This window comes from Leifsonia sp. NPDC014704 (assembly GCF_043083605.1).
Taxonomy (GTDB): domain Bacteria; phylum Actinomycetota; class Actinomycetes; order Actinomycetales; family Microbacteriaceae; genus Leifsonia.
The window spans coordinates 55,556-110,851 of the sequence record NZ_JBIBYW010000004.1; the positions used below are offsets into that span (position 1 = coordinate 55,556).

At 64.5% G+C, this 55,296-nt stretch carries 61 protein-coding genes (2 of these 61 only partly in view); 40 read left to right on the forward strand and 21 right to left on the reverse strand.

The features are described from left to right. Positions 1–351 carry the start of a DUF4396 domain-containing protein gene (locus ACF1AJ_RS20045; protein ID WP_085370083.1) on the reverse strand. Its footprint begins 1,503 nt before the window's first position, so only the first 351 of its 1,854 coding nucleotides appear in the window; the start codon lies at positions 349–351; its stop codon lies beyond the left edge, outside the window. Positions 352–520: 169 nt separating this feature from the next. Here ACF1AJ_RS20045 and ACF1AJ_RS20050 point away from each other — a divergent pair, with 169 nt between their 5' ends. The 8 genes from ACF1AJ_RS20050 (at position 521) to ACF1AJ_RS20085 (ending at position 9,123) form a co-directional block, all read left to right on the forward strand. Then, positions 521–976, forward strand: a complete 456-nt coding sequence (locus ACF1AJ_RS20050) for a hypothetical protein (protein ID WP_143465915.1) — start codon at positions 521–523, stop codon at positions 974–976. A gap of 81 nt (positions 977–1,057) precedes the next feature. Then, complete coding sequence (locus ACF1AJ_RS20055) at positions 1,058–1,675, forward strand: DUF305 domain-containing protein (RefSeq protein ID WP_085370085.1); 618 nt, start codon at positions 1,058–1,060, stop codon at positions 1,673–1,675. 109 nt (positions 1,676–1,784) lie between these two features. Beyond that, positions 1,785–3,299 carry a multicopper oxidase family protein gene (locus ACF1AJ_RS20060; RefSeq protein WP_085370086.1) on the forward strand — a complete coding sequence of 505 codons (1,515 nt, stop codon included), beginning with the start codon at positions 1,785–1,787 and terminating at the stop codon, positions 3,297–3,299. Between the two features lie 137 nt (positions 3,300–3,436). Next, complete coding sequence (locus tag ACF1AJ_RS20065; protein WP_085370087.1) at positions 3,437–3,646, forward strand: heavy-metal-associated domain-containing protein; 210 nt, start codon at positions 3,437–3,439, stop codon at positions 3,644–3,646. Positions 3,647–3,861: 215 nt separating this feature from the next. Next, positions 3,862–6,177, forward strand: coding sequence for a cation-translocating P-type ATPase (locus ACF1AJ_RS20070; protein WP_085370088.1), 2,316 nt, complete (start codon positions 3,862–3,864; stop codon positions 6,175–6,177). Positions 6,178–6,213: 36 nt separating this feature from the next. After that, positions 6,214–6,495 (forward strand): YHS domain-containing protein, encoded by a 282-nt coding sequence (locus ACF1AJ_RS20075; RefSeq protein ID WP_085370089.1) that lies wholly within the window; start codon positions 6,214–6,216, stop codon positions 6,493–6,495. 91 nt (positions 6,496–6,586) lie between these two features. Beyond that, the gene (locus ACF1AJ_RS20080; protein ID WP_085370090.1) at positions 6,587–8,791 is read left to right on the forward strand and encodes a heavy metal translocating P-type ATPase; all 2,205 of its coding nucleotides are present in this window, start codon (positions 6,587–6,589) and stop codon (positions 8,789–8,791) included. A gap of 29 nt (positions 8,792–8,820) precedes the next feature. Beyond that, the gene (locus ACF1AJ_RS20085) at positions 8,821–9,123 is read left to right on the forward strand and encodes a metal-sensitive transcriptional regulator (protein ID WP_085370091.1); all 303 of its coding nucleotides are present in this window, start codon (positions 8,821–8,823) and stop codon (positions 9,121–9,123) included. A 312-nt stretch (positions 9,124–9,435) separates the two neighbouring features. Here ACF1AJ_RS20085 and ACF1AJ_RS20090 read toward each other — a convergent pair whose 3' ends face one another. Beyond that, positions 9,436–10,887 (reverse strand): hypothetical protein, encoded by a 1,452-nt coding sequence (locus ACF1AJ_RS20090; RefSeq protein ID WP_085370092.1) that lies wholly within the window; start codon positions 10,885–10,887, stop codon positions 9,436–9,438. Positions 10,888–10,990: 103 nt separating this feature from the next. On the opposite strand from ACF1AJ_RS20090, the gene ACF1AJ_RS20095 reads away from it, so the two are divergent. The 3 genes from ACF1AJ_RS20095 to ACF1AJ_RS20105 all read left to right on the forward strand — a co-directional run bounded on the left by ACF1AJ_RS20095 (position 10,991) and on the right by ACF1AJ_RS20105 (position 13,445). Further along, on the forward strand, positions 10,991–11,395 hold the full coding sequence (locus tag ACF1AJ_RS20095) for a four-helix bundle copper-binding protein (protein WP_085370093.1): 405 nt from the start codon (positions 10,991–10,993) through the stop codon (positions 11,393–11,395). Positions 11,396–11,967: 572 nt separating this feature from the next. Further along, entirely contained in the window at positions 11,968–12,342 is a 375-nt protein-coding gene (locus ACF1AJ_RS20100) for a metalloregulator ArsR/SmtB family transcription factor (protein ID WP_085370094.1), read from the forward strand. A 188-nt stretch (positions 12,343–12,530) separates the two neighbouring features. Next, positions 12,531–13,445 carry a cation diffusion facilitator family transporter gene (locus ACF1AJ_RS20105; protein WP_183080112.1) on the forward strand — a complete coding sequence of 305 codons (915 nt, stop codon included), beginning with the start codon at positions 12,531–12,533 and terminating at the stop codon, positions 13,443–13,445. A gap of 102 nt (positions 13,446–13,547) precedes the next feature. Here the strand turns inward: ACF1AJ_RS20105 and ACF1AJ_RS20110 are convergent, their stop codons facing one another. Continuing rightward, a complete protein-coding gene (locus ACF1AJ_RS20110; protein ID WP_183080111.1) occupies positions 13,548–14,192 on the reverse strand; it encodes a cation diffusion facilitator family transporter in 645 nt (214 codons plus the stop codon). A 438-nt stretch (positions 14,193–14,630) separates the two neighbouring features. Between ACF1AJ_RS20110 and ACF1AJ_RS20115 the strand changes: the two genes are divergently transcribed. The 13 genes from ACF1AJ_RS20115 (at position 14,631) to ACF1AJ_RS20175 (ending at position 27,857) form a co-directional block, all read left to right on the forward strand. Beyond that, complete coding sequence (locus ACF1AJ_RS20115; protein ID WP_085370095.1) at positions 14,631–15,011, forward strand: hypothetical protein; 381 nt, start codon at positions 14,631–14,633, stop codon at positions 15,009–15,011. Next, positions 15,008–15,793, forward strand: coding sequence for a hypothetical protein (locus ACF1AJ_RS20120; RefSeq protein WP_147440236.1), 786 nt, complete (start codon positions 15,008–15,010; stop codon positions 15,791–15,793). The genes ACF1AJ_RS20115 and ACF1AJ_RS20120 overlap by 4 nt, the downstream gene beginning before the upstream one ends. A 277-nt stretch (positions 15,794–16,070) precedes the next feature. After that, entirely contained in the window at positions 16,071–17,333 is a 1,263-nt protein-coding gene (locus ACF1AJ_RS20125) for a hypothetical protein (protein WP_121264519.1), read from the forward strand. A 431-nt stretch (positions 17,334–17,764) separates the two neighbouring features. Continuing rightward, positions 17,765–18,193: an Hsp20/alpha crystallin family protein gene (locus ACF1AJ_RS20130; protein ID WP_391508833.1), complete on the forward strand. Its 429-nt coding sequence runs from the start codon at positions 17,765–17,767 to the stop codon at positions 18,191–18,193. 138 nt (positions 18,194–18,331) lie between these two features. Beyond that, positions 18,332–18,949 (forward strand): DUF308 domain-containing protein, encoded by a 618-nt coding sequence (locus ACF1AJ_RS20135; protein ID WP_121264513.1) that lies wholly within the window; start codon positions 18,332–18,334, stop codon positions 18,947–18,949. A gap of 108 nt (positions 18,950–19,057) precedes the next feature. Beyond that, complete coding sequence (gene dnaK / locus ACF1AJ_RS20140) at positions 19,058–20,929, forward strand: molecular chaperone DnaK (RefSeq protein ID WP_121264510.1); 1,872 nt, start codon at positions 19,058–19,060, stop codon at positions 20,927–20,929. 58 nt (positions 20,930–20,987) lie between these two features. Next, on the forward strand, positions 20,988–21,542 hold the full coding sequence (locus ACF1AJ_RS20145) for a nucleotide exchange factor GrpE (RefSeq protein ID WP_391508834.1): 555 nt from the start codon (positions 20,988–20,990) through the stop codon (positions 21,540–21,542). 2 nt (positions 21,543–21,544) lie between these two features. Continuing rightward, the gene (locus tag ACF1AJ_RS20150) at positions 21,545–22,468 is read left to right on the forward strand and encodes a DnaJ C-terminal domain-containing protein (protein ID WP_391508835.1); all 924 of its coding nucleotides are present in this window, start codon (positions 21,545–21,547) and stop codon (positions 22,466–22,468) included. Further along, positions 22,468–22,779, forward strand: a complete 312-nt coding sequence (locus ACF1AJ_RS20155) for a chaperone modulator CbpM (protein WP_391508836.1) — start codon at positions 22,468–22,470, stop codon at positions 22,777–22,779. The genes ACF1AJ_RS20150 and ACF1AJ_RS20155 overlap by 1 nt, the downstream gene beginning before the upstream one ends. Further along, positions 22,770–25,400 (forward strand): ATP-dependent chaperone ClpB, encoded by a 2,631-nt coding sequence (gene clpB / locus ACF1AJ_RS20160; protein ID WP_391508837.1) that lies wholly within the window; start codon positions 22,770–22,772, stop codon positions 25,398–25,400. Before ACF1AJ_RS20155 ends, clpB begins: the two co-directional genes overlap by 10 nt. Next, on the forward strand, positions 25,397–25,864 hold the full coding sequence (gene trxA / locus ACF1AJ_RS20165) for a thioredoxin (protein ID WP_391508838.1): 468 nt from the start codon (positions 25,397–25,399) through the stop codon (positions 25,862–25,864). Before clpB ends, trxA (ACF1AJ_RS20165) begins: the two co-directional genes overlap by 4 nt. Before the next feature lie 107 nt (positions 25,865–25,971). Beyond that, complete coding sequence (locus ACF1AJ_RS20170; RefSeq protein WP_391508846.1) at positions 25,972–26,124, forward strand: UBP-type zinc finger domain-containing protein; 153 nt, start codon at positions 25,972–25,974, stop codon at positions 26,122–26,124. Next, the gene (locus ACF1AJ_RS20175) at positions 26,121–27,857 is read left to right on the forward strand and encodes an FAD-dependent oxidoreductase (protein ID WP_121264490.1); all 1,737 of its coding nucleotides are present in this window, start codon (positions 26,121–26,123) and stop codon (positions 27,855–27,857) included. The genes ACF1AJ_RS20170 and ACF1AJ_RS20175 overlap by 4 nt, the downstream gene beginning before the upstream one ends. Before the next feature lie 519 nt (positions 27,858–28,376). Here the strand turns inward: ACF1AJ_RS20175 and ACF1AJ_RS20180 are convergent. After that, a complete protein-coding gene (locus ACF1AJ_RS20180; RefSeq protein ID WP_183080110.1) occupies positions 28,377–28,700 on the reverse strand; it encodes a MerR family transcriptional regulator in 324 nt (107 codons plus the stop codon). Positions 28,701–29,188: 488 nt separating this feature from the next. Between ACF1AJ_RS20180 and ACF1AJ_RS20185 the strand changes: the two genes are divergently transcribed. The 3 genes from ACF1AJ_RS20185 to ACF1AJ_RS20195 all read left to right on the forward strand — a co-directional run bounded on the left by ACF1AJ_RS20185 (position 29,189) and on the right by ACF1AJ_RS20195 (position 31,380). Further along, positions 29,189–29,611, forward strand: coding sequence for an Hsp20/alpha crystallin family protein (locus ACF1AJ_RS20185; RefSeq protein WP_121264484.1), 423 nt, complete (start codon positions 29,189–29,191; stop codon positions 29,609–29,611). 536 nt (positions 29,612–30,147) lie between these two features. Beyond that, positions 30,148–31,128 carry a PrsW family glutamic-type intramembrane protease gene (locus ACF1AJ_RS20190; protein ID WP_121264481.1) on the forward strand — a complete coding sequence of 327 codons (981 nt, stop codon included), beginning with the start codon at positions 30,148–30,150 and terminating at the stop codon, positions 31,126–31,128. 87 nt (positions 31,129–31,215) lie between these two features. Beyond that, positions 31,216–31,380 carry a hypothetical protein gene (locus tag ACF1AJ_RS20195; RefSeq protein ID WP_183080109.1) on the forward strand — a complete coding sequence of 55 codons (165 nt, stop codon included), beginning with the start codon at positions 31,216–31,218 and terminating at the stop codon, positions 31,378–31,380. Between the two features lie 9 nt (positions 31,381–31,389). Here ACF1AJ_RS20195 and ACF1AJ_RS20200 read toward each other — a convergent pair whose 3' ends face one another. Next, on the reverse strand, positions 31,390–31,962 hold the full coding sequence (locus tag ACF1AJ_RS20200) for a hypothetical protein (protein WP_183080108.1): 573 nt from the start codon (positions 31,960–31,962) through the stop codon (positions 31,390–31,392). Between the two features lie 587 nt (positions 31,963–32,549). On the opposite strand from ACF1AJ_RS20200, the gene ACF1AJ_RS20205 reads away from it, so the two are divergent. Then, a complete protein-coding gene (locus ACF1AJ_RS20205; RefSeq protein ID WP_121264476.1) occupies positions 32,550–33,059 on the forward strand; it encodes a hypothetical protein in 510 nt (169 codons plus the stop codon). A gap of 14 nt (positions 33,060–33,073) precedes the next feature. Here ACF1AJ_RS20205 and ACF1AJ_RS20210 read toward each other — a convergent pair whose 3' ends face one another. The 3 genes from ACF1AJ_RS20210 to ACF1AJ_RS20220 are packed head-to-tail and all read right to left on the reverse strand — an operon-like array spanning position 33,074 to position 36,012. Continuing rightward, complete coding sequence (locus ACF1AJ_RS20210; protein ID WP_391508839.1) at positions 33,074–33,958, reverse strand: hypothetical protein; 885 nt, start codon at positions 33,956–33,958, stop codon at positions 33,074–33,076. A gap of 15 nt (positions 33,959–33,973) precedes the next feature. After that, positions 33,974–35,617, reverse strand: a complete 1,644-nt coding sequence (locus tag ACF1AJ_RS20215) for a relaxase/mobilization nuclease domain-containing protein (RefSeq protein WP_121264469.1) — start codon at positions 35,615–35,617, stop codon at positions 33,974–33,976. After that, the gene (locus ACF1AJ_RS20220; protein WP_121264466.1) at positions 35,614–36,012 is read right to left on the reverse strand and encodes a plasmid mobilization protein; all 399 of its coding nucleotides are present in this window, start codon (positions 36,010–36,012) and stop codon (positions 35,614–35,616) included. The genes ACF1AJ_RS20215 and ACF1AJ_RS20220 overlap by 4 nt, the downstream gene beginning before the upstream one ends. Positions 36,013–36,253: 241 nt before the next feature. Between ACF1AJ_RS20220 and ACF1AJ_RS20225 the strand changes: the two genes are divergently transcribed. The 3 genes from ACF1AJ_RS20225 (at position 36,254) to ACF1AJ_RS20235 (ending at position 37,387) form a co-directional block, all read left to right on the forward strand. Further along, positions 36,254–36,562 carry a hypothetical protein gene (locus ACF1AJ_RS20225; RefSeq protein ID WP_147440234.1) on the forward strand — a complete coding sequence of 103 codons (309 nt, stop codon included), beginning with the start codon at positions 36,254–36,256 and terminating at the stop codon, positions 36,560–36,562. A gap of 253 nt (positions 36,563–36,815) precedes the next feature. Next, positions 36,816–37,112 carry an NrdH-redoxin gene (locus ACF1AJ_RS20230; RefSeq protein WP_179150820.1) on the forward strand — a complete coding sequence of 99 codons (297 nt, stop codon included), beginning with the start codon at positions 36,816–36,818 and terminating at the stop codon, positions 37,110–37,112. Next, the gene (locus ACF1AJ_RS20235; protein ID WP_179150821.1) at positions 37,112–37,387 is read left to right on the forward strand and encodes an AlpA family transcriptional regulator; all 276 of its coding nucleotides are present in this window, start codon (positions 37,112–37,114) and stop codon (positions 37,385–37,387) included. Before ACF1AJ_RS20230 ends, ACF1AJ_RS20235 begins: the two co-directional genes overlap by 1 nt. 729 nt (positions 37,388–38,116) lie before the next feature. Here ACF1AJ_RS20235 and ACF1AJ_RS20240 read toward each other — a convergent pair. The 3 genes from ACF1AJ_RS20240 to ACF1AJ_RS20250 are packed head-to-tail and all read right to left on the reverse strand — an operon-like array spanning position 38,117 to position 39,682. Then, positions 38,117–38,731, reverse strand: coding sequence for a recombinase family protein (locus ACF1AJ_RS20240; RefSeq protein ID WP_085370111.1), 615 nt, complete (start codon positions 38,729–38,731; stop codon positions 38,117–38,119). Then, positions 38,728–39,486, reverse strand: a complete 759-nt coding sequence (locus ACF1AJ_RS20245; protein WP_085370112.1) for a Fic family protein — start codon at positions 39,484–39,486, stop codon at positions 38,728–38,730. The genes ACF1AJ_RS20240 and ACF1AJ_RS20245 overlap by 4 nt, the downstream gene beginning before the upstream one ends. Next, a complete protein-coding gene (locus ACF1AJ_RS20250; RefSeq protein ID WP_085370113.1) occupies positions 39,479–39,682 on the reverse strand; it encodes an antitoxin VbhA family protein in 204 nt (67 codons plus the stop codon). The genes ACF1AJ_RS20245 and ACF1AJ_RS20250 overlap by 8 nt, the downstream gene beginning before the upstream one ends. Before the next feature lie 478 nt (positions 39,683–40,160). Here ACF1AJ_RS20250 and lgt point away from each other — a divergent pair, with 478 nt between their 5' ends. Further along, on the forward strand, positions 40,161–41,090 hold the full coding sequence (gene lgt, locus ACF1AJ_RS20255) for a prolipoprotein diacylglyceryl transferase (RefSeq protein ID WP_391508847.1): 930 nt from the start codon (positions 40,161–40,163) through the stop codon (positions 41,088–41,090). 72 nt (positions 41,091–41,162) lie between these two features. Then, entirely contained in the window at positions 41,163–42,053 is an 891-nt protein-coding gene (locus tag ACF1AJ_RS20260; protein ID WP_256922029.1) for a LysR family transcriptional regulator, read from the forward strand. A 6-nt stretch (positions 42,054–42,059) separates the two neighbouring features. Here the strand turns inward: ACF1AJ_RS20260 and ACF1AJ_RS20265 are convergent, their stop codons facing one another. Both ACF1AJ_RS20265 and ACF1AJ_RS20270 read right to left on the reverse strand, forming a co-directional pair. After that, positions 42,060–43,097, reverse strand: a complete 1,038-nt coding sequence (locus tag ACF1AJ_RS20265) for a YeiH family protein (protein WP_085370132.1) — start codon at positions 43,095–43,097, stop codon at positions 42,060–42,062. Between the two features lie 83 nt (positions 43,098–43,180). Next, the gene (locus ACF1AJ_RS20270) at positions 43,181–44,836 is read right to left on the reverse strand and encodes an FAD-dependent oxidoreductase (RefSeq protein ID WP_391508840.1); all 1,656 of its coding nucleotides are present in this window, start codon (positions 44,834–44,836) and stop codon (positions 43,181–43,183) included. Between the two features lie 110 nt (positions 44,837–44,946). On the opposite strand from ACF1AJ_RS20270, the gene ACF1AJ_RS20275 reads away from it, so the two are divergent. From ACF1AJ_RS20275 to ACF1AJ_RS20290, 4 genes are all read left to right on the forward strand, one after another. Next, positions 44,947–45,129, forward strand: coding sequence for a hypothetical protein (locus ACF1AJ_RS20275; protein WP_085370134.1), 183 nt, complete (start codon positions 44,947–44,949; stop codon positions 45,127–45,129). A gap of 2 nt (positions 45,130–45,131) precedes the next feature. Beyond that, on the forward strand, positions 45,132–45,488 hold the full coding sequence (gene trxA, locus ACF1AJ_RS20280) for a thioredoxin (RefSeq protein WP_085370135.1): 357 nt from the start codon (positions 45,132–45,134) through the stop codon (positions 45,486–45,488). Positions 45,489–45,555: 67 nt separating this feature from the next. After that, positions 45,556–45,825, forward strand: coding sequence for a metal-sensitive transcriptional regulator (locus ACF1AJ_RS20285; RefSeq protein ID WP_121264460.1), 270 nt, complete (start codon positions 45,556–45,558; stop codon positions 45,823–45,825). Next, complete coding sequence (locus ACF1AJ_RS20290) at positions 45,822–46,184, forward strand: DsrE family protein (RefSeq protein ID WP_179150823.1); 363 nt, start codon at positions 45,822–45,824, stop codon at positions 46,182–46,184. The genes ACF1AJ_RS20285 and ACF1AJ_RS20290 overlap by 4 nt, the downstream gene beginning before the upstream one ends. A 226-nt stretch (positions 46,185–46,410) precedes the next feature. Here the strand turns inward: ACF1AJ_RS20290 and ACF1AJ_RS20295 are convergent, their stop codons facing one another. The 4 genes from ACF1AJ_RS20295 to ACF1AJ_RS20310 all read right to left on the reverse strand — a co-directional run bounded on the left by ACF1AJ_RS20295 (position 46,411) and on the right by ACF1AJ_RS20310 (position 50,797). Beyond that, positions 46,411–47,463: a hypothetical protein gene (locus tag ACF1AJ_RS20295; protein ID WP_085370138.1), complete on the reverse strand. Its 1,053-nt coding sequence runs from the start codon at positions 47,461–47,463 to the stop codon at positions 46,411–46,413. Further along, positions 47,453–49,111, reverse strand: coding sequence for a class I SAM-dependent DNA methyltransferase (locus tag ACF1AJ_RS20300; protein WP_391508841.1), 1,659 nt, complete (start codon positions 49,109–49,111; stop codon positions 47,453–47,455). The genes ACF1AJ_RS20295 and ACF1AJ_RS20300 overlap by 11 nt, the downstream gene beginning before the upstream one ends. Positions 49,112–49,168: 57 nt before the next feature. Next, the gene (locus ACF1AJ_RS20305; protein ID WP_391508842.1) at positions 49,169–49,543 is read right to left on the reverse strand and encodes a hypothetical protein; all 375 of its coding nucleotides are present in this window, start codon (positions 49,541–49,543) and stop codon (positions 49,169–49,171) included. A gap of 63 nt (positions 49,544–49,606) precedes the next feature. Next, positions 49,607–50,797, reverse strand: a complete 1,191-nt coding sequence (locus tag ACF1AJ_RS20310) for an IS30 family transposase (protein WP_391508843.1) — start codon at positions 50,795–50,797, stop codon at positions 49,607–49,609. 78 nt (positions 50,798–50,875) lie between these two features. On the opposite strand from ACF1AJ_RS20310, the gene ACF1AJ_RS20315 reads away from it, so the two are divergent. Then, the gene (locus tag ACF1AJ_RS20315; protein WP_391508844.1) at positions 50,876–51,145 is read left to right on the forward strand and encodes a hypothetical protein; all 270 of its coding nucleotides are present in this window, start codon (positions 50,876–50,878) and stop codon (positions 51,143–51,145) included. A gap of 409 nt (positions 51,146–51,554) precedes the next feature. On the opposite strand, the gene ACF1AJ_RS20320 is transcribed toward ACF1AJ_RS20315, so the two are convergent. Together ACF1AJ_RS20320 and ACF1AJ_RS20325 are read right to left on the reverse strand one after the other, a co-directional pair. Next, the gene (locus ACF1AJ_RS20320; RefSeq protein ID WP_391508845.1) at positions 51,555–52,085 is read right to left on the reverse strand and encodes a hypothetical protein; all 531 of its coding nucleotides are present in this window, start codon (positions 52,083–52,085) and stop codon (positions 51,555–51,557) included. 69 nt (positions 52,086–52,154) lie between these two features. Further along, the gene (locus ACF1AJ_RS20325; protein WP_085370144.1) at positions 52,155–52,460 is read right to left on the reverse strand and encodes a hypothetical protein; all 306 of its coding nucleotides are present in this window, start codon (positions 52,458–52,460) and stop codon (positions 52,155–52,157) included. 533 nt (positions 52,461–52,993) lie between these two features. Here ACF1AJ_RS20325 and ACF1AJ_RS20330 point away from each other — a divergent pair. Then, on the forward strand, positions 52,994–53,950 hold the full coding sequence (locus ACF1AJ_RS20330) for a ParA family protein (protein WP_218775167.1): 957 nt from the start codon (positions 52,994–52,996) through the stop codon (positions 53,948–53,950). Continuing rightward, the gene (locus ACF1AJ_RS20335; RefSeq protein ID WP_143465934.1) at positions 53,947–54,429 is read left to right on the forward strand and encodes a hypothetical protein; all 483 of its coding nucleotides are present in this window, start codon (positions 53,947–53,949) and stop codon (positions 54,427–54,429) included. Before ACF1AJ_RS20330 ends, ACF1AJ_RS20335 begins: the two co-directional genes overlap by 4 nt. Before the next feature lie 135 nt (positions 54,430–54,564). Here ACF1AJ_RS20335 and ACF1AJ_RS20340 read toward each other — a convergent pair whose 3' ends face one another. Together ACF1AJ_RS20340 and ACF1AJ_RS20345 are read right to left on the reverse strand one after the other, a co-directional pair. Beyond that, positions 54,565–55,020: a hypothetical protein gene (locus ACF1AJ_RS20340; RefSeq protein ID WP_085370145.1), complete on the reverse strand. Its 456-nt coding sequence runs from the start codon at positions 55,018–55,020 to the stop codon at positions 54,565–54,567. A gap of 56 nt (positions 55,021–55,076) precedes the next feature. Next, positions 55,077–55,296: the end of an ArdC-like ssDNA-binding domain-containing protein gene (locus ACF1AJ_RS20345; RefSeq protein WP_306293900.1), read on the reverse strand. It continues 668 nt past the right edge of the window; 220 of the gene's 888 nt are visible here — the last part of the coding sequence; its start codon lies beyond the right edge, outside the window; its stop codon occupies positions 55,077–55,079.

Here is a 55,296-nt window from a genome sequence, read left to right on the forward strand (position 1 = left end):
GTACTCAATGATCAGGTCCAACCACATCGGAAGGCCGAGGACGGCGGTGATTGCCGCCGCTGCGATGATGCCGGTGGCGTCACCGGCCACGCAGTGGATCGTTGAACCAACGCCCTGCTTCCACAACGGTTTGGTGAACTCTTCATGCTCGCCGGGATGCGGTTCCTTGTCGACCAGCACGTAGAGCAGCAATCCAATCGGACCGAGGTAGAGCGTGACGAGGATGAAACCCCATTTCATCACTGTCGGCTCCGGGTTCTTCCGGAACTGATCGACGGCGACGTACAACGTGGAAATCCCGGCCAGCAGGAACCAGACGACCAGGAAATAGTCGATCGGTTGGATAAGCACAGCGCACCCTTTCCAGGGCATGGACGCGCATACCCCCGCGGGGTAGAAATTACGCCACAGACAACCTCGCTGCAACGAGAGCTGTCAGATTCGCCGGTAAGAGTGCGCAGAACTGAGAATGCGCCGGGTGCGTTTCTCTCCGTATACCGCTGGCGGGTATCTTCGAAGGGTGGCAACGAGCAAGTCGCGAGTACAGACCGGGATGACGAGACTTCTCGCCCGGCTCTCTATCGTGTTCGCGTTGATCGCCGGAATCGCGGCCATGCACTCGGCGATCGATATGCCGATGGCGTCCCTACGCCCGACCGCTCCGGTAACAGCCGAGCAGGCTGAGCTGCCTTCGTCGGGGACGGAGTTGGTTGCCCACACGATGCCGCTCACCTCGATGCCGACGGTCGGCACAGCCAACCTCTCAGCGGTCGAGAAACTGATGGGCTCGATGACCCATGACGCCATGCACGCCTGCCTGTTCCTCGTGATCGCGGCGGCTCTGCTTCTTCTTTGCTTTCCCTCCGTGGGCGACAAACTTCCAGTCAGCCACCCGCGTCTCACGCTCCACCGGCGGCCGGGCACTGCGATGCGCGGAACCGACCGGACTCTGGCTCTCCAGGTACTACGGATTTAGAGGCTCGTGGGAGAACTCTGCGCTGAGTTCCTTTCCATGAACGCAACCTCAACAATTCACCCACCATTCTTTGGAGTACCCATGAAAATCGCAACCCGTCTCGCCCTCGCCGGCGTCGTCATTGCCGCCGGCGGGCTCCTCGCCGGCTGCACCAGTTCCGGCATGGGCGACATGTCCGGCATGTCCCATTCGTCCTCGACGGCCGCCGCGTCCCACAACACCCAAGACGTCACCTTCGCCCAGATGATGATCGTGCATCACGAAGGCGCAATCCAGATGGCTGACCTCGCTCCCACACGGGCGACTTCCACCCAGGTGAAGGACCTGGCCGCGAAGATCAAGGCCGCCCAGCAGCCCGAAATCGACCTGATGAAATCGTGGCTGAAGTCGTGGGGAGAACCGACCACCATGGCCGGCATGGAGATGTCCACTCCGATGCCGACCGACACGTCCAGTATGGGCTCGATGCCGGGAATGACAGCGCAAGATATGGCTGGTCTGAAAGCAGCAACCGGTGCCGCGTTCGACAAGCAGTTCCTTACCCTGATGATCCAGCACCACCAGGGCGCGATCACCATGGCTGAACAAGAGCAGTCCGGCGGCAAAGATAGCGCCGCGAAGAAACTCGCCGACAACATCGTCAAAGCGCAGACTCAGGAGATCGCCGACATGAAGGCCATGCTGGCCGCGCTCGGCTAGGCGTTTCGGCCTCGGTCTGATTCGACCCCGGTGGGGTGGACCACGCATTCCCCCTGCGCCACCTCACCGGGCCCCTTCTTCTGCTTGCTTCACTCTGCGAGGTTCCTTCATGCCCACTTCTCCGATCCCTTCGGGCCCGCTGTCTCGACGCGCCCTTCTTGGTGCGAGCCTCGGCGCGGCCACTCTTGCGGCATTGGCCGCCTGCACGCCGGCGACCCCGACTTTGATCTCACCGACGTCCGCTGCTGTCGTTGCGGCCGAGAAAGCGCGCCGCCGCACGGGACGCGTCGCCACCGTCGGGTTGGACGCGAAACCAGCCCAGCTCGACCTCGCCGGTCGGGTCGCGAACACCTGGACGTTTGGCTCGACACCGGCGCCAACCATCCGGATCCGTGCCGGCGACACCGTTCACGCTCGGGTATCCAATGGGCTAGCGCAGCCGACCTCGGTGCATTGGCACGGCATCGCCCTGCGCAACGACATGGACGGTGTGCCCCCACTGACCCAATCCGCGATCGCCGCCGGTGACGCATTCACTTACAACTTCACCGCCGAGCACCCCGGCACCTACTGGTTCCACCCGCATGTGGGCGTCCAGATCGACCGTGGCCTCTACGGGGCATTGATCGTCGATGACCCGCGGGAACCCCTGGCGTATGACGAAGAGTGGGTTGTCATTCTTGATGATTGGCTCGACGGAGTCACCGCCACGCCCGACCAAGTCCTGGCCGATCTCTCCAAAGGGATGGGATCGATGGGGATGGACGGCATGCTCATGCGGATGGGGAACATGCTTATGGGCACCAATTCGGCGCTGCTCGGCGGCGACACCGGCGACGTCTACTACCCGCTGTATCTGATCAACGGCCGGTCGGCGGCCGATCCGGAGACGTTCACCACAAAACCTGGCTCCCGGGTGCGCATCCGGTTCATCAACGCCGGTGCTGACACTGCCTTCCGGGTCGCCCTCAGCGGCCACACCCTCACCATCACGCACACCGACGGCTACCCGGTCCAGCCCAAAGAAGTCGACAGTGTCCTGATCGGGATGGGGGAGCGGTACGACGTGATCGTCACCGCCGCAGACGGGGTTTTCCCGCTTGTCGCCGCCGCCGAGGGCAAGGACGCGGCCGCGTACGCCGTCCTCCGCTCTGGCGGCGGGACCGCACCGGCTGCGTTGAAGACGCTACCCGAACTCAACTCCACCCGAATAGGCGTCGCCAGCGACCTGACCGCAGCCGATGCCGTACAGCTGAAAACCCGCGGCATCGACCGAACGGTCACGATGAAGCTATCCGGCGACATGAACTCCTACAGGTGGGCTATCAACGGCCGCCGATTCGACCCGAACCGGCCATTGCAGGACTCACTCATTGTCCGCGAAGGGGAGCGGGTGAGACTGAAATTCGTGAATTCCACCACCATGTGGCACCCGATGCATCTCCACGGCCACACGTACCAGCACCCGAACGCGGGGCCACGCAAAGACACCTCGATCATCCTCCCGGGCAAGAGCCTGGAGGTCGACTTCGACGCGAATAACCCGGGACAGTGGCTGAGCCACTGCCACAACATCTATCACGGCGAATCCGGCATGATGACTGTTCTCGCCTACCAGAAATAGCGACAGCCTCTGCCCGGACGGCACGAGTCACAAGATTTTTGGTCGGGATGGCCCACGCCTTTGTGGGAATACCGGCAGGGGGTATCATGTTGTTGGTGGCGAGATACCCCTTGCCCGTATTTTCGGAGGAAGAACGAATGTCGACGACTGAATACCAAGTATCCGGGATGACCTGCGGACACTGCGAGATGTCCGTGCGTGAAGAAGTGGAACAGATCGCCGGGGTGGAGAACATCGACGTGTCGGCGGCAAGCGGAAAGCTTTTGGTCACGAGCGCCGACGCCCTCGACGACGGACAGGTGTTTGCAGCTGTCAAGGAGGCTGGCTACTCAGCCGTGCGGGCTTGAGGTGAACGCTCCGACCAAGTTGGGCTTGTACGGGGTGGGGCTGGCGGCCGTCTTTGTAGCCAGCTTCACCCTCGGCCGATTGCTGATTCCGGCGGATGTATCCGCTGCCATGTCGCACGCTGGCGAGCAATCGATCACGACCCGCAGCAGCAGTCCGGCCGGACACTAAATCAGTCAACCGCGCCTGTCGGCGCCCCCGGATCCGGGAGGACCAGATGACCACACCCGAAGCGCTCACTCCGCTCTCCGCCGCGAACATCGAGCTCGAAATCGGCGGGATGACCTGCGCCTCGTGCGCGATGCGGATCGAGAAGAAACTGAACAAGCTCGACGGAGTCAGCGCCACGGTGAACTACGCCACCGAGAAGGCGCGAGTGACCGCTCCGGCCGGGTTCGATCCGCAATCGTTGATCGCGGAGGTGGAGAAGACGGGCTACACCGCCATGATCCCCGTCACGAAGGAACCGAGAGCGAACTCCGACGACGGCGCACCGGATGCCGAACTCACGTCACTGAAACAACGACTGATCGGCAGCATCGTGCTCTCCGTTCCGGTGATCGTGCTCGCCATGGTTCCGGCGTTCCAGTTCACCTACTGGCAATGGTTGTCGCTGACGCTCGCGGTCCCGGTGATCGTATGGGCTGGTTGGCCGTTTCACAAGGCAGCACTCACCAACCTTCGGCACGGTGCGGCGACGATGGACACCCTCGTCTCGGTCGGCACGCTCGCGGCCCTGTTGTGGTCGCTGTACGCGCTCTTCTTCGGGACCGCCGGGATGCCGGGAATGACACACGGGTTCGAGTTCTCGATCGCCCCCAGCAGCGGGGCCGGGGACATCTACCTCGAAGTCGCCGCCGGGGTGACGATGTTCGTCCTCGCCGGTCGCTACTTCGAGAAGCGCTCGAAGCGGCAGGCCGGTGCGGCCCTGCGCGCCCTGTTGGAGCTCGGCGCGAAAGAGGTCGCCGTACTCCGCGGCGGCGTCGAGACCCGAATCCCCACCGACCAGCTCGCTGTCGGCGACCAGTTCGTGGTCCGTCCCGGTGAGAAGATCGCCACCGATGGCACGATCGTCGACGGCACGAGTGCGGTGGACGCCTCCATGCTTACCGGCGAGTCGGTGCCCGTCGAAGTTGCCGAAGGGGACGCCGTTGTCGGAGCCACCGTCAACGCCGGCGGACGCCTCATCATCCGTGCGACCCGGGTCGGGACAGACACCCAGTTGGCGCAGATGGCCAAGCTGGTCGAGGACGCCCAATCCGGCAAAGCGGAAGTGCAACGATTGGCGGACAAGATCTCTGGGGTGTTCGTGCCGATTGTGATCGTGATCGCTGTCGCAACGCTTGGCGTGTGGCTGGGCGGCGGATTCCCCGTCGAGGCGGCGTTCACCGCCGCGGTCGCTGTGCTGATCATCGCCTGCCCGTGCGCGCTGGGCCTCGCAACACCGACCGCCCTGCTGGTCGGTACCGGCCGGGGAGCCCAGCTCGGCATCCTCATCAAGGGTCCCGAGGTCCTCGAGTCGACTCGGAAAGTGGACACCATCGTGCTCGACAAGACCGGAACCGTCACCACCGGGAAGATGACCCTCCTCGGCATCCACACGGCGTCCGCCGTCGACGAAGCTGACTTGCTCCGTCTCGCTGGAGCGGTCGAGGACGCCTCCGAGCACCCCATCGCGCAAGCGATCGCGAAGGGCGCCACGCAACGCGTCGGCGACCTGCCGACCGCTGAGTCGTTCGTCAACATCGAAGGTAAGGGTGTCCAGGGCGTCATCGACGGGCACCTCGTCCTTGTTGGCCGGGACTCGCTCCTCGCCGATTGGTCGGTGCCGAGCGACCCGGCGCTCGTTGCGGCCAAGAAGCAGGCCGAGGCCGCTGGGCAGAGTGCGGTGATGGTCGCCTGGGATGGAGTCGCTCGCGGCGTGCTCGTCGTGGCGGATGCGGTCAAAGACACGAGCGCCGAAGCGATCACCCAGTTCAAGAAACTCGGGCTCACCCCGGTGCTGCTCACCGGCGACAACGCGACCGTGGCCCGTCGGGTCGCCGCTCAGGTCGGAATCGACCAGGTCATCGCCGAGGTTCTCCCGAAAGACAAGGTGGACGTCATCACGCGCCTGCAGGCTGAAGGCAAGGTCGTCGCGATGGTCGGCGACGGTGTCAACGACGCCGCAGCGCTCGCGCAGGCCGACCTTGGGCTGGCGATGGGAACCGGCACCGATGTCGCGATCGAAGCCGCCGACCTCACCCTGGTGCGTGGCGATCTGCGCTCGGCCGCCGACGCGATCCGTCTGGCACGCAGAACGCTCGGCACGATCAAGGTCAACCTGTTCTGGGCTTTCGCCTACAACGTGGCTGCGATCCCGCTGGCCGCTCTCGGCCTACTCAACCCCATGCTGGCCGGCGCCGCCATGGCGTTCTCCAGTGTCTTCGTCGTCAGCAACAGCCTGCGTCTGCGATCGTTCCGATCCGACGCAAACGACGTCGGACGTCTCCCGCAGAGCACAACCGCTTCGCTGGCCCCTCAGAACATCTGAGCACAAGCAACCCACCGCACCGAAAGGATCACAACCATGACCGACAGCCACGACCACAGCATGGCACACGAGCACCACCATGGCACGACCGACGTACACGAACACCACGATGGGGCACCTGCCGGCGCCCAGAATCTCCTCGGCCCGACCGCTGCCGACCTGGCAGAATGCCCGGTCATGAAGGGCAGCATCGTCGTCAAGGCGGACGCAGAAGCCGCCGGTCTCTTCCGCGACTACGAGGGCAACAGGTACTACCTCTGTTGCGCCGGATGTGGACCCAAGTTCGACGCCGCCCCGGCCCAATACGCAACCGCTTGACCGACTCAAGACGGGTGACCCGCTCGGCCACCCGTGCCACCATCCAGAACCGATCTCGACAGAAACCTCCAACCGTTACAAGGTAGGAACCATGACCAACCACTCCGGACACGAGGACCACCGTGTCCCCACCGACACCATGCAGGCAGGGTCAACGGCTTCGGAAACGCCCGCGGGACACGACATGGCCGGCCCGGGCGAGCACGACAAGTCCGCGCACGCCGGTCACGAGATGCCCGGTCACGCCGGTCATGACATGTCCGGGCACGGTAGACACGGCGATCACGTCGGGCAGTTCCGCCGACTTTTCTGGATCATGCTGGTGATCGCCGTTCCGGTCGTCGTCTTCTCGTCGATGTTCGCGATGATCCTGGGTTATCACCTGCCCGATGCCGCCTGGGTCGCCTGGATCTCGCCGGTCCTCGGCACGATCATGTACGTCTGGGGCGGCAAGCCGTTCCTCACCGGCGCCGTCAGCGAACTCCGCTCCCGGAAACCAGGGATGATGCTCCTGATCGCTCTCGCGATCACGGTCGCATTCCTCGCATCCTGGGGGGCAAGCCTCGGCATCCTCGATCACCAGCTCGACTTCTGGTGGGAGCTTGCCCTTCTGATCGTGATCATGTTGCTCGGACACTGGATCGAGATGCGCTCCCTCGCCCAGACCACCTCCGCACTCGACTCCCTGGCCGCCCTCCTCCCGGACGAAGCCGAACGAGTCGAAGGCGACCAGACCATCTCGGTGCCGCCGTCCGAACTGCGGGTCGGCGACGTCGTCGTTGTTCGGCCTGGTGGTCGCGTGCCGGCTGACGGAAGGGTCGTCGACGGCTCGGCCAGCATGGACGAGTCCATGATCACCGGCGAATCCCGCACCGTCCGTCGCGGGTCAGACGACAAGGTTATCGCCGGAACGGTCGCAACCGACTCCGGCCTTCGCGTCGAGATCACCGCCGTCGGCGACGACACTGCCCTGGCCGGCATTCAACGACTCGTCACCGAAGCGCAGAACTCCTCCTCCCGCGCTCAAAGGATCGCCGATACCGCTGCCGGCTGGTTGTTCTGGTTCGCGCTGGGATCCGGTGTGATCACCGCAATCGTGTGGACCTTGATCGGGCTACCGGATGACGCTGTCGTCCGCACGATCACCGTCTTGGTGATCGCCTGCCCCCACGCCCTCGGCCTCGCGATTCCGCTCGTTGTGTCGATCGCGACCGAAAGAGCAGCCCGTGGCGGGGTTCTGATCAAAGACAGACTGGCGCTGGAAAGCATGCGCACCGTCAACACTGTCCTGTTCGACAAGACCGGCACCCTCACCAAGGGCGAACCGACCGTATCCGCCATCGAGGCGACCCCCAACCACGACGAGGACCGCGTGCTCGCCCTCGCCGCCGCCGCGGAAACCGACTCCGAGCACCCGCTTGCCCGCGCGATCGTCACCGCCGCGAAGGAACGGCAGCTCACGGTGCCGAAGGCGACCGGGTTCGATTCGTCGCCGGCAGTCGGCGTCACCGCGACAGTGGACGGCACCCGAGTCCAGGTCGGCGGCCCGCACCTCCTCGAACAGGAAAACGGCTACGAACTCGACATCGCCTATGACTGGCGCGAAGAAGGCGCGATCATCCTGCACGTGCTCGTCGACGGGCAGGTCATCGGCGCGCTCAAACTCGCCGACGAGGTGCGTGAGGAATCCCGGCAAGCCATCGAAGCTCTCCATGCTCAAGGCGTCCACGTCGTCATGATCACTGGCGACGCCGAAGCCGTCGCCAAGTCGGTCGCCACCGAACTCGGCATCGACCGCTACTTCGCCGGCGTGCGACCGGAAGACAAGTCGGCGAAGGTCAAGGAGTTGCAGGCCGAGGGCCGCAAGGTCGCCATGGTCGGCGACGGCGTTAACGACGCCCCCGCGCTCGCCCAGGCCGATGTCGGCATCGCCATCGGCGCCGGCACCGACGTGGCAATCGCCTCCGCCGGGGTCATCCTCGCCAGCGACGACCCACGCTCCGTCCTTTCGGTGATCCAGCTGTCCCGCGCCAGCTACCGAAAGATGAAGCAAAACCTCTGGTGGGCAGCCGGCTACAACCTGATCTCCGTCCCATTGGCAGCGGGTGTGCTGGCTCCCATAGGATTCGTGCTGCCGATGTCGGTCGGCGCAATCCTGATGTCACTCTCAACAATCGTCGTCGCCCTGAACGCGCAACTGTTGCGCCGACTTGACTTGCGCCCTGAGATCAGCACTCGTGCCATGCTCGATCCTGCAGGCCACACCTCGGTGCCAGAGCCAGCACGCCAGGCATAGTCGAGACTCAATAGAAAGTAGAACAAACGATGGACACCGCAACTGACTCGGCGCATGGCTACATCACCGACAAGGATAAGTACCTGAACCGGCTGAAGCGGATCGAAGGGCAGGCTCGCGGCGTTTACCGGATGGTCGATGAGGAGAAGTACTGCATCGACATCCTGACCCAGATCTCCGCGCTCACCTCAGCCTTACAATCGGTCGCACTCGGGCTCATGGACGATCACCTCAAACACTGCGTCACCGACGCGGTTAAACTTGGCGGCGGCGAGGCCGACGCCAAGATCAAAGAAGCCTCCGACGCTATCGCCAGGCTCGTTCGCTCCTAAATACCGCCGCAACAGCGGATTGCGATCGGTGCGAGGCGAGCCCGTGGTCGAGTCTGTGGCGGCCCTGCTCGTACCACTGCTCGCCATCGCCATGTCCACCTAAGAGCCGCCCGGGCGCAGCTGGTGGCGCACCAGCTATGGACAACGCAAACCCCCCAGTTCGTGCGGCACGAGAGGTGTTGAGTAACGTCCTCCCGAAGTTTGAAATGGGTCTGGCCGTCGCCCGCGTCTCGGCGGACCGATTGCCTCCGTCTGGCCGCCCCACCTTATTCAGTGAGGGAGCCGGGAGGTGTCATGAGTTGTTCGAAACCGTCATCTCCTGCGCGACCGAGGCAAGCGAACGAGAGCCGTTGCTAGCCATGCAACGAGTCCGGCGGCTGTACCTAGAAGCAGTCCGGCGAGGAGAAACTGCCCGAAGATCCACGGCTTTGATCCCGCCGGTTGGTAGAGCGTCCGGGCCTCTGTTAGGGATCCCGAGAGGTCATTTTCAACAGGCATCCACGCTTCGAGCGTCCCATAGGACGACGAGATCTCCGCGTAAACGAACCATCGACCAGAACTCGGCACCCTAATCGATCCCGCAAGGTCGGTAGCGTCATTCGTCCCAACGAAGCGCAAAGGTGCGGTGATGGTCACGCCGGCTCTGCGCGCAATCAGATGCGCCGGCTCCGACAGGGCCGGAGCCATCCGGATATCAGTGACCTGGACCTCGAGCCCACCGGTCCCATTCCCCAGAATCGACAACGTGACGGTTCCGAACGGGGCTCCCTGGCCCGGGTCGTGAGCTGATGCGGGCGACGGAGTAGTCAGCGCAAAGCCGATTGAGCAAACCAGGACGACAACAACTGCCATGGATATTCGACTCCGAAATCGTGCGGTGACGACCACCATGAGGGCGAGACCCGCAATGGCGATTGCTGCTGGAATCGTGTTCGAGATTGCGACGCTGCTGAAGCCCGTAGCAGCCAGCAGTGTCTGAAGAATCGCGACCGCCGCGGCCGCGACCGCCCATCGCAATCGTGGCAGCTGGGGAAGAACATCGACCGCGACCAAACCCAGCAGCGCAAGGGGAAGATCCGGCGGCAACCACCCCGCAGCAGTCAAACCCACAGTAAGCGCAGCGCGGAACGCGAGGAAAACGATCACGGCTGCGGTCAGTGCAAACCGGAATTCTGTTGTTCGGGTTATCACCCATGCGGCGGCCACCGCCGCGAACAACATAATCGGTAGATACACCAGTTCCGTGAACTGTGGAACATCGGTTTCGTATTCCATAACGACGATTTGCGACGCAGCTAGAAGCACCGCAGACACGCCGATGTGAAGTCGCGGCCACGGCCGATCCGCAATGCTCACCAGTATCGCGGCCAGCAGAACGGTTGTCGCAATCACCGATAGCAAGTGCGGGGGAGACCACAGGACGGCGTCACGGCCAAACGCGGTGTGCCAATACGCGTCCACCGGTGCGGCGGCGACAGTTGCGGCCGCACTTGCGGCCGCAAGCAGGAAGCCGGGCTCCCTGGCGAGGGCTCGAATCGACCCGCTCCGGCTGAGTAGCCGTATTCCCCAGAACCCCAACACAGTTCCGACGGACGCGAACGAGAGGTACAGCAACGAATGAGGCGGGATGAAGACACTGTCACGACCAAGAGTGGTGTGCCAGGAGTCATCCCAGTAGGCGGAACCTAGACCCGCGATGCTGGCAATTACGACGATCCACGCACTCCACTGGCCGATGCCGCGAACCCGGACCGAAGGACTCATATACGAATGCTACTACCCCCAGGGGGTATTCTTCTAGTCTTTGGGTTCCGATCGGCGTACCGTCACTTCCGTAGGGGGACTGCCAATCCATGAGGAGAAACCGATGTCCACCGTTCAGCAAATGCTCGAGAGCTACCCAGCCGATCTCAGCGGCGTCGACCAGGAGAAACTCGTCGCCTGCATCCAAGCGTGCGGCGAATGCGGGCAAGCGTGTACCGCCTGCGCCGATGCATGCCTCAGCGAAGAAATGGTCGCCGAACTCGTCAAATGCATCCGCACGGACCTCGACTGCGCTGACATCTGCGCCTCCACCGAAGCCGTGCTTTCCCGTCACACCGGCTATGACGCGAACGTCACCCGAGCGGCGCTCGAAGCCTGCCGTACCGTGTGCGGCGCGTGCGCGGACGAGTGCGAAAAGCACGCCGACATGCACGAGCACTGCCAAATTTGCGCCGAGGTGTGCCGGCGCTGCGAGCAGGCATGCGCCGACCTCATCAGCATTCTCTGAAGACCCGCTACGGGCTTCAGCGTCTTGGCGGCCGCCAGGTGAATGGCGGGCTCAAACCAGCCAAAACACATGCGCCCGTGAGCGTCCGCCCAACGAGCCCGTGACCGCGCGGGTACGCTCACGAGCGTTGATAACGAACTCATCACCGGACCGGAGATGACTTCACAACACGCCATGCACGCCATGCACGCCATGCACGCCATGCTGAGTGCAGTGAACCACTGCTAGCTGGCGGTGCCTTTGGCACCCTTCAGTGTATTCGTGGTCAGCAACAGCCTCCGACTGCGCAGCTTCAAAGGACACCGCACCCTCACACCTGCATTGCCACGGCAAGCTGACGCGGTCACCGCGACCGAGCCCATCGTTCGGTAGGAACATCGGCCGCTTCCTTGTCCTCATTAAGGGGGACATGATAAGAATGTGTGTCCGCACCCGAAGCGGACAGGGGGCTCAGCGCTGGTGACCCGAACACCGCGCATTTCCTTGACTCCCAGAGGGCCCGAGCGATGCTCGGGCCCTCTGTTTTCGTGGCAGCAATCTACTCCGGCCAGACTTAATGCAATAATTTGCGTATGGATGCAGATAACGCGATTTGCGGGCGCTTGCCTGACAGTCAATACGTCGAGTTAGCCGTCGAAGTGTTCGGAATGCTCGCTGACGCCACCCGGGTGCGAATCATCCTCGCCCTGCGCGACCAGGAACTCTCGGTCAACCATCTCGCCGACATTCTGGACAAAACCCCCGCATCCGTCTCCCAGCACCTGGCGAAGCTCCGCCTCGCCCGGATCGTCTCGACCCGCCAGGAAGGCACCCGAGTCTTCTACCAGCTCGCCAACGAGCACGCGCGCCAACTCGTCTCAGACGCCATCTTCCAAGCCGAACACGCCCTCGGCGGAAGCCCCCGCCACCACCACGCGCAACCCGAGAGCGACGAGGCGACCGCGTGACCACCCCGCACCCGACAAGCCAAGACCAAGACCACGACCACGACCATCAGCACGGGCACGACCAAGCCGACGACCACGACCACGGTCACGACCATCAGCACGAGCACGGGCACGGGCATAAGCATGAGCATGAGCATGAGCATGGACATGACCACCCGCACGGTGGCGTCCGCGGGTTCCTCTACGACATGTTCGTGCCGCACACGCACGACTCGGCCGACTCGATCGACGACGCGATGGAGGCCAGCACAGCCGGTGTTCGGGCCCTGAAGATCTCGATGTTCGTGCTGCTGGGCACAACCGTGTTGCAAGCCCTCGTGGTGGTCTTCACCGCCTCGGTCGCGTTGCTGGCCGACACGATCCACAACTTCGCCGATGCCCTGACAGCGGTGCCGTTGTGGATTGCCTTCGTCCTCGCGCGCCGCGTCGTTTCACGCCGCTACACCTACGGGTATGGGCGCGCCGAAGACCTCGCCGGCATGTTCATCGTCTTCGTCGTCGCGCTCTCCGCCGTCGTGGCGGGCTGGGAAGCGATCAGTCGGTTCTTCCACCCGGTCGACATCCGCAACGCGTGGCTGCTGATCCTGGCCGGCCTGATCGGCTTCGCCGGCAACGAAATCGTCGCGATCTACCGGATCCGGGTGGGACGCCGCATCGGCTCCGCCGCTCTGATGGCCGATGGCGTACACGCACGCTTGGACGGCTTCACCTCCCTGTCGGTGGTGCTCGGCGCGATCTTCGTCCTCTTCGGGCTGCCGATCGCGGACCCGATCATCGGCCTGCTCATTGCGGTGTCGATCCTGCTCCTGCTCTGGGGCACGGTGAAGCAGATCGGACGCCGCCTCATGGACGGCATAGACCCACACCTGCTCGACAAGGCCGAGCACGCACTGGAAAACGCCACCGGAGTCACCGGCGTGCGAACCATCCAACTGCGATGGATCGGCCACCGCCTCACCGGCGCCGCCACAATCGAGACCAAAGCCGTCACTCTGCACGAAGCAGGAGAGGTTGCCGAACGCGCCGAGCAGCACGTACGAAAAGAGCTGCGGAACCTCGACAGCTTCACCATCACTCCCGTCCAGGCCGACCACCAACACTGAGTACTCGCGGGCCCAGAGCAGCTGCCGGGAAACGCAGGAAACGAGGCCGCCCGGCACAACGTTCCTGCAAGACGCTCCGCATCAAATGTGCTGTCTGAGGGCTCAGTCGTCGTCGAAATCGACCGGCTTACCCCGTAGGGCTGAGATCGCTTTGACGATCAGCTGGATCGCGGCGATGGCGATCAGGACTGCCACCGCCAGCGCGAGCACGGGGTCGAGCCAGTAGAGGCCGTTCGCAGCCAGGATGACGACGCCGGCCACCGCGATCGCTGCCGCTGCGGCGGCATCCGCAAGGGCATCGATCAGGACAGAGCGCATGTGCAGATCCTCGCCCGCAGCCGAGCGACCGAGAACCAGCGCGCCAGCGAGCATCACGACGAGCGTGACCAAGCTGACGATCACCATCGGCAGGCCCTCAACCGGAGGTGAGCCTTCGCGCAGCCGAGAGATTGCCTCGATCGTCACGGCCACCGTCACGGCAAGCAGAAGCGTCGCGTTTACGAGCGCAGCGATCGCAATCGGCCGCTGCGCGTGCGGGTGGTCAGGGTCCCGATCGCGAAGAGCGATCGCGATGAGCCCAACAACAAGGGCAAAGCAGTCGGCAACCGTGTCGCCGGCGGCGGCGAGCACGCTCACTGAGTGAGCAAGGCACCCCGCGATGACCAAGCCGACGATCAGCGCGAGGTTGAGGCAGAGAACGATCAGGATCCGCCGACGCTGACTCCATCTCGGCGCCTTATCGGTCACCGGGGCGGGATCGATCGGAAGCGTCGGACACACCCCTCCTTGTTTCGCGCTTCCAGGAACGAATCACGCCGAACAATTTGGGGACAGTCTTCGTGGCGGAAAGACACTCCATATCGCCGGTCGACAGCGTCGTCCTGCCGTATAAAAACCTCATGCTTTTAAGCGCTGATAAGCGTGATTATGACAGTCTGAGTGTATGCCGTACGCGTGCTAAGAGCATTCACTTCGCCGCCGTAGTCGATTTGGCGTCTGCCCGTGGCGCGCTAGATGGCGGCTCCCCATGCTCGCGCTTTTCTCTCTTACCCTTAGCGTGCATCCTGCCGAATTTGGAGGACGCACTCCAGGCCATGACATGACGCGCATTTTCAGCGTAATTTTAAGGGTGGTTTTTCGCTCAGAATTTGACCTCACGGTGTCAATCCCACGTAAACTCAAGGTATGGCAACTTTGACGCCGCTGGGCCTGCACCGCAGCACGAACATGACTGACGAGCATGAGATCGTTCGGCAGCTGAATGATGCCCTGGGGGCGACGCTCGTGGCGGCGCTGGCTGGGGTGAAGAGTCGGCAGCAGCCGAACGAGTGGGCGCGGCCTGGCGGCGGCATGCCGCGGCCGGCGGCATGGAACCGGATTCAGTTCGCGCACCAGGTTTGGACGGCGTTGCGGGAAGAAGAAGGGCGAGACGTTGCGCGCCGGTGGTTCATCGGTGGGAATCCTTTGCTCGGTGAGAGCACGCCGATCATGGCGATCCGCGAGGACCGCCACGCCGAGGTTCGGCGGGCGGCGCAGGCGTTCATCGACGGCGACGTCGACGAATGACGGCGGCGGAACCGCGCATCTGTAGTGCCACGGGCTTGCGCCTGGTCCCCGTCGACCAGGCTGCCGGCTTCCACGTCGCCAAGTCGCGTTACGCGCAACCATCCGCACCCTGGCGGACGCCGGATGTGCACCGCCAGGAGTGGGGGCGCTTTGACACCCTCGGACGCACCTACTACGTGGCCGAAACCGCCGAGTGTGCGTACGCCGAAGTTCTCTCCCAGTACAAGCGCAAGGCCGGCGAGGTAGACCCGCTCGCGCCAATCGCGGCGGCCCTCGATCTGACAGTCGATCAGCTGCTCGCTCAAATCTCCGAGGACTGGGGCGAGGAGGACTATCGCGCCGTTGGCGCTATCCCTGCCCGTTGGCGATCAGAGCGGCGCATGTACCAGCTCGCGATCGAAGGCGATGGGTGGCTCGTAGACGTGGCGCACCCGGCCACGATCTCGGCCCTGGAATCCGCCCATGACGGCGTCGTGTCGCGGTTCCTGGCGAACCAGGGCATTCCGGCCTTGAACGTGTCAGTTCTCACCAGCGACAACCGCTACGTGACGACCATGCTCGCCGAGATCATGCGGGACGCTGAACTCGACGACGGCACCACCCCGCGGGGCGTCCATTTCGGCAGCAAGCACGGTGGCGCCTGGTGCCGAGCCATCTGGCTTCCCTACCAGGAAGAGATGCCCACCGGCCTCGCGGTTGTGAACACCGCACGCATCGACGAGGATGATCCCGCCTTAACAACCGTCGCCGGATGGCTCCACCTTCGTTCACACAATGGGTAGCGCCTTCGGTCGGAGCCGGGCTGCCCGGGATGGCAACCCAATCTCAGTCATCGCAACGCACGCGCCGACCGCTCGGACCACGTACGCGGCGTACGTGCGCCGTTGTAGGCAGTTCGACCGCGACTCAGCTCTTCGCTTATTGGCGCAGCAGAGCGCGCGCTGGGATGGCAAGCTTCATGACTCGCGCGGGCAGGTGCAATCCTTCCTGCCTTGGGATGTGGCAGGGGCCGCGGCAACCTTATTGCGCCACGGCCGGTCTCGAAGTCGAGTCGCGACCGTGATGGAACTCTCGCGGTTCGTCGGCGACTTCACGCTGCTAGATCATCCTGTTGACCACAAAGACGGCACCAACGGGATGATCGGGATGGTCTCGCGAGGTGTCTCGTCGCAGTGGTTGTTTCAGCGGTCACCGTTGAACACGCTCGGCCGCACAGTTGCACTCTTCGAGCAAACGCCGTACCCAGAAGACGCGCCGTGCCGGGTCCTTACCAAGGGCTGGCAGGAGCGTTTGCTTGGAGCATCGATCACGGAGTACTGCTCTGCCGCCTTCTTGATGCACTCGCTGGCGGTCCAAGGATTGCCGTATCCGTTCGGCTTGCCGACGCAGGACCTTCCGCTCTTCGCGGATAAAGACGACGAGGAGTCTTTTCACCGGATCGCACACCGGAGCTTCTTGGCCACCATCGAAGAGTTTCAACGCCCGATACCCCGGCTTGCCGAAGCCGCCGAGCAATGGCAGGTACCGGAGTTCGACCTCGAGCCCTGGGGATTCAACGCCCTGCAGGATCGTCCTTTCGTAGGGGGAATGAGCGATGGGCACTGGATCGCTCCGTGCGCGCCTATCGTGCTGCAGAAGGCATCCAGCCCTTCGATCGCGTATGCCGGCCTCGCAAAGTTCAAGAACGACTTCACGTACGAGCTGGGATACCTCTTCCAGGCCTACATCGGTCGACACCTGCGCCTGATCCGGGGGGCCGTCGTCCACCCCGAAATCCACTTCCGCCCCTCAAATCAATCGGTCGACTGGGTCCTGGTCACGCCGACTGCCACATTCCTGATCGAATGCAAGAGCGCCTTCCCGAGTGCTGACGTCCGAGAGGGACGCGCGACTCTCGTCGAGGCCCATCAGAAGGTGATCGGCAGGGGTATCGACCAGATCAACAGGACTGCAGCGCGTATCCGCGAAGCGCGACCAGAATTCGCAGACATTCCAGCCGATCGTCCCCTCATCGGGCTGGTTATAACGCTCGGCGACTATGACCTCGCCAACAACGAGCTTCTACGCTCACAATTGACAGCCGCGCAGGTTCCGACGGCAGGGATCTCGAGCGAATTTCTCGAACGCGCGGTAGGGCATCCCGCTCCCGTCTGGGATCACGTGGCGAAGATTGCCACCTCTTCAGTGAGCGCATCGAATGTCTTTGAGCCCCGGCACTTGCTCGACGCCTACCCGGCTACGCGTCGCAACGCGATCATCGATGCCGCGTACGAGCTACTTCCAATCGTGCAGAGTCTCGGCAGCCGCGGCTTGCCGTCCTAGACCACACTTTCAAGGGCGAGCACGTACAGCCGTCGGTGATCCTCCGGGATCGCTGCCCCGAGTGCAGCGCGGGCGCTGCGGTAGTCCGGATCCTCGCCCGCCTCACCAGTGACGCGCTCTGGCACCGGTCGCTTCGGCTACTAAATGCAATGACCCGCTGACTATCTACCCCTGGCCACGCGGAGCGGGAGGGGCCTTTTCCTCCGTCACGAAATCGACGCCCGACAGACTTGACTTTCGACGTCCCGAGTAGAAAATTTATGGCGACGGATAGAGATTATCTGCGACACACAGTCGGTTGGTGGCCGGGATACCGGCTCTCACCAGCCCAAAAAATCGGCTGGAGGAGAAATAAAACCTGCACCGATGGCGTCAGAAGTAGTACAACAAAGTTGAGTCGAGCTAACTCAAGTCAAGAAAGGAGATTCCTCGTGGCTATGTCGTTTGACCCTTTCAGCCAGCTGGACCGCCTTGCGGCAACCGTGCTTGACACGGCTCGCGCGCCGCGGCTGATGCCGGTGGACCTGTACCGGGTAGGTGACCGTTACGTTCTCACCGCGGACCTTCCGGGAGTAGACCCCGACTCGGTCGATGTTGATGTGGATGGCCAGGTTCTGACGATCCGAGCAGAGCGGAACGCCTCAAGCGTTGAGGGTGCCAAGTGGCTCACCCAGGAGCGCCCCTATGGCTCGTATGTTCGCCAGTTCAGCCTCGGCGACGGCGTCGACCTCGATCAGATCAGCGCGAACTATGAGAACGGTGTTCTGAGCATCGGCATCCCGGTGAACGAGAAGACCAAGCCGCGCAAGATCCAGATCACTGGCAAGCCGGAAAAGAAGAAGCGCCTCCTCGGGGCGTGAACCCAAGCCGGTGTGGGGAGGGCGGGGGTCCTTCCCACACCGCCCGGACCGCGGTGGGCTATGCGACCATCGTCGCCCCGCCACGGGCCCGGAATCTCGTTGCCGTTCACACGGCCAGACTCAGAGAAAGGGACTTCTGTGACTTCAGCAAACCCGATTAACGCCGTTATCCACGACTTTGCGCTGGATGCACGAAACCTTACCCGGTCTGCGATCAACGGCATTCGCGCTGCGATCGGGGTCAGTGGTCTGCTCGCCCTCGTCCTGGGCATCGTGCTGCTCGTGCAGCCGATCAAGACCCTCGCAGCACTGGCTGTGATCTTGGGCATCTACTTCGTCATCGCCGGCGCGATCCGGCTTGGAATGGGTGTATTCAGTAAAGGGATCAGCGCCGGGATCCGGGCGTTGAACGTGATTCTCGGTGTCCTCTTGGTCGTGGCTGGCATCGTGATCTTCAGAAATTCGGTTGCCGCCGCAGCGACGTTGGTCATTTTCGCGGTGGCCTTCATCGCGGTCGGATGGATCATCGAGGGCGTGATCGCGATCACCGAGTCGGTGCGGACGACCACACCCGCATGGCCGGTCGCCTACGGCATCCTCAGCATCCTCGCCGGCATCATCATGCTCTTCCTTCCCGCGTCTTCGGCCGTCGTACTGGTCGTCTTCGCCGGTATCGCGCTCATCGTCCTTGGTGCTTTCGGCATCGTGCGCGCATTCACATTCGGCCGGAACGAACTGAACGAGCAAACCGAATAATCCGTGAACGAGCAAACCAAGTAATCCGGGGTCGCCCGACAGGGCGGACCGGAACAGGCACCATCGCTTTCACCAGCGAAATCCCTTCCCGTATGAAAGGAGACTCTGATGGCAAAGGCAGTAGGTATCGATCTGGGCACCACGAACTCCGTGATCGCCGTCTGGGAAGCCGGCGAGGAGAAGGTGATCCCGAACGTCGAGGGCGCACGGACCACTCCGTCGGTCGTGGCCTTCACAGAGGATGGGGAACGTCTGGTCGGGCAGCTTGCACGGCGCCAGGCGATCCTGAACCCGAAGGGCACGATCTCCTCCGCCAAGCGTTTCATCGGACGCACATTCGACGAGATTGAGGAGGAGGCGAAGGCGGTCGGCTTCGACGTCGTCGCCGGCCCGAATGGAGAGGCCCGTTTCAATATCCGCGGAAAGCTATACGCGCCTGAGGAGATCAGCGCGCTCGTTCTCCGCAAGCTCGTCGACGACGCCAGTAAGTTCCTCGGTGAGAAGGTAACCGAGGCGGTTATCACCGTCCCCGCGTACTTCAACGATGCTCAGCGCACCGCGACCAAGGATGCCGGACGAATCGCCGGCCTTGAAGTGCTCCGAATCATCAACGAGCCCACCGCCGCGGCTCTGGCCTACGGCATGGACAAGAAGGAGCACGAGACCGTTCTCGTTTTCGACCTCGGCGGCGGAACGTTCGATGTGAGCCTCCTGGACGTGGGCGACGGCGTGGTGGAGGTGCGCTCGACCGCAGGCGACACCCACCTCGGTGGCGACGATTTCGACCGTCGTGTAGTGGATCACCTCGCCGATGAGTTCCAGAAGGAAAACGGTATCGACCTGCGCAAGGATCCGCAGGCGCTGCAGCGCCTGTTCGAAGCCGCGGAGAAGGCCAAGATCGAGTTGAGTTCGGTGAGCCAGACCCAGGTGAGCCTGCCGTTCGTCACCGCGGATGCCTCGGGCCCCAAGCACCTGACCACCACGCTTAAGCGGTCCGTGTTCGACAACTTGACCAATGACCTCGTCGAGCGCTGCCTGGGCCCGGTCCGGCAGGCGATGGCCGACGCGAAGGTCACCGAGAACGACATCGACGAGGTCATCCTCGTCGGCGGGTCCACGCGCATCCCCGCCGTCCAGGCTCTGGTCAAGCGCCTCACTGGCGGCAAGGAGCCGAACATGACGGTGAACCCGGACGAGGTCGTCGCCGTTGGCGCGGCCATCCAGGCCGGCGTGCTCAAGGGCGACGTCGACGATGTTCTGCTGTTGGACGTCACCCCGCTGTCGCTGGGTGTGGAGACCCGCGGTGGTGTCATGACGAAGATCATCGAGCGCAACACGACCATCCCCGCACGACGCAGCGAAGTGTTCTCCACCGCCGAGGACAACCAGCCCTCGGTCGAGATCGTGGTTCTGCAGGGCGAACGTGAGCGGGCAGGCGACAACCGTGTCCTCGGGCGTTTCCAGCTCACCGGGATCCGCCCCGCACCTCGCGGTGAAGCGCAGGTCGAGGTGACGTTCGATATCGATGCCAACGGCATTCTCCACGTCACCGCCCGTGACAAGGACACCGGGACCGAGCAGGGCATCACCATCAGCGACACGTCGAACCTTGATCAGAGCGAGATCGACCGCATGGTCAAGGAGGCGGAGCAGCACCGCTCGGAAGACCAAGCCCTGCGCCAGGCGATCGAGGCCCGCAACGAACTGGATTCCGCTGCGTACCAGCTCGAGCGCACGCTCACGGAACTCGGTGATGGCGCACCGCAGCACGAGCGCGCTCGCGCCGAACTGCTGATCGGGCAGGCTCGTGAAGCCGTCCAGAAGGAAGCCTCCGAGCAGGAAGCTAAGGACCTCACAAGCGAGCTACGGCAGATGGCAGCCTCCCTGGCAGCCGCGCGCGCAACGCACGGTGAGTCCACCTCGTCCACGGATTCTGCCGACGACACCGATGATGTCGTGGATGCCGAGTTCGACCGGTAGGCAGCTCACGCTGGCCAGACAGACATCGAGGAGAACGACTATCTAGGGAGAGCCGAGAATGAGTGAAGAGGCCGAGGTGACCCGCCAGAGGGAACAGCCCTCAGCGGCAGCAACGCCAGAGGACGACCTGGACCTGCCAACGCCGGAGGATCTCCGCGCTGCGCAGGAGGTCCTCGCCGCCCAACTGGCGACCGCTGAAGATCGCTGGCGGCGGGCAGTCGCCGACTTGGACAATCATCGCAAGCGGATGGGTCGGGAGATGGAGGCGGCGCGCGAGCAGGAGCGGCAGCGCGCCGCCCGCGCCCTCCTCCCCGTAGTCGATGGGCTCGAGCGAGCGCTCGAGTTCGCACAGTCCTCCGACGACGGTCTGGTCAGCGGAATCACCGCCGTCCACCAGCAAGCCATCGACGCGTTGCGGGAGCTTGGCTATCCGCGGATCGCCGCAGAAGGTGCAGGATTTGATCCGCGCCTACACGAGGTGGTCTCCGTCACCGACGACCCGAGCGTGGCGCCACGAACCGTGGTCGCGGTCCTCCGCCCCGGTTTCGGATCGATCGGGCGAGTACTCCGACCGGCCGGCGTTGTCGTGACCCGTGAGACCGAGGGGAGCTAACGATGGCTGAGGATCTCTACCAGGTACTGGGGGTGCCGCGGTCCGCAGATCAGAAAGAGATCCGGCGGGCCTACCGCGAGAAGGCACGCAAATTCCATCCGGACATCAATAAGGACCCCTCCGCCGAGGAGAAGTTCAAGCGGATCAGTGAAGCGAATGACGTCTTGTCCGACCCCGAAACTCGGGCGCAATATGACCGCTTCGGAGAGAACTTCCGTCAATACGCCGGCGCGCCAAGCCCAAGCGGCGCAGGTCACACCGACGCAAACGGTCGGCCCCGCCGATCCGGGTGGGCAAGCTCCCCGGGCGCCGGTACGCGAAACATGAACTGGGACGACCTGTTCGGGGATGTCTTCGTGGGCGACATGTTCGGGGGAAGGAGAGCCAGCCGAGGGGTGGACCACACCGCCGTCCTGGAGCTCACCCTGGAGGAAGCCTACCGGGGAGGCCCGCGCATTATCCGGCTCGAGGATCCCGCCGGAGGCACCCGCGAGTATGAGATCAACATCCCTGCGGGCGCACTGGATGGTCAACGCATCCGGATCCCCGGCGCTGGCGGCCCCGGCGACAGTGGAACCAGTGGTGACCTGATCGTCACCCTACGGGTCAAACCCGACCGCCGGTACGAGTTGATCGGTGCGGACATTGAGATGGAGCTGCCGATCCTGCCGTGGGAAGCAGCGCTCGGAGCTGACGTCCATACGCAAACCCCCGCCGGCCCGATCACCGTTCACGTCCCGCCCGGATCTTCGAGCGGCCGCAGACTGCGCCTCCGCGGACAAGGGATGCCCCGACGCACCGGGCAGCCGGGTGACCTCTACGCCCGGCTGAAGATCGTGGTACCCAAACAGCTCAACGAGCAGCAGCGGAAGCTGTTCGAGCAGCTGCGCGACGTGTCCCGTACGGAGTCGAGGAGGGCATCGTAATGAGCATTCGATACCTCCCAGTCCGCATCGTTCAGTTGGATCTTGAGAGCGCGGCTTTCAAGGCAGGAGTGCACCCCGATGTACTCCACCGCTTCGTGGAACTCGGACTACTCGAGTCCCACCGGGACGCATCAGGAACCCTGTGGTTTCCACTGTCCACACCCTCACGGGTGCAGACGATCCGCCGGCTCCACGCCGAACTCTCGCTGAACTACGCGGGCATCGGGCTCGTCCTTGACCTACTGGCCCGTATCGAAGCCCTCGAAAATCAGCGATTCATCCAGTTGAAAGGAGAACGCTCATGGATATGAACACCTTGACTCAGAAGTCGCAGGAGGCTCTGACCGAGGCGCAGAGCATTGCCGTCCTCGCCGGTCAGACGGAAACCGACGAAGAGCATCTCCTGCTTGCTCTGCTCACCCAGGAGCAAGGGCTCACCGCGCGGCTGCTGCAGAGTACCGGGGTCGATCTGGACGCGCTCCAGTCGGATCTGAAAGCCGAGATCGCCCGCAAACCCCGCACAACGGGGGGCGCTGCTGCACCTGGGCAGGTGTTTCTCAGCCGCAGTCTCGCCGCGACTTTGGAACGTGCGGAGCGGGAGGCGAAGCGGCTGAAGGACTCCTACGTCTCGGTCGAGCACCTGGTCATCGCCCTCACCGACGACACATCAGGGCGCGCGGCCGCGCGGCTGCTGCGCAACTACGGAGTCAACCGGGAGTCGTTCCTCTCCGCCCTCACTGCGATCCGCGGCAACCAGCACGTCAACTCGGCCACCCCCGAGCAGACCTACGAAGCGCTGGAGAAGTATGGCCGTGACCTGGTGGCGGATGCTCGAGCCGGCCGGCTAGACCCGGTCATCGGTCGGGACTCGGAGATCCGACGGGTCATTCAGATCCTCTCCCGCAAGTCCAAGAACAACCCGGTTCTGATCGGGGAGCCTGGTGTAGGTAAGACAGCGATTGTCGAAGGCCTCGCCCAGCGCATCGTTCGCGCGGACGTTCCGGAGGGGCTGAAGGATAAGACGATCTTCTCCCTCGATCTTGCCTCGCTGATCGCGGGCGCGAAGTTCCGCGGCGAGTTCGAGGAACGCATAAAGGCAGTCCTGGCTGAGGTGACAGCCGCCGAGGGGCGCATCCTGCTGTTCATCGACGAGCTGCATACGCTGGTGGGTGCCGGAGCGACCGAAGGGGCGATGGACGCCGGCAACATGCTCAAGCCCATGCTCGCCCGTGGTGAGCTGCACCTGATCGGGGCGACCACCCTGGATGAGTACCGCAAGCACATCGAAAAAGACGCCGCCCTGGAGCGTCGCTTCCAGACGGTCCTGGTTGATGAGCCAAATGTCGAAGACGCGATCTCCATCCTCCGTGGCCTCCGCGAACGACTGGAGGTGTTCCACGGTGTCCGCATCCAGGACAATGCCCTCGTCGCCGCTGCGGTGCTCTCCCACCGGTACATCACCGACCGGTTCCTCCCGGACAAGGCAATCGACCTGATCGATGAGGCCTGCGCGCGGCTGAGGACGGAGATCGATTCGATGCCAGCCGAGCTGGACGAGCTGACGCGTCGGGTGACCAGGCTGGAGATCGAGGAGGCGGCACTGGCTAAGGAGACCGACGCAGCAAGCAAAATCCGCCTTGAGGAGCTCCGCCGTGAGCTGACTGATCTGCGCGGAGAGGCCGACGCCAAGCGAGCCCAATGGGAAGCCGAGCGTCAGGCGATCCGTAAGGTGCAGGAGCTGCGCAGCGAGCTGGAGCGGCTGCGCCGGGAGGCGGAGGATGCCGAACGCGCATACGACCTGAATCGTGCGGCGGAGCTTCGCTATGGGCAGCTCGCCGACGCCGAGCGCCGGCTGAAGGCCGAAGAAGAGCGGCTGGCGTCCAAGCAGGGAGCGCAGCGGCTGCTCCGTGAGGTCGTCACCGAGGAGGAGGTCGCCGAGATCGTGGCAGCCTGGACGGGTATCCCCGTCGCCCGCCTGCAGGAGGGTGAACGGAACAAGGTTCTGTCGCTGGATCAGACGCTGAAGGAGCGGGTGATCGGCCAGGATGAAGCGATCTCGCTCGTCAGCGACGCGATCATCCGCGCCCGTTCCGGCATTCGCGACCCGCGCCGGCCGATCGGTTCGTTCATCTTCCTCGGGCCGACCGGCGTGGGAAAGACAGAACTGGCTAAGGCCCTCGCTCAGTCGTTGTTCGACAGCGAGTCCGCGATGATCCGACTCGATATGAGCGAGTACCAGGAGCGACACACTGTCAGCCGACTCGTGGGGGCGCCCCCGGGATACGTCGGCTATGACGAGGGCGGCCAGCTCACCGAAGCGGTCCGACGCCACCCGTACAGTGTGGTGCTGTTCGACGAGATCGAGAAGGCCCACCCGGATGTGTTCAATACGCTGCTGCAGGTGCTGGATGATGGTCGTATCACGGACAGTCAGGGTCGCACCGTCGACTTCCGCAACACGATCGTGATCATGACCTCGAACATCGGCGCGCAGTACCTGCTGGGTGCCGCTAGCGCAGGAAGCATCCCCGAGGACGTGCGAGCGGATGTCCTTGGTGAGCTCCGTTCGCATTTCCGTCCGGAGTTCCTGAACCGGGTTGATGACATCATCGTCTTCGCCCCGCTGCAACTGGAGCAGATCGAGAACATCGTGGAGCTGCAGTTCACCGACCTGCGTTCCCGGCTAGCGGAGCGGCAAATTTCGATCGAACTCACCAGCGCGGCGCGGCATCTGATCGCGGAGCGCGGGTACGACCCGGTCTACGGGGCACGCCCGCTGCGCCGGTACATCTCGCACGAGATCGAAACCAAGCTGGGCCGAGCACTGCTGGCTGGGCAGGTTACCGACGGTGCAACGGTGCGACTCGACGTCGTCGACTCGGAACTGGTATTCGACATTGAGAACCCGTCCGACGCGGAGGAGGCAGCATGAGAACGACCGTCATAGCGTGCCCCAACTGCGGCAAGCGAAATCGAGTCCCCGCCGCAGCGGCGGGGCACCCCCGGTGCGCCGCATGTCACAAAGACCTTCCCTGGATCGTCGACGCCGGCGACGCCGACTTCGCTGAGGTCGCGGAAAAGGCGTCCCAGCCGGTGCTGGTTGATATGTGGGCGACCTGGTGTGGGCCGTGCCGGATGGTCAGCCCGGTCCTGGAACAGCTCGCCACCGAACGGGCGGGGCAGGTCAAACTCGTGAAGGTCGACGTGGACAAGGCGCCCACGCTATCCAACCGGTTCGCCGTTCAGGCGGTGCCCACCCTGCTCATCCTGCAGGGCGGCAAGGTACTTGCCCGGCAGGCCGGCGCAGCACCCGTGCACGTGCTGCGTGCCTGGTTCGACGAGACGCTCAAGAACCACAAGGAGGCTGAATCGAGCCAGGCGGGGAGCAACACCTGATGCCGTATTACGACCCACACCTGGTGTATGTCCGTCCTGTTGCGCCGCGCACGCCCGGAGCCTGCGAGGACTGTCTCGCAGCGGGAACCCCGTGGCTTCACCTACGCATGTGTCGAACCTGCGGCAAAGTAGGTTGCTGCGACTCCTCCCCGATGCGGCACGCCCACGCGCACGCCGTAAGGGAAGGCCACCCAATTGTGCGGTCCTTGGAACCGGGCGAGAACTGGAGCTGGTGCTACATCGACCAGGACTATGTATGAGCGAGACCGGTCAGGGAACCAACGATTCGGGCCATCACGTCCCGGTACGCGCGGAAACCCCCGATTCCGTCGGCGCCTACCCGAGATTGACCGGGGCGCAGCTTGAAAAGCTGGCGTTGCGAGGTCGAACGCGAACTGTCAAGGCTGGGGAGGTGCTCACCCGCAACGGTGAGCACCCTGCCGCCTTCTTCGCCGTGTTGGATGGACATCTGCTTGCCGCGGATCTCGAACCGGAAGCGACAGAGCCGGCCGCCACCAGCCAACCAACTGTCACCATCCACGGGCCCGGGCGGTTCGTCGGCGACGTTGGGCTCCTAGAAGGCCAACCCTCGTTCGTCACCATTATGGCGATCGATGACGGTGCGGTCCTTGAGGTGCCGATCACGGAACTGAAATCGATTGTGCTCAGCGACCCCAGCGTGGGTGAGACCATCTTGCGCGCCTACCTGATCCGCCGTTCGCTGGCGATCGGGTACGGCAGCGGACTGCGGATCGTCGGCTCGCGGTTTTCTCCCCGCACCCGCGAGCTGTTGGACTTCGTGGCACGCAACCGCCTCCCGCACCGATTGATCGACCTCGACGAGGACCCGAAAGCCGAGGCGTTTGTGCGCCAGTCCGGCCTGACAGCCGCCGACTTCCCCCTCGTTATCCTCGGCGGCAGTCGCCTGGTGAAGAACCCGACACCGGCGAGCCTCGCCGACGAGCTGGGCATGCGCCCACCTGTCCCGCCTAGTAACTGCGACGTCCTGGTCATCGGCGCGGGCCCCGCCGGCTTGGCGGCCGCCGTTTATGCCGCGTCCGACGGACTCTCCGTATACCTGTGCGACCGAGTCGCCGCCGGCGGTCAGGCGGCCACCTCCGCACACATAGAAAACTACCTCGGCTTCCCATCCGGCATCTCCGGTGCCGAGCTCGCAGAACGCGCGCTTTTGCAGGTGCGGAAGTTCGGCGCGACTCTCGACATTCCGGCAACCGTGCAGCGGGTGATTCGGGAGGACGGCCGCTTCCGGGTGGAGTTCACCGACGGACACGAAGTCAGCACTGATGCGGTCGTTGTGGCAACCGGCGTGCAGTATCGACATCTGTCGGCGGCAGGACTGGAACGGTTCGAGACTTCCGACGTGTTCTACGCCGCGACCGCGCAAGAGTCACGCCTCTGCGGCAATGCCCCGGTCGCGGTCGTTGGTGGCGGCAACTCTGCCGGTCAAGCAGCGCTTTTCCTCGCCCGGACCGCTTCACAAGTCCACCTCATCGTCCGCGGACCAGATCTCCTCCACGGAATGTCCCGCTATTTGGTCGACCAAATCGAGCAGAACCCCACAATCGATGTTCTGCTCTCAACGGAGGTTGTCGAAGCGCGCGGAAAGACACACCTCGAGGAGCTCGTGGTCCAGGACGGGTCCGGTCAACGTCGGGCTCTGCAGGCGAGGCACCTGTTCATCTTCGCCGGCGCTTCACCCTCCACGACATGGCTCGACCCATCGGTCGCCCGCGATCAAGCCGGCTATCTCCTCACGGGCGAGGCGGCTCGCTTTCCCGACGATGAAGTGGCGTTAGCAGATTCCGAACGTCATCCGCTGCCGCTGGAGACCAGTGTCCCCGGCATCTTTGCAATAGGCGACGTCCGAAGCGGGTCAGTGAAACGAATGTCGTCAGCAATCGGCGAAGGCGCAAGCGTAGTCCGCCAGTTGCACGACTACCTCAACGGCGGCCGCCACGTTCGAGCCGAGTAGCGTTCGGCCGGCGGCCGGTAGCAGCGCACTGGGAACGCTGTCAGCGACCACTCCTGGAAAACCCATTGCCATGCGACGGTGAGCATTGGCGATCTGCTCATCCGGAAGCCCCTGCAGCATCCGTAGCTGCGCCATTGCGATGAACCAGTACGAGCGGCTCGCCCTGGCGGTGCGTCCTGTCCCCGGACGGCCGTCATCGCTTAGACGCTGAGGTCTCCAATGCTAGGAGGCAAGGGCGCACCCCCTTGGGCGCCTATTGTGGGGCCGGCTGGGTAGCTATCGGGCCGACGGGGATTACGCATGGTCATCGCGGAGGTGCTTGGGGCGCCCGGTGCTGATGAAGTGGCCACCGCGAACGGTTCGCTGAGTCCAGCGGCCACCGCCGCAGGGCCTTATCAACACGCAGATGGCCTTGTCGGAAGCTATCTTCTCGGAGTGCCGAGGCGAGCGAGGTTGCGCTGCTTCCTCTGCCGAGCAGGAGACGTTGCTGCACTGTGAACTCCTTTGGGCTCCAGCCGCTTAGCTTTCCGGCGCGCCGTCCTGGCTGCGGGTCGGCGCGCTGCCAGCCGCGTCGGCGACTTGCTTACGCAAAGCCTCGTTCTGGTCCTGCAGTTCCAGCACCATACTGATCCCGGTCAAGTTGACGCCGTCCTTTTGCAGATCAGCTACCTGCCGAAGCCTCGTGACTTCGTCATCGCTGTACCGGCGGGTGCCCCCTTCAGTGCGAGCTGGCGTCAACAAGCCCTTCTTCTCGTAGAGACGCAGTGTCGCCTGCGGCAGACCAGCAAGCTCCGCCGCCACTGCGATGCTATAAACCGGCGTGGACTCAGAACGATCACTCACACTGGAAATTTTCCGCCCACCGCTTGCGTTTGTCAATGTGACGATGTAGAAAATTGGTACTACAACATGCAGATTATCTCTTCCGGGGTCGCCCGCTCATGAACTAGGCAGGCACTTCCGGACAGGCAGGAACCCAGGAGGTGAACTGTGATGGGTATGCCCACGGCGGAGGATTCGCCACGGCTAGCGGAAATGTTCGCAGACATTGTCTGTTCAGAACCGGACTGGACGGACGCGGAGTTCGAAGCGATCGTCGCTGAGTTCTGGCAAACGCCGCAGACCGTCATCGCTCCGCCGTGGGCACCCCTCAGCCCGGCTCGCCGCTCGGAGGAGCATCAGGCGGCCCACACGGCCGCGGCGAGGGAGGCTCTCCCGCCGTCGCCGATCTCACGGGTCCGCTCGCCTCCGTGAGAACGCGCCGCACTCGCGGCGCGTCAGTTCTGAGTCGACTGAGTTCGATGTGCAACTAATGCGGAAAGGAGAACCACATGACCATGTCATACAGCCCCATCAGCCAGCTCGACAAGATCGCGCAGAGCGTCTTTGACACGAGCCGTCAACCTCGCACGATGCCGGTCGACCTGATCCGCGAGGGTGAGCACTACATGCTGAACGCGGACCTTCCCGGTGCAGACCCCGCCTCGATCGAAGTCGACGTCGACGGGCAACTGCTGACGATCCGTGCTCACCGATCGGCGGACACGCGCGAGAACGCCCGATGGCTTGTACAGGAACGCCCATCAGGCACGTACCAGCGCCAGTTCACCATCAGCGACGAGGTCGACATCGACAAGATCAGCGCGACCTACGACAACGGTGTACTCAACCTCCTGATCCCCATCTCGGAGCGCGCGAAGCCGCGCAAGATCAAGGTGGAATCGCCGTCCCTGGTCGTGCAAAACGAGTCGTAGACGAACACCGAATGCCCTAAATCGGATCCGAGGGCGACGCGGGTAGGCGCTCGGATGTGCATGCCGGACCGCATGGGGCGGGCGGCGCAGAATGCTTCCCCGAATGCGCGGGGAGCGGTCACAGGAATCGGGTTTCCGCGGCCGCTCCCCGCCCGCGCGACCGCCTTATCTAGGAAGGAGAAGTCCACGTTGCCACGAATCATTAATGCGCTCAGAGCCGTCGGACACCCCGGGTTCTTAGTACTGCGGCCGCGCCCCAGTTACCCTCTCCTCGCGCGTGCGATAGAGGCCGCACGGCGCGCACGCAAGATTGCGCGTTTCAAGCTCCGGCGGGTCAACCCCGCCATCCGAGCGTCAGACCTCGCATTCGAGAACCCCGACGCTCTCCCTCAGTTCCTCCTTGCGGCAACGATTTGTGGCACCGCGCTGGTTTTCCTCATCGCCGCTCTCACCGGGCTGATCGACTCAATCTACGGCCCCACCTGGGTCCGAGTGCTCCGGCCCCTGGTGGGATAACGAGCAGAAGACACATCGGAATGGTCGACACGGTCCACTCTCCGCTCACCAGGAGTAACCACACCCAACCCCATTACCGCCATGGATGGTGGTGGAAATCGCTCGCCGCCGGCCTAGTGCTTTGGGCAGTAACTGTTGTAGTCACCATAGTTACGGCGAACACCAACCTTGTTCCCACGCTGATCCTGCTCGGAAGCTTCCTATTGCCGTTCTGCGTGGTCCTGTTCGTCATCGAACGAATCACTGGAAACATCAGCGTGCTTCAAGTTTTCCTGGCCTTCGTCGTCGGGGGCGTAAGCGGCGTCCTCGGTGCGTCGCTCCTGGAAGCAAGCCTGCACCCGAGTGTCGGCACGTATATCGGTGTCGGGTTCATCGAAGAGTCCGTCAAGGGCGTCATCCTCATCGTCGTTGGCTGGAGAGTGGCGCCCAAGAATCGTCGGCAGGGTGCCATGCTGGGAGCGACCGTCGGGGCAGGCTTCGCCGCTTTCGAATCCGCCGGCTATGCGTTCAATGCCGCCATCACAGCGCAGGGAATCGACCTCGTGTCACTGCTGCAAACCGAAGTTATCCGCGCCATCTTGGCCCCAGTCGGACACGTGCTGTGGACCGCAGTTCTCGGTGCCGTGATTTTCGGTGCAGCACGCGAGGGCCAGCGGTTCCGTCTCTCGCTGGCAGCTCTCGGCGCTTTCGTCGGAGTTGCCCTGCTCCACGCCTTGTGGGACTCAATGGGAGAAATTTCGTCCGTCATTGCCCTGCTCGCCAACGGCAGCGCCCTCCTGGAGCTCCAATACGGGTTCCTCCTCCCCCAGACCGCGGAAACGGTCCGATCGATGGCCGCCGTGCTTTACATCGGCGGCATCGCGCTCACCAGCGCTGTAGGGGTCACCGCGCTTTGGCGCGTCTTGCGGAACTCGGGCCCTCAGAGGAATTTCTTCTCGGGTCCGCCCCTCGCGCACCGCAAAGTTAACACGACTGCAACCACTCCTGCTCAGAGCCACTAGGCGTCAACTCTCGATTAGAAGATTCCTACGCGCGGGCACACCAGTGCCTAGAACGGTTACCAGATCACCCGGCGTGGTATCGCGCTCGTGGTGCTGATCCCAACCGTTGTCTTCTACGCAGCCGTCCTAGCTGCCTTGATCCTCCACTGGGTTGACCGTGATGATCTCACCGCAATGGTGGCGGCAATCTCCCCCTTCCAAGCTCTCGCCGCTGCGGTCGTCGGTTTCTACTTCGCCAAGAAGGACGAGTAGGACCCCTCGCTAACGTCTCAGCGTTACGTAGTCGCCAGGATTTGTCGGCCCAAGGACGGAGTCGCGAAACACTCTCGCCCAAGTGCGATAGATCGCACGCTTGTGGTCGCGCCGCACGGCGAGCCCCCAGGAGAATCCTGCGCAAGTACTGATGGCTGCCGCCACCACGAACAGAAAGAGCATGAGCTCGTTGATGGAGCGCATCGCTTCTGCTGCGCCGGCAACGTGAAGGTGACCGGTGGAATCCTGCAGGGGCGCCGCCGCGGTGTAGAACCCGCCGGTTAGCGCCGCGAAGATCGCGGCGAAGACGGTCACGGACGTCCCCAGAACAGTGAGAAAAGTGGCTAGCGCCGTGGCTCTGGACCCAGGTGCGGCCTGTTCCGCCCGAAGGTCAAGCTCAGCAATCGCCCGCTGTTGTACGCGAGTAGATGCCGTGGTGAACGCGGACAGCTTGTCGTGCATTCTCGTCAGATCGTTGTAAATGTGGCGCTCTGCGGCCAGGCCCACCGCATCCGCCCTCACGCGAGCGCGTAAATACCTGATCCTAAGTCGTTGCGTCGCATTAGAGACCTGTTCGAACATGATCCCAGAATGCCTTAGAGGGTCGCCTAGGCCCGTGACGGCTGATCGGTTCGTCGACGCAACCGCTGACTATGGCACGCTCAGCGGCCTAGGTGCCGCTCTCGTTGTTGTGCCTAGGCAGTCGACGTCTTGCGCGCCTTGGATGCGCGCTTGGGCTTCGCCCTTCCCACGCTCCGATTATCTACCGATCGTCCGGATGTCCGTTCGCGTTGGAAGCATGACGGGCCGACCCCCACCCAGGCCGGCCCATCGGCTCCAGGCCCGCGACTTATCAGCGCAAAAGCGCGACGATCAAGGCCGCAGGCAAGGCCACCGCGACGGTTGCAGTGAGCACCACTTCAACCCTGACTCGAATGCGGAGCTTGACGTCGACCAAGTGATCGCGCCCGCGACCTTTTCTCGGTCGGGGGTCTCGTCGTACTATGGTCATATCTTCTCCTTCGTCTCACACACCGATCGCGAAGAACCTCAGACCCGCGCTGTTCCACCAGCGCGGGTCTTCTTCGTTACATCAATGGTCCCGACCTCTCCCTACATTTCATAATGAGTCCTGCAACACTTAGCTTGTGAGTCGTGGATTGGGGTCGATGCAGCGAAGCATTTTGTCTTCGCTCAAAGCGCTGCAGGAGGACACTCCTCCCCTGTTCTGGTACGAGAAACACGCGCTGGGCGTCGGCACATCCGCCTCTGAGGGCAGTTCTTTTCGACGCGCGGCTCTGTCTCTGGAAAAGCTCCGGCTTATTGACGTATTGCATGCGCACCGGCAGTCACAGCGGTTGTCGAAATACTGGCGCTACAGGGGCAATCGTCGTACCGATGAGGATGACACCTACCAGGGCCCCCGGACGCTCTTGCTGGTTCGCCTACCGCCCACTGACGAGGATCGGGAGGCTCGACTCCAGGTTGAAGAATCCCTCGCGCGCGCTCTCCGCTCGCGGCAATCTGCGTGGAGCACGAGGTACGTCAGCTGGTATTTCGAGCAACCGATCGGCGTTTGGAACGACGAGTTCCTTGTGGATGAAGATCCCGAGGACAGTGAGGATTTCATCGAGCTGAGCCGCCTCTTGAGCATGCCAGCTTCGGTGACCGGTAATTAGCCACCAGCCTCGGGTCAGCGGCCCAGATGGCGCTCTCGCTGCTGTGCTTGGCCCGTCGATGCCTTACGCGCCTTTGCGGCACGCTTCGGTGCGGCCAGGACGGCTTCGCGCGGATGCCGAGCTTGGTCGGCCGCGCTCGTCATGCGGGCGTCGATAACGTCCCTGTCGGCGTTGCCCTCGAGGGAGGATGCGAAGCGCTCCCGCCGCTCGGCGCTATCGAACGCCTCCGCTGCATCCGCGCGATTGTCGTTCGAATCGCCGCGCAGCGCGTCGGTGACGTCTCGGTCGTTCTCCGCCTCAGATCGCAGCTGGTCGACGTCCAGGGCTGCGTCCGTTTCGGCGGCTCTCTCGTCGCGTTCGTTGGCCTGTCGCTGGCGATCCTCGGCCACTCGATCCAGCGTCTCGGCCGCGGTGAGGAAAGCGCCGGCTTCTGCAACGTCGACGACACTTTCCCCGCGCGAGGTGGCCGCCGCCGAGCGAGTGCGCTCTGCCCTTGCCAGCGCCTCGCGCACAGCTGCAGGGTCAGCGTCGAGGTCGTGCACGTCCAGGCCATAGCGGTCGCGGACTTCCTCTGCGATGCGTTCGGCCGCACGGTCGGCCTCTGGGTCGATGCCGTGCCAGGCGGTGGCCGTTTCGTGGACGCCGGCGGTCTGGTCGACGCTTGCGGCGTCCCACCAGGTGCGGTCGTAAACAGGAGCGAGCTCGGCGCGGGCCGCGGCGCGTTCGGCGTCGAATCGGGCTTGCAGCTCACGGTTCTGCTGTTCCGTCTGAGCCTGTCGGGTGCGGGCGAGTTCTTCGCGTATCCGCGAGAATCGTGCGCCCAGCTGGGCCGCTACGGTGAGCGCGATCCGCAGCTGACCGTCCAGGGCGTCCGCGATGCCGTCGTTCTCTTCGGCCATAATTGCCACCTTCCGTTATCGTCCGATGCCGCGGTCTTGGTCGGGTCCGGTCGCGGGCTTGTAGGGCTTTGCGGGTTCGATCTTTGTTGGCACGGGCGAGCCTGGGCGGGGAGCGCTGAGGCCGGTCTGTGCGATGCGCACCGCCTCGGCCGTGCGCTCGTCGACGTCGACGGGCGCGGGGTTCTGACCCTTGCGGGGAACCTCGGGGAGCCGGGACGCGACGGTGGCCATCCGCGAGTTCAGGGTGCGGGAGATTTCCGCTGCGCGGGCCTCGTCCCCGATGGCCTTGTGCATGTCGATGATCGCCACGGTGAGCCGTGCGAGCTGGCGCATCAGGATCGCCTCGGCCATCGTCCCTTGACCCTGGCTCGCGGCCTGCATCAGGAGCATGGCGGCGCCGCCGGCGCTGCCCATGCTGACCTTCTTCGGCTTCGATGTGTGCGCCTTGATCTGCGCCGACCGCGCCAACTCACGCGAGGTAGCGGCAAGCGGTCCGGGCGTCGTCTCGACGCGCTGTGACCAGGCAGCGAATGCACCGGCCGTGTCGCGTGCGACGTGCGCCCACGCCGCACGATCGCCCGGCGGGACGCTGCGCAGCTCGTCGCGCATCCGCCGCATGTCGTCGGAGTATTTCTGCCATAGCTCCGGTGCCGGCTCAGACTCTTCACGGCCCGGTGCGACTGGCCGGTACTGCCACGGGTTGCGGCTGGTGGCCTTCCACTCGTCGACCGCGCCCTGCGCCGCCTGGGGGCTGTCGGGCCATCCCTCGCGCAGCCGCGGCAGTGTCAGGTCGCGGGCGAGCCGGCCGCCGCCGTACCAGACCGGGGGTGTGCCGTGCTCGGTGCGCAGCGCCACCGAGTAACCGGCGACAACGTCGTCACGGCCGGCCGCGAAGCGGGGCCGGATGAGGACGCCGGCGCGGCGTACGCGGCGTACGAATTCGCCCTCGTCGATCGACGCGGCCGCCGCAGCACGTACGCTCCGTTCGAGGCGGTGAGCGTCAACCTCGATGGCGCCGGTGCGGCGGGCGCGTTCCTGTTCGGCGGGCTTGATGCCCCGCTCCCCCAGTCCGTGCTCACGGCTGGAGAGCTGCTGCAGCCCGTACTCGCGCTCGAGGTCGCGGCAGGTGTCTTGCGCCTTCTTGAAGTCGTTGTGGGTGCTCGCCTTGGTGCCGTCCTCGCGCACCAGTGAGACTGCGATGTGGATGTGGTCGTTGCCGTTCGTGGAGAGTCCGTGACGGACGGCAACCCACCGGCACTCGGCCTTGCCGCTGGCCTCGGTGAATCCCATCCGGTCCACGAAGTCTTGCGCGATCGCGCCCCACTTCTCATCGGACAGTTGGCCCTCGTCCGCGCGCAGAGACAGTGAACAGTGCCACACATCCGCCGGCGTCGTGGTCGAGTGAACCTGACCCGTTTCCGGGTCGGTGATGCTCTGCGTGCGGGTCACTTCGACGCCGAGCGCGACGCGCGGCTCGTCGAGGTCCTTCGCGATCGCCAACGCCGTCTCACGATCGAGCACGCCGTAACCGTGCATCGTCATGATGGCGGAGTTGCCGGCGACCAGGTGCTGCTCCTCGTGTTCGTTCGACCGACCCGGCCCGGCGAGGTAGACCATCAGCCCACCCATCCGGCTCCCCCGGGTGATGTTCGGCATCATGAATCAGCCAGCGTTTCAATCGCCGCCGACAGACGCGGCACGATCGCCCGATACTCGGTCACGATCGCCTCGGCCTCGGCAGGGAACGTGCCCTCACTGTTGGCGTACTTCGCGAGCTGATTGGCGTTGTTCGCCAGGTTCGCAAGCAACCGGCGCACCGCGAAGATCTCCACAATGGCCGCCTTGCGATCACTGTCGGTCTGCACGTGCCCACTCATCGCGGACTCGAACAACAGACGCGGCACCGTCACACTACGAACGGCGGCACGGGCTCGCAGCTGCGTGTCTTCCTCAGGAGTCACCCACACCTCGTAGCGCTTGTCGCGCTTCGCCCCCTTAGGGGCGTTGGCACGTCGAGAACGGCCGAACAGTCGGGTCTCGTTCTGCTCCGACATCGCCCCTCCCCCGTCCTCCTCGCCCAGCGCAGCGAACCCGCCTTCCGGCGGGGACCATACGACAAGTATGCCGGTGCCGGACGCGACAGTCCAGCACCGTGGTACAGTTACCCCGGGTAACTGTATAGCTTGCTTCGTCTGGGGGCTCCGCCCGAACGGTGCGCAAGCATCGGTGAGGCAGCACCTCGAGGGTGCAACATTACGCCTAGTGGAGCGCCCACGGCCCTGTTAATCTGAGGCTATGAGCGACGTACAACTGGACCCACAGGAAGCCGCCCGGAAGGCGCGGGCGATCATCGAGGCGGAGCAGAACGCACGCGTGCGCTCGGTGGAAGAGCTCGTGTCTGCCACCAACGCCTTCGACGCTGCGGAGCAGGCCGTCAAGGACGCTGCTGCCGCGCACGATAAGGCGTGGAGTGCTGCGCTTGCCGCGGGATGGACAGAGAAGAACCTGCGCGAGATTGGCGCCCGAGCCCCCGGTCAGTCCGCGCCCCGTGCGCGTAAGCGACGTGCTGCAGCTGCGCCACCCGCGCAGAACATTGAAGGGTGAGCCTACGGCTCCTCAGCTTCTAGAACAGGCCCCGCCGAGCGTCGCTCGGTGGGGCCTGTTCGTTGGGCAACTCCGTTGCCTTTCGGCTAGGTGATGGTACGCACCGTTCCTCTCCGAGCAAGAGCTTTCGCGGCATATCCTCACTCGCTGCGCTCCCTCCGGTATTCCACGGTCTCTTGCTCATTCACCCCCGGCGCTGTTTCGGCAAAAGCGCCGAAAGGCAAATGGGTTGAGATGAGAGAGGGAGCGAGTCATGAGCACGAACGTCACCTTGTACGTGGAATCCGGATCCACAACAAGCGACAAAACCAAAGCAGCAATGGGCACAGCCGGCATCGCATACGAGCTGGTGTCAGTCACGGCCAACGACTACCCGCTGCAGGCGGTGGGAACCTCGTACGCGACGGCACCGGTCACGGTCGTCGACGGGAGCAGTTGGGACGGGTACCGGCCGGATCTGATCGCGCGGCTCGCATCCGACCAGGCGCTCGAGGTGTACGAGGTCCCCGCCGATCCGATGGACGCCCTCTACTGCGAAAGCTGCCAGTGATGAGCGCCGCATACCTCCGCCGGCACGGCGTCACCGTGCCCGCACAGCTGCGCTCCTACACACCCGACGAGGCAGCCGCCGAGACCGGGCTGACACTCGACGAGCTGCGCCGGATGCGCGAGCGCGGCGAGGGGCCGGCGTACGTCACGATCGGCAAACGAACGGTGCGATATATCCGCGTCGACGTCAACGAGTGGCTGTGCTCCGCTCAGCCGATCGGGGCGGATCTGGCAGCCGCTCGTGCCGCCATCCAGTCGGACGGCTCCACACCGTGACCGTCTGCCCCCAGCCAGGCGCCAGCCACAGGTGATCAATCCCGATCGGGAGGGCGGGATCCTCGGACGGTACCTCGCTGGGTTCGATAAGCGCATAGGCGGCCGCATTGCTGAGACCCGTCGTCCCGACGATGAGGAACAGGTGCCGCTCGTCGTACGGAGCGGCCAACAGCTTCGCAATGTGGTCGCGGGTGGGATCGACCTGGAGAGCGGCGTCGACACCCTCGGCGATCGCCTCGCCCTCGCTGCTGAATATGGCGGAGGTAACAGGCGGCATCCAATGGACCTTCGGCTCTCCGCTGGGTAGGTATCCCCACATCACCGGGCCCGCTTCCCAAGCGAGCCACTCCAGCTCAGGATCACCGTGGATTACGTCTAGCGGCAAGTCCTCCGGGCGGGTTACGTTGTGTCGCTCAGCCAACGCGATCGCCAGCTCATAGAGCTTCTCCAGCCGAGCAAGGTCACGCACGCTAGGCGCGTGGATCGTCCACGTCAGGCGTCCAGGTGCCGGCGCACTAGGCCGAGTCTTGAGCTTCGCTCTGAGGTGGTGCTCGGAACTGTCCTCGACACTTGTCACTTCAAGGCCGGCTCTCCTGCCGTCCTCGTAGCGGATCTCACCGTCGATCGTTTTCCGCGGTGCGCCAGGCACATCGAGTTGCACCACGCTCGCACCCAACACATGCTCCACGACGCCGACTGCGTAGAGCTCGTCCCTCCGGAAACCGGACACTACTTCGCGCCCGCGCGCACTTTGGGCTCGCGAGCAGCGTTCTCATCTTCGGTCGCCTGCGCCAAAGCACGTCGAACGGTGGCGGAGCCAACGCGGAGGGTCTTGGCGATCGCGTCCCACGTCGCCGGCGGTGTCTGCGCGCGCATCTGCCTCGCGACCTCGATGCGCTCCGGCGTCATGACAGTTGGGCGGCCGCCAACCCGCCCCTGGGCGCGTGCATACTCGAGCCCCAGTCGCGTGTTCTCTCTGATGGTGTCCACGCGCAGCTGCGCGAACACGGCGACGATGCCGAACAGCGCGCGGCCCATCGGGCTTGTGGTGTCGATGACGGGTTCAGTCAGGCTCTTGATATCGACACCCTTATCCTCGAGCTCGTGCAACGTTTCGATCAGGATCCGCTCGGTGCCGCCGAGGCGATCCAGGCGCCGCACCAGCAGAACGTCACCGGCCCGCATGTAGTCCATGCAGGCGACCCATTGCGGGCGGTCTTTGATCCGGCTGGAGTCGCCGTGGTCGATGAAGACGCGCTCGGCACCAGCCGCTTTCAGCTCAGCTTCCTGCGCTCGTGGGTTCTGCTCCCGCTTCGACACTCGCGCGTATCCGACGACGGTCATCGTCCCCTCCCAAGATCGGTCTCATATCCCTGCGTCTGCGATCGCGTCGGCCGCGCCGAGGCCGACGAGATGCCACGCGACGGCGTGGCGGGGCCGCCCATGCTTGCGAACGTCCGCAGCTGTTCCAGCCGTTCCGGTGTGAGCCGGCCGCCCGGCGTCGCCGGCCGCACGATCCGGTCGAACATCATGTGCAGCCCGGAGAAGTCTCGCCGCTCCATCGCGTCCCGCGACGCCCTGTCGTTCTCGGCGCCGGTGACCTGGCTCCAGTCCAGGTCATAACCGGCGCCTGCGGCGACCTGCGTCCAGAAGATCCGTTGGGTGCGCCCGTTGCCCTCCCGGAACGGGTGGAGGTAGTTCACCTGGTCGTAGTGGTGCGCCAGGCGGTCGACGAACCGGTCACGGTCCAGCCCGTGCAGCTGATTGTCATCCGCGAGCTCCGCGAACGCGAACCCTGCCCCCGACTCGAGCCGGGACACCGGCATGAAGAATTCCGCCTCCGCATCCGTGCCCTTGCGGATATCGACGGTGCGCAGCTGGCCGGCCCAGTCGTAGACGTCCTGGAACAACTGACCGTGGATCGCCTGCAGCTGTCGGAGATCCCCGGTGACCTTCACCGGTCGGATGATCATTTGGACGCGGCGCGCCTCAACCAGGTCCGCCTCAGCTGCGTCGAGGGCACGCTGATCGGTGATGCCGAAGTTATTGCGGAGGATGCCCGAGGCGGGCTCGAGGTACGGGTCGACGAACTCAGGCAAGGCCGTAGCGGGCGCGGGTGCGGCGCACCAGCTCGTCGGCGTCGAACTCCCCCTCGACGAACGCTGCAGCGTCCGCACGGTACTCGGCCGTGGAAGACAGACCCTCCATCTCGGAGCTGTGCGCGGCGTCAGCCACCACACGCTCGCGGAGCTCGCGCTCAGCGGCGGAGATAGTGCTCGCGGTCTTGACGCTCATCGCTGCCCCTTTCGACCTCTTCATTCTACCAGACCTGCTCAAAAACCCCCAGATAGCGTTCTGAACAGAAGAGGGTTTCGGCAAGGGTTTTGATCAATACGCGATCCGCGAAGTTTCGCGGCACGCCTCGCCGGTCGAGGAGCTGCTCGCAAACGATCGTTTTCGCACACCCATGCAAGCGGGCCCGCGATCTCGTTCACAGCTCAGAAACCCCGAAGTGGAAGAGAAGGGCCGACCGTGTGAACATTCGCAGCCGCTGCTAGCCTCGGCGCACTACTTACCCCGCGCTGGTCAGGGCCTGTGCTTTAGGGTCGGAGCGTGAGCTGGGACGCCCCGCGGTCGGAACGAGCGAGAAGGCACGAACATCTCGGCACACACACTTACTGCCCGCTGTCCGGCTCCCGCTTTGCGCTTCCGCTCTTCGGCAGAACATGCACTAGCTCACCGTCGGTTGAATACGAGGAGATCCGTGCTCGCCCTGAGCATCCCCAGCCCGCCCCCGCAATTTGCACAGTTCCAGATAGGTCCACTGACTGTGCACGCCTATGCGCTGTGCATTCTCAGCGGCATCATCGCCGCGGCCCTGATCACCGCGCGCCGGCTCGGTCGCCGCGGCGTCGACCGCGGAATCGTGCTCGATGTCGTCCTCTGGGCCGTGCCGCTCGGCATCGTCTGCGCCCGCTTTTACCACGTGTTCACCCACGTCGGCGACTACTTCTACCCCGGCGCGAACCTCTGGAATGTCTTCGCCATCTGGGACGGCGGCAACGCGCTCTACGGGTCGCTCCTCGGCGGAGCACTGGGCGTCTACATCGCTTGCCGACGCGCAGGTCTTCGGTTCTGGGCGTTCGCCGACGCGCTCGCCCCAGCGCTGCTCGTCGCCCAGTCACTCGGGCGGTTCGGCAACTACTTCAACCACGAACTCTTCGGCCTCCCCACTACACTCCCGTGGGGTCTGCAGATCGAGGCCACCAATCCCAAGTTCCCCGCCGGCATGCCGCCCGACACGCTCTTCCACCCGCTCTTCCTCTACGAGATCATCTGGAACCTCGTCGGTGTCGCCCTGATCCTGCTCCTCGAGCGGCGATTCCGCCTGCAGTGGGGTCGCGTGCTCGCGCTCTACCTCATCTGGTACGGACTCGGCCGCAGCTGGCTCGAAGCGATCCGCATCGACCCGACCAGCGACGGGTGGCTGGGAATCCCCGCGAACGTGTGGGCCTCCTTCGCCGCCGTCGCCGTCGGAATCACGCTGTTCATCGTCCAGGCCCGTCGACACCCGGGCGCCGAACCCTCCCCCTATCTGCGGCCGGCACTCACCGACCTGAAACCCCAAGCGGCCGAACGGACGACCGTCGAACTCAGCGGAGCTGACCGGCAGCCGCCGCCAAGGGATCGGTGCAACTGCTGACTTCGGCGCCGCCGCGAGAAGCTCGGGCGTCGAGGAGGGATAGCGTGGGCGAGTGCGAAGACTGAGGTGCTCGTGGACATTGCAGGCCTGAGGCTGTTGGTGGCGGTCGCCCGGACGGGTAGCATCTCCTCCGCAGCCCGCGAAGCCGGCGTCACGCAACAGGCGGCCTCGATGCGGCTCGCGGCGCTGGAACTGGATCTGGGCGCTGCTCTGCTCGTTCGCAGCACTCGGGGCGCGCATCCGACCGAGACCGGCGCCCTCATCGTGGAGTGGGCCGCCGACCTCCTGGACGCCACGGAACGGTTCGACGCCTCCGTCGCCTCCCTGCGCCAGACGACGGACGACACGCTGCATATCGCCGCCAGCATGACGATCGCGGAGCATCTCGCGCCGCGCTGGCTCACGGCGCTGAGTACCGGTGTGCGTGGGCCGCGCATCGAGCTGACGGCCGCGAACAGCGAAGCGGTCCTCCTGGCCGTCCGCAGCTCGGCGACGACGATCGGGTTCATCGAGACGCCGGATGTGCCCACCGATCTGGCGACTATGGAGTTCGCGTCGGATGAGCTGGTCGTGGTCGTCGGACGCACCCATCCGTGGGCGCGGAGGGCCCGCGGCATCTCAGCGGAGGAGCTCGCCCGCGCTCCCCTGGTCTCCCGCGAACGCGGCTCCGGCACCCGTCTCGCAGTGGAGCGCGCCCTGACGGGCGCCGGTCATCCGCCGGTTCGGCCGGCGCTGGAGCTCTCCTCCACCAGTGCGATCCGCGCGACCGCTGCGGCAGGCGACCACCCAGCCGTGCTGAGCATCCTCGCTGTGCGCGAGCAGATCGCCGCCGGGACCCTCGTCAAGGTCCCGATCCGGCAGTTGCGCATCACCCGGCCGCTGACCGCGGTGTGGCGACGCAGCGGGTCGGGCGTGCCCGCGAGCGCACGTCCGCTGCTGGAGGTCGTGCACGCGATCTCGTGACGGCGGTCAGAGCTGCCCGCTGATGGCGAGCACTCCCAAGCTGGTGACGGTGACGAGAGTCGACAGCACGGCGCCCAGCAGCAGCGGCCGCCAGCCGGCGCGACGGATCGCCCCCACATCGGTGGACAGGCCGATACCCCCGAGCGCCACCGCTACCAGGAACACGCTCGCCGTCACGAGCCCCTCGTGCAGGTCGGTGGGAACCGCGATGAGCGTATTGGCCGTGGCGACGACGAGGAATCCGACGAGGAACCACGGGACGAGACCGATCAACCGCCGCACGGTCAGCGGAGCACCGGCGTTCGCCCGCCGATGCTCGACCACGGCGAGCGTGATGCTGATCGGGACGATCATGAGCGTGCGCACGAGCTTCACGACGACGGCGAAGCCGAGCGCCGAGGTCGCGAACAGACTCGCGGCGGCGACCACCGAGCTCGTGTCGTTCACCGCAGTTCCCGCGAACAGACCGAACGCATGGGTGCTCATCCCCAGCGCATGCCCGATGAGCGGGAACACCAGCACGGCGACCGCATTGAACAGGAAGATCGTCGAGACCGCGTAGGCGATCTCCGAACTCGCGGCGCCGATGATGGGGGAGATCGCCGCGATCGCCGACGCGCCGCAGATCCCGGTCCCAACACCGATCAGGGCGCGTTCCCGGCGCGGAATGCGTAGAGCCCGGCCGACGCCCCATGCGGCGAGGAGGCACACCGCCAGCGTGGAGAGCATCACGGGAAGGGACTGCACACCCACGACGAGCACGCTCGACAACGAGAGCTGGACACCGAGCAGGACGACCGCGAGCTGGAGCACGAACTTCCCGGAGAAGCCGATGCCCGGCACGAACCGGGCGCCTGGCCGGCGAATCAGACTCACCGCGATTCCGATGACGAGGGCCGGGAGGGCGCTGCCGACCGCTGGCACGACGCGCGAGACACCGGTAGCGACCAGCGCGATCAGAACGGTCAGGCCAACGCCGGGCGCGACCTCGGCTCCCCGCGCAGCGATCCTTCTCGGCAGAGTCCGGACGGGAGAGAATTCCATGCTTCGACCGTGACGGATCTGCCCGAATCCGGCTAGATCGAGCCGGTTGTGGCGTCACAAGTAGCGCTTGTGACGCCACACCATCAAGCCGATCTGGCCGGTACGGGCGCAGCCTGCGACGTGCCGGCCACCCAGGTGCGGTAGCCCCCGTCGAGGTTGACGACGTCGAACCCATGCTGGTCGAGGATGCGCGCGGCGGTGTGACCGCGCTGGCCCACCTGGCAGTGCACCACGATCGGGCCGGCCGGCAGCTCGGCGAACCGGTTGCGCAGCTCGTCGACCGGGATGTTCACAGCGCCGGGGATCGAGCCGGCCGCGTGCTCACCGGCCGTGCGCACATCGACCAGGGTGGCGCCCGCGTCCAGCGCGGCGCCGAGCTCGTGCCACTGCAGGGAGCGGGTGGTACCGCTGCGGAGGTTGTCGGCGACGTAACCGAGCTGGTTGATCGGGTCCTTCGCCGACCCGAACTGAGGGGCATACGCCAACTCGAGACGCATCAGACCGGAGGCGGTGATCCCGCCCGCCATGGCGACCGCGATCGCGTCGATACGCTTGTCGACACCCTCGCCGCCGACGATCTGCGCGCCCAGGATCGCATCCGTCTCCGGGTCCACGAGCAGCTTCATCGACATGGACTGGGCGCCCGGGTAGTAGGTGGCGTGCGAGGCAGGGTGCGTGTGGATGACCCGGTGCGCCCGCCCGGCAGCGGTGAGCTGCCGTTCCCCCCAGCCGACCTTCGCCGCGACGGTGTCGAAGACCTTCACGATCGCGGTGCCGAGGGCGGGCGTGTTCTGCTCCTTGCTGCCGGCGATGACGTCGGCGACGGAGCGGCCGTGCCTGTTTGCGAGCCCGGCCATGGTGACGAGCGTCTCTGCGCCGCTGAGCGCATCCACTTTCTCGACGCCATCGCCGACGGCGAAGATGTGCGCGTCGCTGGTGCGGTTGCGGGCATCGACCGCGATCCCGCCGGTCGGCCCCAGCCGGAGCCCGGCCGAGCGCGCGAGGTCCACGCTCGGCACGACACCCGACGCGTCGATGATGAAGTCCGGCCGAACCGTCGCGCCGTCGCTGAGCAGCACCGCCCCCGCCTCGACCGTGTCGACAGTGACGGAGGTGCGCACGTCGACGCCGTGACTGCGCAGCTGCGCCGCCAACGGAGCCACCATCTCCGGATCCAGTGGAGTGAGGATCTGCGCCGACCGTTGGATGAGGGTCACGTGGATGCCGCGCCGCACCAGGTTCTCGACGGCCTCGAGGCCGATGAAGCCGGCGCCGAGGACGAGGGCGGAAGGGTTGTCCGCTGCCGCGTCCACCAGCACGCTGATCGCGTCCACGTCCTCCACCGTGCGGAGGGTGTGCGTCGGGATGCCGGGATGCCCCGCGGCCTCCCTCGCGGTAGCACCGACCGCGAGGATCAGCTCGTCATAACTCTCGGTCATGGTCTCGCCCGCGGCGAGGTCGAACACCGAGACAGTGCGCGCAACCGGATTGATCCCAAGGACCTCGTGGCCGGTGCGCACATCGAGCCGGAACCTGGCCGCCAACGACTGCGGGGTCTGCAGAAGGAGTGATGACCGATCGGTGATCACGCCGCCGACGTAATAGGGCAGCCCGCAGTTCGCATACGAGACGTACGGGCCGCGCTCGAACACCACGATCTCCGCTGTCTCGTCGAGCCGGCGCAATCGTGTCGCGGCAGACATTCCTCCGGCGACTCCGCCGACGATCACGGTCTTCATCCTGTGCACCTCCCGAGGGCGGTTTGGTTATACCCTCCCCGGTATCGTACTATACGGAGGGGGGTATACAGAACCACCCCTACCGGACCCGAGAAAGAGAGTTCCAGCCCATGTGCTACCCCGCCACCTGCAAAGTCTGCGGCAAGACGACCTGGAGCGGCTGCGGTCAGCACGTCGCCGACGTGCGCCGGCGCGTGCCCGCAAACCAGTGGTGCAACGGCAATCACACCGACGCCGAGAAGGCTGCCGCCTCCGGTGGCGGGTTCTTCGGCCGGCTCTTCGGACGCGGCTGACCGTGAGCACCGTCACCCTCACCGCCGACACGCTCAAGGGTCAGATCGAGCAGAACGACATCGTCCTGATCGACTTCTGGGCGGCCTGGTGCGGCCCCTGCCGCATGTTCGCCCCCGTCTTCGAGACCGCATCCGAACAGCACCCGGACATCGTGTTCGGCAAAGTCGACACCGAGACCGAGCAGGAGCTCGCCGCGGCCGCCGGGATCACCTCGATCCCCACCCTCATGGCTTTCCGCGACGGGATCCTCGTGTTCTCACAGCCCGGAGCCCTCGCCGCTCGGGACCTCGAGGATCTGATCGGTCAGATCCGCGCCATCGATCGGGCGGAGCTCACCGCCGCCAAGGCCCGCACCTGAGCCGAAGAGATACCCTGGCGGGTACCGCAACGCCCCCTTCGGCGCCATCGAGAAAGTAGAACATACCGTGGCCATCACCACCGCCTCTGACATCAAGCCCGTGCTCAATCGGCTCCGCCGCGCGCAGGGTCAGCTCAGCGCCGTCATCGCGGCCGTCGAGAACGGCGGCAAATGCCGCGACGTCGTAATCCAACTCGCCGCAGTATCGAGTGCGCTCGACAAGGCCGGCTTCCAGATCATCTCCACCGCCATGCAGAAATGCCTGACCGACCCCGACGACACCTCCGACCCGATGACGGTCGAAGAGCTGCAAAAACTCTTTCTGACTTTGGCATGAAGACAGTGAACGAGGCACCGACGGCTGGTGTGGTCATCCACCTAAACGAGGCCGATCCGATCAAGCACGGCGCTGTCCTGCGGAACATCCGCAACCTCATGGACGCGCTCGGAGCGGGAACCGATCTTGAACTCGTCGTCCACGGGCCGGGAATCAGCATCGTCCTACCGGATAGCCCGCACCGCGAGACCCTCCGCGCCCTCCAACACGGCGGGCTCATCGTCGACGCCTGCCAGAACACCCTTCGAAGTATGGAAATCGGCCCTGAACAACTCGTGCCGGACTCCGTTATCGTTCCGTCGGGAATCGCTCATCTCGTGATCCGACAGCGAAATGGCTGGGCGTACTTGCGGCCGTAATGCCGTCGCGTCCATTCCTCACGAGCGTTTCGCAGGCTATTCAGGTGGCACGACTCGCTTGGCGCTGCGGCGATGCCCGGGTAGTAGCGCTGACCACCGAGTGAAGCCTTCCGAAAACGATCGTTTTCCGCACCGTGGGCGCCCCTCGTCGAGCACGGCCGGTTTGGGCTAGTGGCCCATGTCAACAGCAGCCAGTGCGAAAGCCGGCTCGGCAGCAAGCTCGATCTTAATTAGATGCGCGCTCAGCCTTTCGGGGGTTATCCAGTCGTTTTCGGGCTTCCTCGTGACGATCGACTGGAGTGGCGTCAATGACTCTCCGCACCATGAGCTCTAGAAATCGCGACGGTTGGAGTGCCGGCGGCACCTCGTCGTGACGGATGGTCACGCGCGGCAGGTTATCGAGCGCTTCGTCAATAGCCGAGGCGGGAACTTCCTCCACCTCGTCTTCGTTCTCGACTTCGTTCTCGTCCGGTTCGAGGCCGGCGGCCGCGAGAGGGTTCTCGGTATCGTCCTGATCCACGTCGCTCTCGGCGGGCACTTCAGAGCCGTACTCGATCATGATGAGAGCGACTGCGTGATAGGCGTCGTCTTCCCGACCGAGCTTTTGAAGGAGGTCGATCAGCCACCTCGCCTTTTTCGCTTCCTCAGTCAGGATTGTTGAACGCAGACCGTAGACGAAGCCGAGAGCAGCGAGGGGGTGCCTGAGCCGGAGGTTCTTCGCGTCGCCGTAGCTTTCCTCTACCCGGTTCGCAGCGTTCTTGCCGAAGCTGGAGTCCATGCGCTTAGTACTGATCAGCAGCTCGGGCCCGGTGTCCCAGTCCGACATCACGACGTCGACCTGCTTGAGGTAGTTCTTCCCCAGGATGTTCGCTGAAGCCGAGACAACACCCTTCATCGGTGTGGGCTTTGCGAGGCGGGCGACGAGCTGCGCGCGTTCCTTACCTTTCAGACTTTGAAGCAGGTTCGCGATCGCCGTCGGCAGGATTCGAGGATGTTCGGCGCGTGGCCACGTTGCATTCCGATCGAAACCGGCACGGCGCAGCTCGTAAGAGACCCACACGTCCAGAGCCAGAGCAGGGACACCGGAGGTTGTCGGTGCCTCCAAGTACAGAGGGACCCCGAGAAGCTTTTCAAGGACGTCATAGTCGGGGTCGTAGCGGACTTCACCGTCGGCCCCTTGAGCCCAAGGATTGGTGTGGATGCCGCCAGGAGCCGCGTCGGAGCAGATCCGGTCAAAGACCGCCCATGCCTTGGACCGGGCGGATTGTTCAGCGGCCACTTTCTGCCCTTGCTACTCGTCGTGAGGTCATCGTCTGGTGTGCCCGGCGCACGACGTCGACGTCATGATCCGTCAGCTCTGCGGAGTCCAATAGGAGGGCCTGGTCGACAACTTGGACGGCTTCGAGCAGTTCACCCGTGCGTAGAAGTCGGGCCACACGCGGCTTGATGGCGCGAAGCGCGTCCGCGCGCGCTGTCACAAGGCTGGGCGAGGGCATGGCCCACATGTCTGCTTCCCGGGGTTCGATCTTCAGAATGCCGCCGCCGTAGGAGCGGCCCACCATTTCCGCGTTCAGCAGCGTCACCGAGTTCAGGCTGGCGAGCGGCAGTAGCTCGCGGCCGAGCTTCCTGTGCTCGGCCGAGAGGTAGACACCGTGTACTGAATTGAGGTGCAGCGCGCCGGCCTCATTGGTCGTCAGGCGAGGCGTGTCGGCGTTCATGCACGTCAGGAGCAAGTCAGCCGGCGGAAGGAGGGGCACTTGGTACCAAGTGCGTCGGACGCGGCACTTGTACGCCTGGTCGACGCCAGCGGTGTGGCCGGCCTTAATGTACTCCTCAGCAGCCGCAGAGGGGGTATCCCCCGGTCGGAACAGCCAGGTCGCTTTGCCGGCGTTGCCGAGGTCGGTCATGTTGTGCCGAGTGAGGGAAAGCCCACGAAGATGCGAGCTGCCCGGAGGAGACAACCGTAAAAGATCCGCTCGGCTCAGGCCGAGTTCTTTCACGCGGGCAGGTGACAGGGCGAAGTATCCGTTGTTCCCCGTCACCATCCCCAAGGTCGTGTCGCCCCAGTCTTCGAGCACATTGAACGCACCCGACTCACGCAGCTCCCGCAGAGGTCGAAGTGCTTCCACACCGATCAGAAGGCCAGTCCATTTGTCCGCCGGCGTCTTGGGCGACCAGGTGAGGGGCACACCGAGCGTTTCGAGGGCTTCAGCGTCGCGGGCTTCGTGGATGGTGGCGTGATCCGCGGGGCCCTCATCGAAGCCGTCCGCGAGAAGGAGGACGACGTCCGCCTCAGCTTCGGGAAAGACGCGCTCGGTGAACAGCACCAACTCGACACTTCTGAACCGGTCGAAGAGGAACTGCCGGACCGGGGCTGCATAGTTCACGCTCAATAGCTCTGCGGGTAGCACCAACCCCATGCGGCCCCCCGGGCGCAGAAACAGGGCCGACTGAATGGTGAAGGCGGCCCAGCTCGACGCGAGCCCGCTCAGAGCCACCCCGGCTTTGAGCGCTGCTGCGCGTGAACGGCTGCGGGCTTCGCCAGTGAAGTCTTGGTACCGGATATAGGGAGGGTTTCCGATCACCGCGTCGTACCGGGGGGCAGGATCGACCAAGAAAAAGTCGCTGTGGGTGATGTTGGGAGCACCGCCAGCGTCGGTGATGCGTTCGCGCGCGACGCGAGCGCTGTGCTCATGGATCTCGACACCGGCAACGGTGGGAGCCGCCACACCCAGTTCGACCAGCCGGCGTACCGCCTCGATGAGGAATGCAGCATCACCCGCCGAGGGCTCCATCACTTGATCGGCAGGCGTGCGGACCGCCCACTCGGCGATGAACCGGGTTAACGGCTGCGGGGTGAAGAATGCGCCCCGCGCTTTGCGCAGCTCCGACGTGTCAGAGGCATCAAGCAGGGACACGGAACTCACCCTCCCATTGTTTAGCATCCAAGTGACAACCGCCGACGACTCTCCCAAGTCAACTGGTTAACCCGCCCCGCGGGCGGTATCGGCGAGCATTGCACTACGGCTGCGGCCGGTTCGCGGGTCGAGACCGGCCCGCCATCGTTCGCGCTGCTCTTCGGGAGTGATGATTGTGCCATCCGGGGCCGTCGCCGGCGCGAGGAAGTTAGGCATCCCGAGCGCCAGTGCACACGCATCGAGCGCCTGACGCAGTTCGTCGTAGTAACCCAACGGCCACCGGTCGGTGCGCTTGAGCACCCAGTGGTCGACGCGGTACATCATCAGTGTTTCGTGCGTGTCAGAGCGGGTTGCCGGCGCGTACTCGATCTGGAACTCGATCCGGTTCCCAGCGTCGTCGAGGACAAGCCAGACCTTCTCCCCCGCGTGCAGCGTTTTCACGTTTCCGACCTCCCACCACATTCGAACATATCTTCGAATTGTGGTGCAATCCGGTGGGCGGATTCATGTCATCGTCGCAACGCGCTGATTCTGTTTCGTGGTCAAGAGTAGCTCGTTGTAGACCTCGGCCGGAGTTCGCCATCCGAGAGCCTTGCGTGGTCGCGTATTGAGCTCTCGGGCAACAAACTCAAGGTCTTCCGGCGAATGACGAGACAGATCGGTGCCCTTGGGGAAGTACTGCCTGAGGAGTCCATTCGTATTTTCGTTCGAACCTCGTTGCCAAGGTGACCTTGGGTCGCAGAAGTAGATTTGAGTGCCAGTTTGGAGAGTGACCTTTGCATGATCGCGCATCTCAGTTCCCCGGTCCCAGGTCAGCGATTTCCGCAGTCGGCGCGGGATCTTGTTGAGCGTGCGAACGAGCGCGGCCGCTACGGCGTCGGCCTTCTTCGACTCGGGAAGGTGGACGAGGACGCAGTAGCGGCTGGTGCGCTCGACGAGGGTGCCGATGTGGCTGCGCGTGTCGGGTCCAACGATCAGGTCGCCCTCCCAGTGGCCGGGGATCAAGCGGGTGGCGACCTCGAGCGGGCGCTGCCCGATCGGGATCAGATCAGGGATACCGCGGAAGACGTGCCGGTTGAGCGCGGCCTGCCGGCGGGGTCGGCGCATCTGCTTGCCGCTGCGCAGACGCGGAGCTCGCTTCAGCCGGAGGGATCCCTTGGCCTGCCGGTAGAGGCCGCGGTAGATGGTCTCGTGGCTGACCCGCATCGACTCATCCGCCGGGAAGAGGACAGGGAGCCGCGCGCTGATCTGCTCGGGCGACCAGCGGCGGTCCAGCTGTTCCTCCACGAACCGGCGCAGCTGCGGATTGGTCGCCAGTTTGCTCGGCTGCGGCCGCGGTGCTCGTCCCTCGGCCATCAGCTGCGCCTGGCCGGCGTGATACCGCGGCATCCAGTGCCGGCGGTTGCGTCGCATCTCTCGGCTGATCGTCGACGGCGCCCGGCCCAGCATCGTGGCGATCGCACGGATCGACATGCCTTGCCGGTCGGCCACCATGATGGACGCACGTTCGACTGGAGAGAGGTATCGACCCGATGGAGCTTTCAGCAAGTGCGGTGGTGCCACCCCGCCAGCATGCCGCAACCATCGCCTGGCGGTCTCCGCGTTCACATCGACCGACGCCGCGGCCTTCTCACTCGAACCGCCCTCGGAGATGGTCGTCCAGAACGTGTGCCGGTGGTGTCGAAGCTTGAGCATTCATCCCTCAGATCGTCGTCAGCGTTGCAACGACGCTCTGAGATCGCCGGTGACACTGAGCATCTGGAGGTCCTGGTCATGAGCATCGCGCCCGCCGCAGACATTGTGCACCTCTGGATGGAGCAGGGAGCCCCGGTCCGACTGGTGTGGACTGGCCACCGGTACCGAGCTGTCAGCGCTGAAGCTATCCGCTCGAGGGTTGACCATGACGCGCTCACTCACCCCACGGAGCGCCTGGTCGGCTGGTCCGTGATCGGTCGGAGCGAGCGGGATCCTGCGGACGTGCGCCTGTTCCAGCTGCAGCGTCACGGTGTCGGCTGGATCCTGGTCGACGTCGACCCGGCCTGAACTCGTGGGCACCAACAAACGCTACGACGTCTATTCGGCGCCGCTGGCAGAGATTGCCAAGGCCGCGGAGCGGCAGCCGAGGCCGATCAGCCTTCCAGACGATGGTGCGCGCGAGCGGCCGCCGGCGAGACGAACCCCAACCGGTCGCGGTCAAGGCTCACGTGCCGGTCCAAGTGGCTTACACCGATGTGCAGCTCGTCGACGCGGAGGCAATCGCCTGGACCACTGGCGGGCTGGTGCTGATCCGTTACGTCCCCGAAGGCGCTCGCACTCCCGTCTATGTCTGGGTAGCGGGGAACTTCGTTCACCGGAAGTGACCCACCTGGGAACAAGAAAGCCCCGGCCGAGAGAGAGCGGCCGGGGCTTGCTTCTTGTGGGATGTGGCGTCGGGAGTCGGCGTTGATTTTCCCTATTCGCGGTCCTGCAGCGGCGGCAGGTAGTCACCGGTGCCTGGTTGCCGGATCGGCACGTCCCACGGGGCGAGCGACGCCGGTTCGTAGTCGTTCTTTGCTCGGTGCTCGAGCACGGCCATGTAGCGCAGGTGGCGATCGACAATGTGGGCGATCGTGCCGTCCATCGCGATCAGCATGCGTTCTATGTCGTGCTCGGCTTCATCGGTCTGGTGCAGGAGCTCGTCTCGTTCCTCCAGGGCGGCGCGAACGCCGTGCACGTACAGCGCAAGGCCCTTCTGGGTGAGACGGTCCAGTCGGACTCGCCGTGCTGGCCGTTCGAGATCCTTGCCACCGAACTCCGGTGGTGCGGGATGGAAGTCCATCACACCCTCCTGCTGTGGTTCGGGCCCGTCGTCGACGAAGGCGCGGTGGTAGTAGTACGCCGCTTCTTGGCGGAGCTCGTGCAGCTCGACGTACAGGTTCGCGAAGCTCTCGCGTGTGTCCTGGATACCTCCGGCGATGATTTCTGCCGGCGTGAACGCGGTCATGGGGATGCCCCGCTCAGGCACATCGAAGGGGGCGCACGCAACGCGTGCGTCCCTGCGTCTTGTCTGCCGTCACTGGCAGGAGTCGCATTGAAGGTCCTCCATCGGGTCGATCGGGACGATGCAGGGCTCGGGTGCAGCCTGGTAGTGCTGGTCCCCCGGCTCGTCACCGTGTGCGTGTGCGTCCAGCCACATATCGGCTGCTGCAGGCTCTCCCAACGCCCGGAGGATCCCGGCCAGCGCTTCGGCCTCTCGGCATCCCAGCATCGTGGCGACGTCGTGTGCGAGGGTCACGTCGGAAAAGACCCCACAGAACCGGGTGACGTCATCGGTGTCCGTGATGAGTGTGCTCATCGTCCTCTTCTCTCTCTCAACCAACCGTTTTTCTTTGCCTTCCGGCGAGAGAAATCGATAGTGAGCGGGAGCACCGAGAGTGCCGGGTCGTGGAATACCGGAGGGAGCGCAGCGAGTGAGGATATGCCGCGAAAGCCCGGAACGGCAGGCGCGGAGCGAGCTACGATGATCGGCCGGAAAGGTCAAAGAAAACAGAGCACTTTCAGCGCCGCGCAGCGGCTCCGTCGGCGGGCGGCCTCCGTGCCGTCGCGCCCCGCTGTAGACCGCTCCCCCGTGCATACAGTCCCCCGAACGGTCACTATATGCAAAACGGATCCGCGACGCGGCCTACACCGCAGTGCCCGGGTGACGTCTTCGGCATGGGGCCGCCCCGCCAAGGCACGGATCGCATACAGTGCATAAATAGCACTATTGCCGCCATTAGCGCCAATGCTTCTAATAGTGGCAATCGCACCATTAGGGCCATCCGCTCTATTAGTGCTATTGGAGCCAATCGTTCTATTGGCTCCAGGCGTGTCATTGCCGCCAATGGAGCTATTTTGCCCGAGACTTGTCATGTGAACGGGAGAGTGAAGATGCCTGCAGGACCTCTAAGCGCCAACGAGCGCGCTGCGCTTAACCGCACCATCGCAGTAATCAACAGCAAAGGTGGCGTATTGAAAACGTCGATCTCTGCGAACGTCGCCGGCTATCTGGCTTCCAGCGGCTTCCGTGTGCTTCTTGTCGATCTTGACCCTCAGGGGAACTTGGCCGAAGACCTGGGATACACGGGCCAGGAAACCGACGATGAGGGGGAGTCGTTCGCTCGAGCGCTCATGCTTGGCGAGCAGGTTGGTCCCGTGACCGCCGTCAGGCAGAACCTTGATGTGCTTGTCGGGGGACCTCGCCTGGACGAGGCAGTCGCGGTTCTCGGGGTAAAAGCGAGCAAAGACCCCGATGGTGCAAAGCTCTCACTGGCTCGCCTCTTGGCTCCTATCGCGCCGAACTACGACATCATCTTGTTGGACTGTCCGCCAGGGGATGAGACGCTCCAGTCCGCTGCCGTTGCGGCCGCGCGGTACGCGCTGGTGCCGATCAAGTCGGATGCGTCTAGCCGGAAGGGTATGGCTGGTGTCGCCGCTCGCCTTGAGGGCGTTCTGACGTTGAACCCCAGCATTGATCTCCTTGGGGTTGTGCTTGTTGCCACGGGTAAGGGCGCCACAGCGATTCAGGCTGAGGCCCGCACCCATGTGAGCAACCTCTTCAACAGCGATCCTGACGTTCTTTTCAGCAGCACGATTCGTCATTCTGAGGCCGTCGCCCAGGCAACGCGCGAGCGCGGACTTCTGGTCTATGAACTCGATGAGAGTGTCAAGCGGGCACCGAAGTGGTACCAGGTGCTTCGCGGCGAAGCGACAGCGTCGCAGCTCGCACCGCGCACAGCAGGCTCAGTCGCTGACGACTACTTCAACTTGAGCCAAGAGATCGTTTCGCGGATCACCGCGGCCGAACAGGAGGAGGCGCAGTCCGCATGAGCGACGTTGACAGCCCACGCCGAATTGAGGGCCTTACTCCTCGACGTCAGTTGGATCTCAGCCTGCTCCAGCGGAAGAATCGCGAACAGCCCGCGGTGGACGAGCCCGCGGTCGAGGTGTCGAAGCAAACGACCAAAGGGCAGGAGGGGAGCTCGGATTCGGGAGTGAGCAGCTCGAAATCCCGTCCTCGTGCCACCCGTCATAGCGCTCAAGGCCGCACGTCAACATCCTTAGAGGCGGCTGCTCAGGCGAGCTCGAAGGATACGGCCCGGATCTCGTTCTATGTTCCTGATGAGTTGAGTCGACGAGCTAAAGCCGCCTTCCGCGCGACCGCATTCCAGGCAGGCGATCGCACATGGTCAGCATTCCTCGTGCGAGCGCTGGAGTCTGAAGTGAATCGCCGTGAGTCGGAGTACAACGCGGGTGAGCGTTTCGAGGATTCAGGCAAAAACCTGCCTGCCGGCCGGCCGTTGGCGTAGCACCTTCAGGCAGCGACGAAGTTCAGCCGGCGGCTCGCTCGAAAAGACCGGCGAAGAGGATCCTGTCGGGTTAGCCTCCGCGCCGACTGCGGGTGCGGGTGCGGGTGCGGGGGAGTGTGAGGGGCGCCGGCTCCCTCACGACCGGCGGCGCACCATTCGGCTGGAGGTTGTGGTGGCTGTCACGTCGTCGTGGTCGCCTTCCCAGAAGTGATCCAGGGCGGCGCGGATCATGCTGGCCGCGACACTTTCGGTATCGATGCCCCGTCCCGCTCGCTCGGGATAGCGCAGTGTGACGGTGAGGGAATGTGTCGGCGCGGCGTGGTCGATTCCGTCGCTCGGCTCGTCGTCGGCGTATTGGTAGGTCCACGCGAATCCGACTGCACCCTCGGGGCCCTCACCGTTGCGCTCGAATGCGGCGCGGTGCTCGTCGTCTCCCGGGTGCGGAGCGCGCGTGCAGTGCCATTCGAGGCCGCCGACGTCGTAGGTGGTGTTTCCGCATTGCTGGCCGGTGGGGCTGAGGCCCGCGTCGGGCGCGGCGGGGTCGAGCTGCTGTGAGTTGAGAGCGGCGGGCCGCTCGTACGTGATGATCATGGGGTTTCCTTCTGGGTTGGTGGGGGAGGGCCGCTCGAGAGCGGCCCTCCCAGGTGTCAGGCGGCGTCTTCGGTGTCGTCGCCCTCATCGGCGGGGTCGAGGATTCCGGCGATTTGGTGAGCGGCGCGGAGGACGCGGGCAGCGGTGGACTTGATCAGGTCGGTATCCGCGCCCGACCATCCGGCGATGTAACCGACGCTGTAGGCGCTGGTGTCGAATCCGATCAGGCCGGCGACGACGTAGGCGACGCTCTCGGCCTCGGTCTCCATCAGTCCG

Coding starts and splice junctions, on each gene's coding strand:
- ACF1AJ_RS20205 (WP_121264476.1), top strand. CDS start 32,550: ATGCAGCGAAGCATTTTGTCTTCGCTCAAAGCGCTGCAGGAGGACACT.
- ACF1AJ_RS20095 (WP_085370093.1), top strand. CDS start 10,991: ATGTCCACCGTTCAGCAAATGCTCGAGAGCTACCCAGCCGATCTCAGC.
- ACF1AJ_RS20190 (WP_121264481.1), top strand. CDS start 30,148: ATGGTCGACACGGTCCACTCTCCGCTCACCAGGAGTAACCACACCCAA.
- ACF1AJ_RS20145 (WP_391508834.1), top strand. CDS start 20,988: ATGAGTGAAGAGGCCGAGGTGACCCGCCAGAGGGAACAGCCCTCAGCG.
- ACF1AJ_RS20185 (WP_121264484.1), top strand. CDS start 29,189: ATGACCATGTCATACAGCCCCATCAGCCAGCTCGACAAGATCGCGCAG.
- ACF1AJ_RS20200 (WP_183080108.1), bottom strand. CDS start 31,962: ATGTTCGAACAGGTCTCTAATGCGACGCAACGACTTAGGATCAGGTAT.
- ACF1AJ_RS20320 (WP_391508845.1), bottom strand. CDS start 52,085: ATGACCGCGTTCACGCCGGCAGAAATCATCGCCGGAGGTATCCAGGAC.
- ACF1AJ_RS20055 (WP_085370085.1), top strand. CDS start 1,058: ATGAAAATCGCAACCCGTCTCGCCCTCGCCGGCGTCGTCATTGCCGCC.
- ACF1AJ_RS20070 (WP_085370088.1), top strand. CDS start 3,862: ATGACCACACCCGAAGCGCTCACTCCGCTCTCCGCCGCGAACATCGAG.
- ACF1AJ_RS20340 (WP_085370145.1), bottom strand. CDS start 55,020: ATGATCATCACGTACGAGCGGCCCGCCGCTCTCAACTCACAGCAGCTC.
- ACF1AJ_RS20065 (WP_085370087.1), top strand. CDS start 3,437: ATGTCGACGACTGAATACCAAGTATCCGGGATGACCTGCGGACACTGC.
- ACF1AJ_RS20085 (WP_085370091.1), top strand. CDS start 8,821: ATGGACACCGCAACTGACTCGGCGCATGGCTACATCACCGACAAGGAT.
- ACF1AJ_RS20175 (WP_121264490.1), top strand. CDS start 26,121: ATGAGCGAGACCGGTCAGGGAACCAACGATTCGGGCCATCACGTCCCG.
- ACF1AJ_RS20290 (WP_179150823.1), top strand. CDS start 45,822: ATGAAGACAGTGAACGAGGCACCGACGGCTGGTGTGGTCATCCACCTA.
- trxA (WP_391508838.1), top strand. CDS start 25,397: ATGAGAACGACCGTCATAGCGTGCCCCAACTGCGGCAAGCGAAATCGA.
- ACF1AJ_RS20240 (WP_085370111.1), bottom strand. CDS start 38,731: ATGACCGTCGTCGGATACGCGCGAGTGTCGAAGCGGGAGCAGAACCCA.
- ACF1AJ_RS20265 (WP_085370132.1), bottom strand. CDS start 43,097: ATGGAATTCTCTCCCGTCCGGACTCTGCCGAGAAGGATCGCTGCGCGG.
- ACF1AJ_RS20210 (WP_391508839.1), bottom strand. CDS start 33,958: ATGGCCGAAGAGAACGACGGCATCGCGGACGCCCTGGACGGTCAGCTG.
- ACF1AJ_RS20335 (WP_143465934.1), top strand. CDS start 53,947: ATGAGCGACGTTGACAGCCCACGCCGAATTGAGGGCCTTACTCCTCGA.
- ACF1AJ_RS20155 (WP_391508836.1), top strand. CDS start 22,468: ATGAGCATTCGATACCTCCCAGTCCGCATCGTTCAGTTGGATCTTGAG.
- ACF1AJ_RS20100 (WP_085370094.1), top strand. CDS start 11,968: ATGGATGCAGATAACGCGATTTGCGGGCGCTTGCCTGACAGTCAATAC.
- ACF1AJ_RS20275 (WP_085370134.1), top strand. CDS start 44,947: ATGTGCTACCCCGCCACCTGCAAAGTCTGCGGCAAGACGACCTGGAGC.
- ACF1AJ_RS20105 (WP_183080112.1), top strand. CDS start 12,531: ATGTTCGTGCCGCACACGCACGACTCGGCCGACTCGATCGACGACGCG.
- ACF1AJ_RS20060 (WP_085370086.1), top strand. CDS start 1,785: ATGCCCACTTCTCCGATCCCTTCGGGCCCGCTGTCTCGACGCGCCCTT.
- ACF1AJ_RS20225 (WP_147440234.1), top strand. CDS start 36,254: ATGAGCGACGTACAACTGGACCCACAGGAAGCCGCCCGGAAGGCGCGG.
- ACF1AJ_RS20115 (WP_085370095.1), top strand. CDS start 14,631: ATGGCAACTTTGACGCCGCTGGGCCTGCACCGCAGCACGAACATGACT.
- ACF1AJ_RS20250 (WP_085370113.1), bottom strand. CDS start 39,682: ATGAGCGTCAAGACCGCGAGCACTATCTCCGCCGCTGAGCGCGAGCTC.
- ACF1AJ_RS20310 (WP_391508843.1), bottom strand. CDS start 50,797: ATGCTCAAGCTTCGACACCACCGGCACACGTTCTGGACGACCATCTCC.
- ACF1AJ_RS20230 (WP_179150820.1), top strand. CDS start 36,816: ATGAGCACGAACGTCACCTTGTACGTGGAATCCGGATCCACAACAAGC.
- ACF1AJ_RS20315 (WP_391508844.1), top strand. CDS start 50,876: ATGAGCATCGCGCCCGCCGCAGACATTGTGCACCTCTGGATGGAGCAG.
- ACF1AJ_RS20220 (WP_121264466.1), bottom strand. CDS start 36,012: ATGTCGGAGCAGAACGAGACCCGACTGTTCGGCCGTTCTCGACGTGCC.
- ACF1AJ_RS20235 (WP_179150821.1), top strand. CDS start 37,112: ATGAGCGCCGCATACCTCCGCCGGCACGGCGTCACCGTGCCCGCACAG.
- ACF1AJ_RS20170 (WP_391508846.1), top strand. CDS start 25,972: ATGTGTCGAACCTGCGGCAAAGTAGGTTGCTGCGACTCCTCCCCGATG.
- ACF1AJ_RS20215 (WP_121264469.1), bottom strand. CDS start 35,617: ATGATGCCGAACATCACCCGGGGGAGCCGGATGGGTGGGCTGATGGTC.
- ACF1AJ_RS20270 (WP_391508840.1), bottom strand. CDS start 44,836: ATGAAGACCGTGATCGTCGGCGGAGTCGCCGGAGGAATGTCTGCCGCG.
- ACF1AJ_RS20150 (WP_391508835.1), top strand. CDS start 21,545: ATGGCTGAGGATCTCTACCAGGTACTGGGGGTGCCGCGGTCCGCAGAT.
- ACF1AJ_RS20120 (WP_147440236.1), top strand. CDS start 15,008: ATGACGGCGGCGGAACCGCGCATCTGTAGTGCCACGGGCTTGCGCCTG.
- clpB (WP_391508837.1), top strand. CDS start 22,770: ATGGATATGAACACCTTGACTCAGAAGTCGCAGGAGGCTCTGACCGAG.
- ACF1AJ_RS20075 (WP_085370089.1), top strand. CDS start 6,214: ATGACCGACAGCCACGACCACAGCATGGCACACGAGCACCACCATGGC.
- dnaK (WP_121264510.1), top strand. CDS start 19,058: ATGGCAAAGGCAGTAGGTATCGATCTGGGCACCACGAACTCCGTGATC.
- ACF1AJ_RS20080 (WP_085370090.1), top strand. CDS start 6,587: ATGACCAACCACTCCGGACACGAGGACCACCGTGTCCCCACCGACACC.
- ACF1AJ_RS20090 (WP_085370092.1), bottom strand. CDS start 10,887: ATGAGTCCTTCGGTCCGGGTTCGCGGCATCGGCCAGTGGAGTGCGTGG.